The following is a 57,237-nucleotide window of genomic DNA, read 5'->3' as shown; positions in this document are numbered from 1 at the left end:
GGGTGTCGCCGGTCCACAGGAAGATCTCCGAGTCGGGGCCGCACGGGCCGGTCGGCCCGTTGGACCACCAGTTGTCCTCGACGGTGAGTTCCACCGGGACCCCGTGCTTCTCCCACAGCTCCAGGGAGCCGGTGTCCGGACCCGTGCGGTCGTCGCCACCGAAAACCGTGACGTGCAGCCGCCCCGGGTCGATGCCGAAGCCCTCGGTGAGCAGTCCGTAGCCCCAGTCGAGGCTCTGCGGGCCCTCGTAGTCGCCGAGCGACCAGGTGCCGAGCATCTCGAAGACCGTCAAATGGGTGGGATCGCCGACCTCTTCCAGGTCGGTGGTGCGCAGACAGCGCTGCACGTTGACCAGCCGGCTGCCGAGCGGGTGCGGGCGCCCCTCCAGGTACGGGGTCAGCGGATGCATGCCCGAGGTCGTGAACAGCACCGGGTCGCCGGGCGGCGGCAGCAGCGTCGATCCGGTGATTCTGCGGTGGCCCCGGTCCTCGAAGTACTCGACGAACGTGCGGACGATCTCTTCGGTGTTCATGGGGGGTGGCTCCTTCGCATGGAGGGCGGGGAGGCACCGGAGAACGGGTCCGCTCGATCACCGGAATCGCGGCGGGGCGCCACGAGACCACCGGCGGGCCGTTCCCGGTCGCCGGTGGTGAGGAAGGGGGTACGTCAGGCGGCGGCAACCGGCGAGCTGGTCGCTCGCGCGGTCGCGGTGATGCTGTGGCCGGTGACGTTCATGGAGCCGACGATAACGCGCCACGGCCGGCGGGGCACGTGATTTCCCGCCGGGCGGCGGCCGGACCCCGTGGGCCGTCGTACGGAGGTGCCCCTCCGGGAGGGCGGCCCGATTTCGCGGGCACGCGGCCGTGGTGATTGGCTTGTCGGCGACGGCACACGGATCGACGGAGGACGGCGCATGGCACAGGTCGAGGCCACCACTCAGCGCGAGATCGCGGCGAGCCCGGAGAGCGTCTTCGCGGCGCTCGCCGACTACGCGGGCACCCGGCAGCGACTGCTTCCCGAGCAGTACAGCGAGTACGAGGTGCGCGAGGGCGGCAGCGGCGCGGGCACCCTGGTGCACTGGAAGCTGCAGGCGACCGAGAAGCGCGTGCGGGACTGCCTCCTCGCGGTGACCGAGCCGACCCCGGGACAGCTGGTCGAGAGCGACCGCAACTCCACCATGGTCACCACCTGGACGGTCACCCCGGCTGGCGAGGGCCGCGCCAAGGCGGTCGTCACCAGCACGTGGACCGGCGCCGGCGGCATCGGCGGCTTCTTCGAGCGCACCTTCGCCCCCAAGGGCCTGAACCGCATCCACGACGCGGTGCTCGCGCGCCTCGCCGCGGAGACCGAGAAGTAGCAGGCGGCACAAGGGAGGCGGCCGGAGCCGGGTGACGCCCGGTCACCTCCCTTGACGCGCCGCACGGGTACGCGCCCCATGCGCCGGGCCGGCGCCCGGTGGGCGCACGCCGGTGGGCACGTCACTTGAAAGGGTGGATCTGCCGCGCTCCGGCGCATCCCCGGCGCCCCAGATCGTTGTCGCAGGGCAGGCGCGACGAGGGGAGCGGTACGCAGATGGGCGGCACCACCGGGACGACCCTGTCCGAGGAGACCGGCACCCTCACGGACGTGACCGGCGCCGGCACGGGCCCCGAGGACCGACCCGCAGCCGTGCCGCAGGAGCAGGGGGCGCCCGTCGGCGGACTGAGCCCGCGCAGGGTGCGTCTGGTCTTCCTCGGGCTCATGCTGACCCTGCTGCTGGCCGCGCTCGACCAGATGATCGTGGCGACCGCGCTCCCCAAGATCGTCGGCGAGCTGCACGGCCTGGACAAGATGTCCTGGGCCGTCACCGCTTACCTGCTCGCCTCCACCGTCGGGCTGCCGATCTACGGCAAGCTCGGCGACCTCTTCGGGCGCAAGAGCGTCTTCCAGTTCGCCATCGTCGTCTTCGTCATCGGCTCGGCGCTCGCCGGCTGGTCGCGCTCCATGAACGAGCTGATCGCCTTCCGCACCGTCCAGGGTGTCGGCGGCGGGGGGCTGATGATCGGCGTCCAGGCGATCATCGCGGACATCGTCCCGCCCCGGGAACGCGGCCGGTACATGGGCCTGATCGGCGCATCCTTCGGCCTGGCCTCCGTTGCGGGGCCGCTGCTCGGCGGTTTCTTCACCGACCACGCCTCATGGCGCTGGTGCTTCTACATCAACGTGCCCTTCGGGCTGCTGACCCTGGCCGTCATCGCCGTCGTCCTGAAGCTGCCGCGGCCGGCCGTGCGCCCCCGGCTGGACGTGCTGGGCGCACTGTTGCTGGCAGCCGGCTCCACCTGCCTGGTGCTGCTGACCAGTTGGGGCGGGACGACGTACGCCTGGCGCTCGGACGTGATCATCGGGCTGGGCGCGGCATCGCTCGGCTGCGCCGTGCTGTTCGTCGTGGTGGAACGGTTCGCCGTCGAACCCATCATCCCGCTGCGGCTCTTCCGCGACGGCATCTTCACCGTCTCGGCCCTTATCGGGGCCGTCGTCGGCGTCGGCCTCTTCGGCGCCGCCAGCTACCTGCCCACGTTCCTGCAGATGGTGAACGGCGTCAGCGCCACCGAGTCCGGGCTGCTGATGCTGCCCATGATGCTCGGCGTCGTCCTGGCCTCCGTGGTCTCCGGCCAGTTGATCAGCCGTACCGGGCGCTACAGGGTGTTCCCGCTGGCCGGCGGGGCGCTCTCGGTGGCCGGCATGTGGCTGCTGTCGCTGCTGGAGACCGACACCCCGCGCGTGGAGTACAGCGTCTACATGGGCGTGCTGGGGCTGGGCATCGGCCTCGTCCTGCCGGTGCTGATCCTCGCCGTGCAGAACTCCGTGCGGCCCGCCGACCTCGGCGCCGCCACCAGCGCCAACAACTACTTCCGGCAGATCGGCGGCTCGGTGGGGGCGGCCGTCTTCGGCACCCTGTTCGCCAACCGGCTCGCCGACGGGCTCGCCGACCGGCTGCCGCGCGGCGTCGACCTGCCGGACCCCCAGTCGATCACGCCGCAAATGGTGCACGCGATGCCGGCACCGCTGCGCGAGGCCTATGTGCGGGCGTACGCCGAGGCCATGCCGCGCATCTTCCTCTACCTGGTGCCGGTGCTCGCCCTCGGCTTCCTGCTCGCCTTCCTGCTCAAGGAGAAACCCCTGGTGACCCAGCACGTCCCCACCGCCCGCAAGGCCGACACCGTCGGCGTCGGCGTCCCGGTGTGCGGCACCGTCCAGCACGCCGACGGCAGCACCGTAGGCCGGGCGGCCCTCACCCTCATCGATGTGACCGGCCGACAGATCGGGCGTGGCGCGACTGGTGAGGACGGACGTTACGCGTTGAGCACCCCGGGCAGCGGCAGTTACGTCCTGATCGCCGCCGCCGGGGGACACCAGCCGCAGGCCGTCAGCGTCACCGTCGGGGAACGCCCCGTCGAGCTCGACGTGGTGCTCGGCGGCGCCGGGCGGCTCGCCGGCACGGTGCGCACCGCCGACGGCACGGCCGTACGGGAGGCCACCGTCACCCTCACCGACTCCCGCGGCGACGTGGTGGCCACCACCCGTACCGGCAGGGAGGGCGACTACGTCCTGAGCGACCTCGTCGCGGGGGAGTACACGCTCGCCGCCAACGCCCCCGCCTACCGGCCCGCGGCGCTCCCCGTGTCGGTGCACGCGGCCCGGGAGACCCGGCAGGACGTCGAACTCGCGGGCGGCGCGATGCTGCGCGGCACCGTGCGCGGCCCGGGCGGCAGCCCCGTCGAGGACGCGCGGGTCACCCTGCTGGACGCGGCGGGCAACGTCCTGGACACCGTGACGACCGGCCCTGACGGCGTCTTCCGCTTCGTCGACCTGGCCGCGGGCGAGTACACCGTCGTGGCCTCGGGGTACCCGCCGGTGGCCACCGTGCTGCGGCTCAGCGGCGGTGAGCGCACCGAGCGCGACGTGCACCTGGGCCACGAGGACTGACCTGCCCCTGACGGCCCCTCAGTGCCGGGGCGTGCGCCCGCGCATGCCCCGGCGCATCCACGGCCCCCCGCGGGCGCACACCGGATTCGTCCAATGCCCTCCGCGGCACCCGGTGTCGGTCGTACCGTGGTTGCGGAGCCGCAGATCTTGCGCCGGGGGCCGACCACCTCCGCGCCTCTGTCGGGATCCGGGCGCCGCAGGGGAAGGAGCCGCTCGCGTCATGCAACGTCGCACTCCGCCGGGGGAGGGGAGCCGCGCCGCGCTGCCGGAGCAGCGGACCGGACTCTCCGGACGCGTCCCGCTCGCCGTGGTCGTGGTCGACGGCGACGGGCTCGTCTCGCACTGGAGCACGGGCGCCCGCAAGCTCTTCGGGCCCACCCGGGAGGAGGCCGTCGGCCGCCCTGCCGTCGACCTGCTGCCGGTCTCCGGCGCGCTCGGCGAGGAGCCCGGCCCGGACGGACCCGAGGTGCCGCCCGGGGCCGACCTCGACGCCACGCTCAGCGGCGTGACCTCCTACCCGACCGCCGGCCTCGCGCGGCTCAACCAGGGACCCGACCCCGACCCCCTCGGCCTCCCCGGCGACGTCCTGTGGTGGGCCTACCCGCTGGTCGGCCCGGGTCCCGAGCGCCTGCTCGTGCTGGCCGCCGACGCCGCCCTGGTGCACGGCGAGGACGACTCCCCTCCCCGGGAGTCCGAGCGGGTCGCGCCCGGCTTCGCCCTGCACACCGAGTTCCCCGGCGCGGACGGGCTCGCCAAGCGGCTCCCCGAGATCCTGCCCAGCATGAGCGTCGACGAGAGCGGGCGCATCGTCTCCCAGGTGCTGGAACTCGGCTACCCCGTCCTGGAGATCAGCCGGCACGACCGGGTGCCCGTCACCCCCGACTGGGGCGTGCCCCGACGGGACGAGCTCAGGGCCCGCAGGCGGCGTGCCGTCCGTGAGTCCGCGACCGAACCGCGCGCCATCGGGTCCGAGGAGCTCGAACCCGACCTGGAGTACGCCGCCGTCCGCGAGCGCCTGGAGTTCCTCAACGAGGTCAGCGGGCGCATCGGCAGCTCCCTGGACCTGACCCGCACGATCCGGGAGGTCAGCGCCGCCGTCGTACCGCGCTTCACCGACGTCGCGGGCACCTACCTGCGCGAACAGGTGCTGGCGGGCGAGGGCTTCCCCGACGGCCCGCCCGACGTCACCACCATGTGGTACCGGGTCGCCCTGGAGCACACCGACGAGCCCGGCCGCTGGGACGACGTCGTACCGGTCGGCGAGTCCATGCCTTTCCCCGAGCACACACCGTTCTTCCAGTGCATGACGAGCGGTCAGCCGGTGCTGGTGCCCAGGATCACCGAACCCATGGGCGAGGCGATCGCCTCGCAGTTCGAGAAGCGCGACATCCGGCCGCTGATCACCGGGCGGTCGATGCTGGTCGTGCCGCTGAAGGCGCGCAACGTCGTCCTCGGTTTCATGATCCTGTTGCGGCACGGCGAGCGCCCGCCGTTCAACGACATGGACCGCGTGACGGGCGCCGAACTGGCCGCCCGCGCCGGGCTCGTCCTGGACAACGCCCGCATGTACACGTACCAGGAGAACGTCGCCGACACGCTGCAGGACAGCATGCTGCCGCAGATCACCCCGCGCATGCCGGGGTGCGACGTGGCGACCCGCTACCTGCCCGGCACCCGGCTGGGCCGGGTCGGCGGCGACTGGTTCGACACCATCAAGCTGCCCGGCTCCCGGCTCGCCCTCGTCGTGGGCGACGTCATGGGGCACGGGCTCAACGCCGCCGCGATGATGGGCCAGTTGCGCACCGCAGTGCAGACCATGGCCGCGCTGGACATGCCGCCGGCGCAACTGCTGCGCAACCTCGACGACCTGGCGCAGCGCCTCGGCGAGCACTACCTCGCGACCTGCCTGTACGCCGTGTACGACCCGATCCGGTCCGAGCTGCTCATCGCCAACGCGGGCCACATCCCGCCCGTGCTGGTGAGCGCCGAGGACGGCCGCAGCGTGCTGCTCGACGTCCCGACGGGTGCCCCGATCGGCATCGGAGGGGTGCCCTTCGAGACGGTCAAGGTCGCCGTCGGCCCCCGCGACCGGCTCGTGCTGTGCACGGACGGGCTGGTAGAGGTACGGGGCCAGGACATCGGGGCCGGGCTCGCCGCGCTCTGCGAGAGCGCCGCGCATCCCGCGGCCTCGATGGACGACGCCTGCGACACGATCATCCGCGCCCTCAACCCGCCGGGTGCCCGCAAGGACGACGTCGCCCTGCTGATGGCCCGGCTCAACGGCATCGCCCGAGAGGACGTCGTCACCTGGCAGCTCGCCCTCGACCCCCGCGAAGTGGGCAGGGCCAGGATCCTGACCCGGGGCGCCCTGGAGGGCTGGGGGCTGGAGGAGGCGGCGGAGGCGGCCGAGCTGATGGTCGGCGAGGTGGTCACCAACGCCGTCCGGCACGCGCACTCCCGGCACGTCGAGCTGCGCCTGGTGCGTACGGACGCGCTGCTGTGCGAGGTCTCGGACGACGACCACGCCGTACCCGTCCTGCTCGGCGCCGGGCCCGAGGACGAGTCGGGGCGGGGACTGCGGATCGTGAGCCGGCTGGCGCGGGAATGGGGCGCGAGCCGTACGGCGCAGGGCAAGACGGTCTGGTTCGAGCAGGCGCTGCCGTGGCGGCGGACCGGCGGACGCGGCGGGGCCCCGGCCGGGCCTCGAACGTAGCGAACGCGAGGTCACGACTTCGCCCGGACGCTTGCCCTCACCGACGGCCGCCGGTAGCACGGACGCTGACGGGGCTTCGGCCGCGCGGCCGCACGGTCCGCGGCGACGGACACGTGGACCTGGGGAGAGATCGCATGGACGTCACCGGCACGAACCTGCAGGCGTGGGAGGGCTTCTGGCGCGACGCCCCCGGAGAGCCGGGGGCGGTGTTCTGGGACGCGGAGGCGGAGGTCACCGCGGCGGCCCACCTCCCCTTCTTCGAGGCGCACTTCGACCCGTCGCTGCCGGTCGTCGACCTCGGCTGCGGCAACGGCACCCAGACCCGCTTCCTGGCCAAGCACTACGGACGGGCCGTCGGGGTGGACCTCGCGGCGGCCGCGATCGGCCACGCGCGGCACCAGGACCCGGGCGGTGTCGCCGAGTACCGGCAGCTCGACGCGGCCGACCCCGAGGCGGTCCGGCGGCTGAGCGAGGAGCTGGGCGAGGCGAACGTGTACATGCGCGGAGTGCTCCACCAGTGCCTGCCCGAGGAGCGCGCACCGCTGGTCGAGGGCATCGCCGTGCTGACCGGCGGGCGCGGCCGGGCGTTCGCGGACGAACTCGCGGCGTCGGCGAAGGACGTGCTGGCCAGGTTCGCGCAGGGGCCGGGCGGGCCGCCCGCCAAGCTCGCGGCCGTCTTCTCGCACGGGATCGCGCCGGCCGCGTTGCCCGACGAGACCGTCCCGGAGCTCTTCCGCGCGGCGGGGATGGAGGTGCTCGCACGCGGTGAGGTCGCGCTCGTGACGACGGAGCGGCGGGCGGACGGCACGCGGCTCGAGGTACCGACGAACTGGCTGGTGGCAGGGGGTGCCGGCTGACCGCCACCGGTCTGGGCCACTGAAGTTTTCCACAGGCGGGGCGGGGGCCTGGTGTGCCGCGGTGACTTTGCGTAACGTTCCATGCCATGAAGATCCTGATCAGCGCGGACATGGAGGGCGCCACCGGGGTGACCTGGCCCGGTGACGTCCTGCCCGGCACGGAGGGCTGGCAGCGGTTCCGGCATCTGTTCACCTCGGACGTGAACGCCGCGATCGCCGGCTTCTTCGACGGCGGCGCCGACGAGGTCCTGGTCAACGAGGCCCACTGGTCCATGCGGAACCTGCTGCTGGAGCAGCTGGACGAGCGGGCCCGGATGGTCACCGGGCGGCACAAGGACCTGTCCATGGTCGAGGGCGTGCAGCACGGCGACGTGGACGGCATCGCCTTCGTCGGCTTCCACACGGGTGCGGGGACGGAAGGGGTGCTCGCCCACACCTACCTCCCCAACTCGATCACCGGCGTGTGGGTCAACGGCGGTCCACCGGCGAGCGAGGGCCGGTTGAACGCGCTGGTGGCCGCCGAGTACGGGGTGCCCGTCGTGCTGGTCACGGGGGACGACCGGACCGGCCTCGACGCCCGCGACTACGCGCCGGCGGCGCGGACGGTCGCCGTCAAGGACTACGTGTCGCGGTACGCGGCCGTGTGCCGGCCGCCGGCCCGTACGGCGGCGGACATCCGCTCCGCCGCGAAGGACGCGACCTCGCTCGCCGTGCGCCACGAGCCGGCGCGGGGCGGGCCGTTCACGATCGAGGTCGAGTTCGACGCGGCGCACCTGGCGGGGGCCGCCGCGATCGTGCCCGGTGTGGAGCGCACGGGCGAGCGCCGCGTCACGTACACGTCACCGACCATGTACGAGGGGATCCGCGGCTACAAGGCCGTGACCACCCTCGTCTCGGCAGCTGTGGAGGAGCAGTATGGCTGACACCCTGGCACTGGACGAGGCGGTCCGCTTCACCTCGGAGCTGATCCGGATCGACACCACCAACCACGGCGGCGGTGACGGCAACGAGCGTCCCGCGGCGGAGCACGCCGCGCGGCTGCTCGACGAGGCCGGGATCGAGGCCCGCATCCTGGAGTCCGCACCGGGCCGGGCCAACGTCGTGGCGCGGATCGAGGGTGCCCCACGCGCCGGGAACGGGCAGGGCGCGCTGCTGGTCCACGGCCACCTGGACGTCGTGCCCGCCCGGTCGGAGGACTGGAGCGTGCACCCCTTCTCCGGCGAGGTACGGGACGGAGTGGTCTGGGGCCGCGGCGCGGTCGACATGAAGGGCACGGTGGCGATGGTGCTCGCCACCGTCCGCTCCTGGGCCCGCCGGGGCCTGCGCCCCGAGCGGGACATCGTGCTCGCGCTGACGGCCGACGAGGAGGACAGCGCCACCTACGGGGCGACCTACCTCGTCGAGCAGCACGCCGAACTGTTCCGCGACTGCACCGAGGGCATCAGCGAGTCCGGCGGCTTCACCTTCCACGCCGGACCCGGGCTGCGGCTGTACCCCGTGGCGGCCGGGGAACGCGGCACCGCGTGGCTGAAGCTCACGGCGCACGGCAGGGCGGGGCACGGCTCCAAGGTCAACCCGACCAATGCGGTGACCCGGCTCGCCGCCGCCGTCTCCCGCATCGGCGAGCACCGCTGGCCGGTGCGGATCGTCCCCACGGTGCGGGCGGCGCTGACCGAACTGGCCGCGCTGCACGAGGTCGAGCCCGACTTCGACGACGTGGACACCCTGCTCACCAAGCTGGGCACCGCCGCCGCCCTGGTGGAACCGGTGATCCGCAACAGCGCCAACCCGACCGTGCTCGAAGCCGGCTACAAGGTCAACGTCATCCCGGGCAGCGCCGTCGCCTACGTCGACGGCCGGGTCCTGCCCGGCGGCGACGAGGAGTTCACGACCACCATGGACGAGCTCACCGGCCCGGACGTCGAGTGGGAGTTCCACCACCGCGAGATCCCGCTGGAGGCCCCCCTGGACGCGCCGGTCTACGCCGCGATGCGGGAGGCGCTGATCCACTTCGACCCGGATGCCCACGTCGTGCCCTACGTGATGGGCGGCGGCACTGACGCGAAGCAGTTCTCGCGGCTCGGCATCACGGGGTACGGCTTCTCCCCGCTGAAGCTCCCCGAGGGCTACGACTACGCGGGGATGTACCACGGCGTCGACGAGCGGGTCCCGGTGGAGGGGCTGCACTTCGGCGTCCGCGTACTCGACCGGTTCATGCTGGGCCGGCAGGACACGACCGACGGAGCTGCCCGATGACGCGTGCCCCGATCATCGCCCCCTACGGTGCCTGGGAGTCGCCGGTCGACGCCCGCACCGCCGCCTCACACGACGGGCGCCCCGAGTTCCCCGGGTTCGTCGGTGACGAGGTGTGGTGGACCGAACCACGGCCGGCGGAGGGCGGCCGCCGCGCCCTCGTCCGCCGCCGCGCGGACGGCAGGGTCGACGGCCCGCTGCCCGCGCCGTGGAACGTCCGCACCCGCGTCATCGAGTACGGCGGCCGGGCCTGGACGGGTACGGCACGGCCCGGGGGAGGACCGCTGATCGTCTTCTCCCACTTTCCGGACCAGCGGCTCTACGCGTACGAGCCCGACGCGCCGGGCGCCGTGCCGCGGCCGCTGACCCCACTCTCCCCCGTCGGTGACGGGCTGCGCTGGGCCGATCCGCAGATCCATCCGGACCGCGGTGAGGTGTGGTGCGTACTGGAGGAGTTCACCGGGGCGGGCCCGAGCGACGTACGACGGGTCCTCGCCGCCGTTCCGCTCGACGGCTCGGCCGCCGAGGACCGCTCCGCCGTGCGTGAACTCTCCGACGACGCACACCACTTCGTGACCTCGCCCCGGCTCTCCCCGGACGGCCGGCAGGCCGTGTGGACCGCCTGGGACCACCCCCGGATGCCGTGGGACGGCACGGAGCTCAAGTACGCCGCCGTCGGCGCGGACGGCACCTTCGGCGCCGCCCGGACGATCCTCGGCGGCCCCACCGAGTCGGTGGCCCAGGCGGAGTGGACACCGGACGGGACCCTGATCGCCGCCACCGACCGCGACGGCTGGTGGAACCTGCACCGTGTCGACCCGGCCACCGGTGACGCGGTCAACCTGCGGCCGGCGCAGGAGGAGTTCGCCGGGCCCGGCTGGCAGATGGGCGCCCGCTGGTTCGCCCCGCTCGCCGCGGGGACGCTGGCGGTGCTGCACGGCAAGGGGGCACAGCGACTGGGGATACTCGACCCGGCGACCGGCGAGCTGGTCGACGCGCCGGGGCCGTGGACCGAGTGGACCGCCGCGCTGTCCACCGAGGGCACCCGGGTGGTCGCCGTGGCAGCGTCGGCCCGCAGCTCGTTCGAGGTCCTCGAACTCGACACCTGCACCGGCCGTACCCGCGTCATCGGTGCCGCCCACCACGACACGGTGCCAACGGAGTTCCTGCCCGAGCCCGTGGAACGCACCTTCACCGGGCCCGGCGGACGGGAGATCCACGCCCAGCTCTACCCGCCGGCGAACCCCTACTTCGCCGCGCCCGAGGGAGAGCTGCCGCCCTACGTCGTCTGGGTGCACGGCGGCCCCACCAGCCGGGCCCCGCTCGTGCTCGACCTGGAGATCGCCTACTTCACCTCACGGGGGATCGGTGTCGTCGAGGTCAACCACGGCGGCTCCACCGGCTACGGGCGCGCCTACCGCGAGCGGCTGCGCGAGCAGTGGGGCGTCGTCGACGTCGAGGACTGCGCCGCCGTCGCGAGGGCGCTGGCGGAGGAGGGCACCGCGGACGGGCAGCGGCTCGCGATCCGCGGCGGCAGCGCCGGCGGCTGGACGAGCGCGGCCTCCCTCACCGGCACCGACGTCTACGCCTGCGGCGTGATCAAGTACCCCCTCCTCGACCTCACCGGCTGGGCCGAGGGCGGTGAGACCCATGACTTCGAGTCCCGCTACCTCGACTCGCTCATCGGCCCCTACGCCGACGTCCCCGAGCGCTACCGCGACCGTTCGCCGGTCACCCGGGCCGACCGTCTCACCGTGCCGTTCCTGCTGCTGCAGGGGCTGGAGGACGTGATCTGCCGGCCCGTGCAGTGCGAGCGGTTCCTGGAGCGGATCACGGGACGCGGTGTCCCCCACGCCTACCTCACCTTCGAGGGCGAGGGGCACGGCTTCCGCCGCGAGGACACGATGATCACCTGCCTCGAGTCCGAACTCGCCCTCTACGGCCAGGTCTTCGGCTTCACCCCGCCCTCAGTACCCCCTCTGGAGCTCACCAAGTGACACCGCTCGTCCCGCTCACCCGCCCCCGTCGCCTGGTCCCCGGGGACCGGGTCTGCGTCGTCGCCCCCAGCGGACCCGTCCCCCGGGAGCGGCTCGACGCGGGGCTCGACATCCTCCGCGGCTGGGACCTCGACCCGGTGGTGGCGCCGCACGTCCTGGACCGGCACCCCACGTTCGACTACCTGGCCGGACAGGACGCGGCGCGCGCCCGCGACTTCCAGGAGGCGTGGTGCGAGCCGTCGGTGGCCGCCGTGCTCTGCGCGCGCGGCGGCTACGGCGCCCAGCGCATGACCGACCTCCTGGACTGGGAGGCGCTGCGGGCGGCCGGGCCCAAGACCCTCCTCGGCTTCAGCGACATCACCGCGCTGCACGAGGCCTTCGCGGTCCGGCTGGGCCTGGCCACCCTGCACGGCACGATGACCGCGGCGGAGGGCTTCCTCAAGGACGAGCCCACGCGCGCACAGCTGAAGGACACCCTCTTCGCGCCCGAGCGGACGCGGGTGCTCGGCGCACCGACCGCCCGCCCCCTTGTCCCCGGCACGGCACGCGGTGTCACCGTCGGCGGCTGCCTGGCCCTGCTCGCCTCCGGCCTCGGCACGCCGGACGGGCGGCCCGGGGTGCCCGGCGGCATCCTCCTGCTGGAGGACATCGGCGAGGAGCCCTACCGGATCGACCGGATGCTGACCCAGTTGCTGCGTGCCGGCTGGCTGGACGGCGTGGCGGGCATCGCCCTCGGCTCCTGGCGGGACTGCGGCCCCTACGAGGAGGTGCGGGCGGTGCTGCTGGACCGGCTGGGCGGACTCGGCGTCCCGGTCGTCGAGGAACTGGGCTTCGGCCACTGCGAGACCAGCCTGACCGTGCCGCTCGGCGTCCCCGCGGTGCTGGACGCCGACGCGGGCACCCTCACGGTGGAGGCGCCCGCACCGGCCGGCTGACCTGGGGGCCTACGCCCTCAGGACGGCTGGTCCACCGACAGCGCGGTGACGGCGACGACACCGTCGCACTCGGCGAACACCCCGTCGTCCAGGGCGACCTGGTGCCTGCCCGCCCCGCCGGGCAGGCCCAGCACCATCGTCGGGTACTGCACCGGCGCCTCCCCCGAGACGCAGGAGCCGTCGCCCTCGCCCTGGACCTGGTGGAACGTCAGCTTCACCCACGCGCGGCCGCCCGGCGCCAGCCTGACGGGCGCGGCCGCACCGGTGTGCCGCACCGTCAGCGGCACGTTCATCTCCGGGGAGCCGTTGGCCGCCCCGGCCACCGTCGGGAAGCCCTCGACGACGCAGGGCGCGCCGGAGGTGTTGGTGAAGCCGACCACCGCCGCCCCGGTGCCCGTGCCCTGGGGACGTACGGCGGCCTGGTGCGCCGCGGTCGCCTCCAGGTCCTCCGCGCCGCAGCGGTCCGCGGGGCCCGCCGTGGAACCTGACGAGGAGGCGGAGGATCCGGTGCCCCCGGGCTCCGGGGACGTGCTGGAGACCGGGAGGGTGCCACCCGCGGTCCGTGACGGCGCGGCGGCCGACGCAGCGGTCGGCGGAGCGGTCGGCGAGGGCGCGCCGCCCGCGACGTCGTCATCTCCCCGGCACCCCGTCAGCAGCACCGCCGCCGTTGCCGCCAGGGCCACCGCGATCGTGGCCCGCCTCGTGTTCCTGCCCTCCATGACGTCCCCCTGGTCGTTCCGCTGTTCCGCTGTTCGGCTGTTCGGCTGTCCCGTTGTGCCACCCCGGCCCACGACCGGCGTTCGCCGCGGAACACGAGGCCGTGCCGCGCCCGGGTTCCGTGCGTACACGCCTGGTACGGAACGGTGACGCGACGGAGCCGTCCGGGCCGCGGAGTTCCGGTCGCCGGAATGCGGTGGACCGCCCCGAGTCCGGGCAGGAGCAGAGGTACGACTCGACAGGGGAGGAGAGCCGTCACATGACCAACGACCGGACCCGGAACCGGAGGACGACCCTGCGCGTACGAGCCGGGACGCTCGCCCTGGCCGTCGCCGCGTCGCTGTCGGCGTGCAGCGGCTCCGGCAGTGGGCCCCACGCCGCGGAGCCACGGCCGGCGATCGCCGTCGCCCCCGCCTCCGGCGGGCGTGCCGTGCCCGTCGACCGCAAGGTCACCGTGCGGGCCACCGCCGCGCGGATCGACTCCGTACGCGTCACCGCCGCCGGCCCAGGGGCGTTGCGCGGCACGCTCGCGTCCTCCAAGGAGAGCTGGACCTCGGCAGGCTGGCTGGCCCCCGGTGTGACGTACGACGTGCTCGTCCGTGCAACCACCTCCGACGGCAAGCGGCTGACGGAGCACACCACCTTCACCACCGCCGAGCCCGAGCGCACCTTCGTGGGGGAGTACCACCCGGACAAGGGCACCACGGTCGGCGTCGCCATGCCCGTGTCGATCGTGTTCAACAAGCCCATACGCGACCGCGCGGCCGTCGAGCGCAAGCTCGGCGTCACCGCGAGCCCGGCCGTGGACGGGGCCTGGAGCTGGATGAAGGACTGGAGCGGCCGCGACCGCGTCGACTACCGCCCGCGCACCTACTGGAAGCCCGGCACCGAGGTCACGCTCCGCATGGACCTCGACGGCGTCGACGCGGGCGGCGGCCTCTACGGCACGCAGAACCGGGTCGTCCGCTTCCGGATAGGGCATTCGGTCGTGACCACGGTCGACACCGCCCGCAAGACCCTCACCCTGCGACGCGACGGAGCGGTCCTGCGCACCCTCCCCGTCTCCACCGGCAAGTCCGGTTTCGAGACGTGGAACGGCACCATGGTCGTCCTGGAGAAGACGCCCAGCATCACCATGAACTCCCGCACCGTGCGCATCTTCGGTCCCGAGGCGTACAACCTGAAGGACGTGAAGTGGGACGTCCGGCTCACCACGTCGGGCACCTTCGCGCACGCCGCGCCCTGGAACGAGGGCAAGTTCGGCCGCGTCAACGGCAGTCACGGTTGCATAGGGCTGAGCACGGCCGACGCCAAGTGGTTCTACGAGCACGTGTCACCGGGCGACCCGGTGACCGTTGTCCACTCCACCGACACCGTCCAGGTCAACAACGGCTACGGCGCCTGGAACGCGAGCTGGGCGGACTGGCGGGCGGGGAGCGCCCTGTGACCGCCGCCCGCTGAGGTCAGGGCGTCACCCACCCCGCCACGAGGACCGCCGGGAAGAGCCGGTGGACGGCGAGGAAGCCGAACGGGCGCAGGAACCCGACGCGTACGCGCCTGGCCTGCTGGGCCCGCCCGGGAGCGCTGCCGGCGATCAGGGAGACGGCCGTGACCGCGGCGGCGCGGAAGCCCTTCGCGCTGAAGGTCGCCGTGGCCGCCTGCTTCGCCGCGCCGACGGCAAGGGGCTGCGCGCTGATGCCGGGGAAGTGCCCCGCGCCGCTGTCCCGGGCCGTGGCGAGCCCGAACAGCGCGGCGCGGTCGAGGAGGTCGTGCTCGGCGCCGACGGTGAACGGCACCGTGGTCAGGTCGAGCGCCGGCGCCGGTTCGAAGCTCGTGACGTCCTCGACCACGACCCCCGGCCCGGGACGCCCGTACGGCAGCAGGTTGCCGGGCAGCACCGGGTACGTCCCGCCGAGGGCGGCCACGCCGGCGGCGATCACCTCGCCGGGGGCGACGTGGTCGGGGCCGAGCAGGAGGTGGACCTCGATCCCGTTGGTGCCGTTCACCTTGGCCATGGTCAGCGGGCCGAAGGGGGTGGTCGCGACCCCGGCCATGTCCAGGTGCGGCGAGCTGCGGAAGAGCGTCCCCGTGTGGTGGTCCTGGAAGGGCTCGGCCCAGTCGGTGCGCAGGGCCAGGGCGTTCGCGAGCAGCAGGAGGGTGTGCCGGTCGACGGCGACCGGCATCCTGGGGACCATGCCGTGGGTGCGCTCCGCCGCCCAGGTGTCCAGGGTCTTGCGGTCTGTCTCGGTGTCGCCGCTGAAGTGCCCGTGGGCGCCGGCCGGGAGCAGCGAGAGCCAGCCGGGCGCGAGCGGCAGGGAGGCGCGGGTCCACAGGCCCACGGCGGTGTCGACGCCGTCCATCGCGTCCAGCCGCGCGAGCAGCCGTCCCGAGGCGGCGGCCGCCGTCGTGGCGTCCGTGCCGACGGCCTGTTCCAGTTCGGTGCGGGCGGGGCCCGCGGCACCCGCGGCGAGAAGGGCCAGCAGCGGCCACACTCCCGCTGCGGAGAGGACCGTCGCCCCGGCCGGGCCGGCGCCCAGGGTCTCCCGGGCCCATCGCGCGGTCAGTGCGTTGACCGCGCCCACCAGCATCCGGTCGTCCATGTCCCCCACCCCGTCGGCCTCGTCCGCGTCAGGCGATCATCCCAGCGAACGGGTGGGGCGGCCAAGTGACCGGCGGGACCCCGCGCGACACGATTCGGCGGGCACAAGTGAGCCCGCGCTCACCGCGCGGGCTCGTCGGCTACAGTTCCACGACCTACGAGGTGGGACTCCCTTCGCCGGCATGGTCCGGATCAGGTGCTAGGGGTCGCTCTCCGGTCTCAAAACCTCTTCCCAGACCTTCGAGCCTCTCAGCCCGGCCGTTGTACCCGGTTGCGGTGGAAGCCGCTGCTTCCGCTCCGGCTCCGGTGCTACCGGACTCCCTCGCTCGCCCCGTAGGCCACTTCCACTGTACTCAGGGCTAAAGCGGACCACCAGGGGCAAATGCCTCCAATTCATTATTTTCACCATGTAATTCCGCCCCTCGTGCCCCCTGTGCCCCTGCTCTCCCGTCCGCGACACGACTGTCATCGAGGAGCCGTTGTGCGATCCGTTGACGCGGCCGCGCGGCGCCCCTACCGTCACTTGGCGCACCACCCAATGAACGACAGTTCACTGTGCGAACGGAACTGATCAGATCAGGGAGTGCCCATGCGTCGCACCTTTCCCCTGCTCCTGTCGGCGGCAGCGCTCCTCGCCGCCGGACTCACCGCTTGCGGCGACTCCGGCGACTCCGCCGGCAAGGGCGGTCCCTCCGGCTCCGGCGGAGGCACACGGAGCGTCACGGTCGGCGCCATCGCCATCGTCGACACCGCACCGGTGTACCTCGCCCAGAGCCAGGGCTTCTTCAAGAAGCACGGCATCGACGCGAAGATCACCTCGGTGCAGGGCGGCGCCGCCAGCATCACCGGCGTGATGGGCGGCCAGTTCGCCTTCGGCTTCGCCAACACCACCTCCCTGCTCACGGCACAGCAGCAGGGCCTGCCGCTCAAGGTCGTCGCCAACGGCGTCGCCTCCACCGGTGAGCGGGACACCGACTACAGCGCCGTCCTCGTCCCGGCCGGCAGCCCGGTGAAGTCCGCGAAGGACCTCGCGGGCAGGACCGTCGCGGTCAACCAGCTGAAGAACATCGGCGACACGACCGTGCGCGCCGCCGTGCGCAAGGACGGCGGCGACGCCTCCAAGGTGGAGTTCGTCGAGATGCCCTTCCCCGACATGCCGGCCGCCCTGTCCAAGGGCCGGGTCGACGCGGTCTGGGAGGTCGAGCCCTTCGTCACCCAGGCCACGGGCCAGGGGGCCCGCGCCGTCGCGTGGCCCTACGCCGATGCCGCGCCGGACCTCACCGTGGCCATGTACTTCACCACCCAGCAGACCGTCCAGAAGGACCCGGAGCTGGTGAAGGACTTCACCGCCGCCATGAACGAGGCCCTCGCCTACGCCGACGCCCACCCCGACGCGGTGCGCGAGACCCTGAAGTCCTACACCTCGATCCCCGCCGAGGCCATCGCCAAGATCAAGCTCCCCAAGTGGCCGACCGAGATCAACCGGGAGTCCGTCCAGACCGTCGCCGACGACGCCCGCCAGGACGGCACGCTCACCAAGGACGCCGACCTCCCGGCCCTCCTGCCATGAGGGGACGCGACGCCGCGTACGGAGCGGCCGGCCTCGCGGTGCTGTTCGGCACCGCCGAGGCCGTCCCGCGGCTCGGCTGGGTCTCGCGGGACTTCCTGCCCCCGGCGAGCGAGATCCTGCGCACCCTCGGCCACGAATTGACCACCCGTCAGCTCTGGTCGGCGCTCGGCGACACCATGAGCGCCTGGGCCCTGGGCCTGGCCATCGCCTTCGTCCTCGCCGTCGCGCTCGGCACCCTCATCGACGCCGTTCCCGGCGCCCGTGCCGCCACCGCCTCCACCGTCGAGTTCCTCCGCCCCATCCCCTCCGTGGCGCTCATCCCGCTCGCCACCCTCCTCTTCGGCGCCGACCTCGGCTCCAGTCTCCTGCTGGTCGTCTACGCCGCCTTCTGGCAGGTGCTCATCCAAGTGCTGTACGGCGTCGCCGACGTCGACCCGGTCGCCCGCGAGACCGCCCGCTCCTACCGCCTCGGGCACTGGACGACGCTGCGCCGCCTCGTCTGGCCCACCGCGCTCCCTTACGTCATGACCGGACTCCGGCTCGCCGCCTCCGTCGCCTTCATCCTCGCCGTCACCGCCGAACTGGTCATCGGCAGCCCCGGACTCGGACTGCGCATCCAGCTCGCCCAGTCCGGCGGCGCCGTCGCCACCGTGTACGCCCTGATCACCCTCGCCGGGATCATCGGTGTCGTCGTCAACCTCGCCGTACGCCGCCTGGAGCGGTGGCTGCTGGCCTGGCACCCCTCCGTGCGCGGGGAGGCCGCCGCATGAGCCGCCTCGCGCGCCTCCTGCTCGCGGCCCTGCGGGTGCTGGGACTGCCCGTCCTCCTCGTCCTCGGCTGGTGGGCTTGGAGCGTGTGGCAGCCCAGCTTCTACGTCCCCCCGCCGCAGCGCATCGCCGCCGTCTTCGGCGACGTGTGGCTCACCGCGCGCCTGACCGACGACGTCCTGCCCAGCCTCGCCAGGCTCCTCGCCGGGTACGCGCTCGCCGCGCTGCTCGGCGTCGCCCTCGGCACCGCCGTCGGCCTCTCGGCCCGGCTGCGCGCCGCCACCGAACCCGCGCTGGAGTTCTTCCGGGCGATCCCGCCACCCGTGCTCGTGCCGCTGATCATGCTCGTCGCCGGGCTCGACACCACCATGAAGGTCCTCGTCATCGTCTCCGGCGCGATCTGGCCCGTCCTGCTCAACACCATCGAGGGCGTCCGCGCCGTGGACGAGGTGCTCGCCGACACCGCCCGCGTCTACGGCCTGCGCGGCCCCGCCCGGCTGCGGCGCCTCGTCCTGCCCGCCGCGAGCCCGCAGATCATGGCGGGACTGCGGCAGGCGCTGTCGCTGGCCATCATCCTCATGGTCATCGCGGAGATGTTCGCCAGCACCTCGGGCATCGGCCACTCGGTCGTGCTGTTCCAGCGGCAGTTCCAGATCCCCGAGATGTGGAGCGGCATCGTGCTGCTCGGCCTGGTCGGCTTCCTGCTCTCGCTCGCCTTCCGCGCCCTCGAGCGCCGGGTCCTGCACTGGCACCAACGGGAGACACATGCTTGAGATCACCGGACTGCGCAAGGTGTACGAGGGCCGCGGCCGCGTCGTCGAGGCGCTGCGCGGCATCGACCTCACCGTCGACCGCGGCGAACTCGTCTGCGTCGTGGGCCCGTCCGGCTGCGGCAAGACCACCCTGCTCAAATGCGTCGCCGGACTCCTGACGCCCACCGCGGGCCAGGTCCGGCTCGCCGGGCGCGTCGTCGACGGACCGCCGCCCGGCATGGCGGTGGTCTTCCAGGAGTACGGCCGCAGCCTCTTCCCCTGGCTGACGGTCAGCCAGAACGTCGAACTCCCGCTCCGCGAGAAGCGCGTGCCCCGCCCGCGCCGCACCGCCCTCGTCCAGCAGGCGCTTGCCGCCGTCGGCCTGGCGGACGCGGGCGCCGCCCACCCCTGGCAGTTGTCCGGAGGCATGCAGCAACGCGTCGCCATCGCCCGCGCCGTCGCCTACGAGCCCCAGGTCCTGCTCATGGACGAGCCCTTCGCCGCCGTGGACGCCCAGACCCGCGCCGACCTCGAGGACCTCCTCCTCGGGCTCTGGCACCGTCTCGGCATCACCACGATGCTCGTCACCCACGACATCGACGAGGCCGTCTACCTCGCCCGCCGTGTCGTCGTCCTCTCCGCCGCGCCCACCGTCGTCCAGGAGGACCTGCCCGTCGACCTCCCCCACGACCGCGACCAGATCATCACCCGCTCCGACCCTCGCTTCGCCGAACTGCGCGCCCACGTCTACGGGCACATCCGCGCCGCCAAGACGGGTCCGGGACGGCCGCCCGCGGGCACCATGAAGACATGAGACGGTCCACGGCCGCGCTCGGCAGCGCGGTATTCCTCCTCGCGGCGCCCGGCGTCGTGGCGGGACTCGTGCCCTGGTGGCTCACCCGGTACGCCTCCGGCGACGGCCCCTGGCCGGTACGGGTGGCCGGCGGTCTGCTCGCCCTCGCCGGGGCGGCAGTGCTCCTGCACGGCTTCGCCCGCTTCGTACGCGAGGGGCGCGGCACGCCCGCGCCCGTCGCCCCCACCGAACGCCTCGTCACCGGCGGCGCGTACGCCCGGGTCCGTAACCCCATGTATCTGGCCGTCGTGGCGCTCGTCGCCGGGCAGGGACTGCTGCTCCTGCGGCCGGTCCTGTTCCTCTACGCCGCCGCGGTGTGGCTGACGGTCGCCGCGTTCGTCCGCTGGTACGAGGAGCCGACGCTGCGCGCGGCCCACGGCGAGGCGTACGAGGCGTACCGCCGGGCCGTGCCCGCGTGGCTGCCGCGGTTCCCTCAGACCCGGTCGAAGGGCTCCGCGTAGCGGAACGCCCCGCTGACCGAAGGGGTGTAAGCGGACAGCGGGCGCACCTGGAAGTACGGCCCCCAGGCCGGTTCGGGCGGCGTGATCCGGTAGTCCGTGCTCGCCCGGAAGCCGTACCGGCCGTAGTAGTCCGGGCTGCCCAGCAGCGCCACGAGCGGTTCCCCGAGGCCGTCCGCCGCGCCCAGCACGGTGTGCACCAGCGCCAGGCCGACGCCCTTGCGCTGGTACTCCGGCGCGACGCTCAACGGGCCCAGACCGAGCACGGGCGTGCCGCCGGCGTGCGCCCGCGTGCAGACGACATGGCCGACGACGCTCTCGCCGTCGGCGTCCACGGCGACCAGTGACAGCTCCGGCAGCCAGGCGTCGCACTTCCGCAACTCGGCCAGCAGCGTGACCTCGACGGGGACGGGATGCTCGGCGGAGGCGAACGCCTCCGCGGTGAGTGCCTGTACGGCCGGGACGTCCTCGGGGGTCTCACGTCGAATCAGCACCCGGGCAGTCTGGACGCCCCGCCCCTGCCCGGCAAGCGCATTTCGAGCGCGGCCATTGCGTTGGCCGCCCTTCCGGGGGGGTGTCCACGGCGGTTCGCGGCGGCCCACCGCGGGGACTGCCGCGCATACCGCGTGGTCACGGGGGCGTCCCGCGGTGGTCGTCATCGACCGCGCCGCGCGATGCGCCCGCCCGGTCGGCGGGTTGACGACGCGTGTGCGCGCCGTCGCCCGCCGGTTCGGGCGTGGATGCCCCGGCCGCGGCGCGGACGGCCTTGTCCACCGTGCCGCGGTGGCGAAGGGGTTCGGGTCGTCGACGGCTCCGGTGACGCCGCGAGCGGACAGGGCGTCGTCGTGCCGGTTCGGCAGTGCGCAGGCATCCGCCGCGCTCTCCGGTGGCGCCTGCGCCACGCCGGGTGGGCGGCCAGGCTCATGCCGTGGTCGTTGCGGGCCCCCGCGCCCGCGCGGCCGTCACGTGCGCCGGGCGGCGCGCAGCCGCGGCCGACGGCCGGGGCCAGGGGTGCCGTCCCGGGCCGGTACGCGTCCCGTAGTGGCCGTGCCGCGCCGGGTCGTCACCGCTCGCGGCACGGGCGTGCCGCGCCGCCGCGTGAGGCCGGCTCCGTGCCGGCCTGGGCGGATACGCGGGTGCGGGGGAGGGGCCGCGCGGCAATGAGGCCCGGTCGTGGGGCACTTCCCGGGCCCGTGCCGCGCCGGGCCGGTACGCGTCCCGTAGTGGCCGTGCCGCGCCGGGTCGTCACCGCCCCCGGCACGGGTGTGCCGCGCCGCCGTGTGAGGCCGGCTCCGTGTCGGCCTGGGCGGATACGCGGGTGCGGGGGACGGGCCGCGCGGCAAAGAGGCCTGGCCATGGGGCACTTCCCGGGCCCGTGCCGCGCCGGGTCGTCACCGCCCCCGGCGCGAGCGTGCCGCGCCACCGCGTCAGACCGGCTCCGTGTCGGCCGGGGCCGATACGCGGGGGCCGGGGAGGGTGCCCGGGAAGGGGCCGCGCAGCAAGGAGGCGAGGCCGTGGGCGAGTTCCTCGCGCCAGCACAGGTAGTCGTGGCCGCCGTTGTACTCGTGGTGCGCCACCTCGTAGCCCTGGGCCAGCAGGGTGTCCCGCAGCCGCCGGACCACGGCCGTCAGGCCCCATTCCTGCAGGCCCGCCGACAGGTGGAACCGCACCGGTCTTCGCGCCAGCGACGCCACGCGCCCGGTCAGCCACTCCTCGGGCAGGGCTCCCGCGCGCCGCCCGGCCGGCCACCAGAAGGCGCCGGACTGGGCGAGCACGTTCCCGAACCGCTCGGGCCGGCGCAACGCGGCGTACGCGGCGGCCAGTCCGCCGAGGCCCTGGCCGGCGACGACCGTGCGTGCCGGGTCGCCGCTGACCGGCCACCGACGCGCGGCCCAGGGCAGCAGTTCACGGGTCAGGAAGGCCACGAAGCGGTCGTCGCAGGTGAGTTCGCGGCGCCGGGTGTCGCTGTCCAGCGCGTCCGGCATCAGCGCGACGAGCGGGGGCAGGGCGCCGGCCGCCACGAGCCCGTCGAGCAGCGCCGAGACGTCGAGGTGCTGCTGCCACACGTCCCCGTCGAGCAGCACCACCACCGGCAGCCCGGCGAGGTCCTCGTAGCCGGACGGGGCGTAGGCCCACACACGGCGCCAGTTGCGCAGGTGCGCGCTGCGCATGGTGTGGACGGACACCTCGCCCACCGGCGTCCCGGGCCGGTTCCGCCCCGCGCCGAGCGGCGCCGGTGCCGCGGGGAGGGCGACCACCGACAGCGGCTCGGTGCCCCAGCGGGTGGGGAAATCCGCCCGGTTGAGCGGGTCGCGCCGCGGGTTCCGCCGCAGTCCGCGCAGGTACGCCTGGCCCTTGGGCCCCGACGGGGCCACGCCCGCGCCGTCGCCCTCGTCCACGCAGAGCGCGTACGTGGCGCGCCAGTCGGCCCGCATCCTTATCGTCCAGTGCCACACGTCCGTGCCCGGCACGCGCGACATCAGGTTGCCGGCCAGGTCGTCAGGGTCGAGCACCTGGTTGGGAAGGGCCAGTACGGCGCGCGTTGCGGCCGTGCCGCGCCACAGGAAGGTGACCGCGGCGTGCCCGGGGTCGCCGTCCAGGCGCTCCACCAGTGGTGTCCCCTCGGCCTCCACGGCCCGCCAGAACTCGGCCTCGCGCTCGGGGCGGGCGGCGAGCGCCGCCAGCCGCGGACTGTGCGCGCGTTCGACCGGGGCGGGACGCGGAACGCGGGGCGCGCGCGAGGGCGTGCCGTTCGGCGGGCTCCACAGCGTGGACAGCATGATCGGCAAACCCTCCCGGACCTGTCCGACGGCAAAAGAAGGCCAAAATGACGTTCACCATATATTGAAGTCCGCACGCGGCCCGTTCCGTGAGGTCCAAACCCCTGACGGCGCAGGCCGAAAGGGGGTTCCATGTCCTCACCCGACCACCGGTGACAGAGAGAGGGACCTCTTGGCCACCACCGTGCGACGCACCACCCTCACCCTCCCGGCCAGCCCGCTCGGCCCGGAGAACCCCTTGCCCGCGCTCCGCGCGTCCGGGGACCCGCACGTCCTCGACCCCGCCGAGAGCGCCGCGCTCCCGCCCGGCATGGCCCGGCGCATCGCCTACGGGCAACTGCGCACCCTGCTCCCCGTACCGCGTCTCGACGGCTACACCCGCGAACGCGTGCCCACCGCGCTGGACGCGGTCGTCCTGGAGAACGACCGGCTGCGCGCCACCGTCCTGCCCGGCCTCGGCGGCCGCCTGTACGCGCTGCACCACAAGCCCACGGGCCGTGAACTGCTGCACGCCGACCCCGTCCTGCAGTACGCCGACTTCGGCCTCGCCGGCGCCTGGTTCTCCGGCGGCATCGAATGGAACCCCGGCGCCACCGGGCACACCACGCTCAGCTGCGCCCCGCTCCACGCCGCCCGCGTCCCCGCCCCCGACGGCGGCGAGATGCTCCGCCTCTGGGAGTGGGAGCGGCTGCGCGACCTGCCGTTCCAGATCGACCTGTGGCTCCCCGAGGGCTCCGACTTCCTCTACGCGGGGGTACGCGTCCGCAATCCTCACCACCGGACCGTTCCCCTCTACTGGTGGTCCAACACCGCCGTACCCCAGACACCTGGCACCCGCGTCGTCGCACCCGCCACCCACGCCTGGCACTTCGGCGCCTCCCGCACCCTCCAGCGGGTGCCCGCCCCCGAGGCGCCCACCGCCTCCGAGCACCCCGCGGACTGGTTCTACGACCTGCCCGACGGCACCCGCCCCTGGATCGCCGCCCTCGACGCCGACGGCCGCGGCCTCGTGCAGACCTCCACCGACGCCCTCGGCGGCCGCAAGCTCTTCGTCTGGGGCCGGGGTCCCGGCGGACGCCGCTGGCAACGCTGGCTCGCCGGGGACGAGGGCGACGCCCCGGGCTACCTGGAGATCCAGGCCGGACTCGCCCCCACCCAGCTGGAACACCTCCCCCTGGCCCCGGGTGCCGCCGTGAGCTGGCTGGAGGCCTACGGCCCGCTGGAGACCGCTCCCGGCGCCGGTTCCCGCGCCGTGGCGGAACGGCTGGAGGCGGTCCTGCCGCGCGAACACCTGCGCGCCGCCCACGAGGCGTGGCTGCCCGCCGCGGACACCGAGCCCAAGGACGTCCTCGCCACCGGCTCCGGCTGGGGTGCGCTGGAGGTCACCCGCGGCCGCTTCGACCTGCCCGGCACGCCCTTCGCCGCCGACACCATGGGCGAGCGGCAGAAACCCTGGCTGGAACTCCTGCTCGCCGGGGTCTTCCCGCGGCTCGGCGAGGACTCCGTCCCCGGCCCCGCGCTCGTCTCCCCGGAGTGGCGGGAACTGCTGGAGACCGCGGCCACCTACGAGGGCAACGGCTGGGCCCTGGACTACCACTTGGGCCTCGCCCAGTGGCACGCAGGTGACCGCGCCCAGGCCGTGCTCAGCTGGGAACGGGCCGCCGCGGGGTCGGGTTCGTGCCTGCCGCTGCACTGCCTGGCCGTCGCCGACCAGACCGACGGCAATCCGGAGCGCGCCGCCCAGCGCCACCTCGACGCCTTCCGGGCCGTCCCCGGGGGCGACGCCTGGGCCACCGCCGCGGGCGCCCTGGCCCGCGAGGCCGTACCGGCCCTTCTGGCCGCCCGCCGCCCCGGCGACGCCGCCGCCGTGCTGGAAGCCCTGCCCGGCGCCCTCCGCGCCCGCGGGCGCTTCCGGCTGCTGCACGCCCAAGTCCTGCTCGCCGCGGGCGACGTCGCGGCCGCTCGGGCCGTCTTCGACGAGGGCTTCACCGTCGACGACCTCAGGGAGGGGGAGGAGTCGCTGCACACCACATGGCAGGCCCTCACCGACGAACCGCTGCCCCGGGCGTACGACTTCCGGATGGCACCGGCACCCTGAAAAACCGTTCGCCCGCGACGCGCGGCACCCCGCACAGTGGTCCGATCCACGCACCACCACGAGGGGGAACCCGATGTCGACGCTGCGCGTCACGGCCGAACGGCTCACCGTCCACGACCACCCGAACGCGGACGCCCTGGAACTCGCCCAGGTCGGCCTCTACCGGGCGGTCGTGGCCAAGGGCGCCTACCGGACCGGTGACTTCGCGCTGTACATCCCCGAGCAGTCCGTGCTGCCTTCCGCGCTCATCGACGAGCTCGGCCTGACCGGACGGCTCGCCGGCCCCGCGGCCGACCGCGTCAAGGCGGTGCGGCTGCGCGGCGAGCTGTCCCAGGGCATCGTCTGCCGCCCGGCCGCGCTCGAGGGCACGGACCTGGCGCGGGCCGCCGGCGACGCCACCGACTTCGCGGAGCTGCTCGGCATCACCAAGTGGGTGCCGCCTGTCCCGGTGTCGATGAGCGGCGACGTGGAGTCCGCGCCGGACCTGCTGCCGTGGATCGACATCGAGAACGTCAAGCGCCACCCCGAGGTGTTCGGCGAGGGCGAGCCGGTCGCGATCACCGAGAAGCTCCACGGAACGGCCTGCTGCCTGACCTACCTCGCCGACTCGGGACGTGTGCTGGTCACCTCCAAAGGGCTGGGCGCCCAGCGCCTCGCCCTGAAGGAGGCCGACGGCAACCTCTACTGGCGCGCCGTCCGCGGACACGGCCTGCCCGACGTCGCCGCGGCCCTCGCCGGCCGGCTCGGCGCCACCCGCGTGGCGATCTTCGGCGAGGTCTACGGCGCCGGTGTCCAGGACCTCGGCTACGGCGCCGACGCGGGCCGCGGCACGCCCGGCTACGCGGCCTTCGACGTCGCCGCCGAGATCGACGGGGCGGTCCGCTGGCTCGACCCCGCCGAGGTCCTCCCGGCCGGGAGCGTGCCGCTGGTGCCCACGCTCCACCAGGGCCCGTACGACCTCGACGTCGTCCTGGAGCTCGCGCGGGGCGCCGAGACCGTCTCCGGCCGCGCCCTGCACCTGCGCGAGGGCGTCGTGGTCCGGGCGGCCCCCGACCGGCACAGCCCCGAGCTCGGCGGACGCGCCGTCCTCAAGGCGGTCAGCGACGCCTACCTCACCCGCAAGGGCGGCACCGAGTACGAGTGACACCCGCGGAGCACGCATGACCGTTCCCCCGCTGGGTACGCGCAGCCCCCGAGCCACCCCGTACGCAAGCAACGGAAAGGGAACGGCCATGACCGATTTCACCACTCCGAACGGTGCGCAGCCCCCGGCACAGCGTGCCCTGCACGAGATCGCCACCGGCGGTGACAACGCGGCCGCGCTCAGCACCCTGGCCGCCAGCGACATCCTGCTGCCGGTGCCGGGGGCGCCGGAGGAGTCCGCGGGGGACGGGGCGGAGCAGGAGACGATCAGCCTGCCGGTCTTCGAGCAGGAGGACGGGACGAAGCTGGTCCCGGTCTTCACCTCGGAGGTGCGCCTGGCACACGCCCTGCCGAACGCGCGGGGGTACCGCATCCTGCCCCTCGCGGCGCTGAGCAGCGGCTGGCCGTCCGACGAGCTCACGCTCGCGATAGACGCGGGATCGCCGGACACCCTCACCATCAAGGGCGAGGGCGTCCGTGCGCTGGCAGGCCTGTCGGGCTGACCGACGGCGTCCGCCCACCCGCGCGTGCCACGCGGGCCGCGCCCCCGGGGAGCGCGGCCCGCGTCGTGCTGCCCGGGTCAGAGCGGCCGGTAGACGGTCAGGGCCTCGTTGGCCTTGTCGATGATCAGGTCGCGCGGTGCGGGCGCCACCTCGCCGTCGAAGGCCAGGCGGACGCCGGGGTCCACGCCGCCGATCCGCAGCCGCCGCAGCAGGGCCGTGGTGGAGCCGGTGAGGGCGGCCGCGAGCAGACGGGTGCGGGCGTAGGGGCTGCCGGGGACGATGCGGACGTCGAGCTGCCCGTCGGACAGGGCACGGCGGCGCAGCGGCGCCGGGCCGATGCTGCGGTAGGCGCCGTTGCCGGCGAAGAGCATCCACACCGAGTGCCGACGTCCGTTGATCTCCAGGTCGATCGGGGCGGAGGTGCGCAGCACGTGCAGCGCGGCCAGCACCCCCGCGGGCCAGCTGCCCACGCGCCGCGACCAGCGTTCGCGGTAGCGGACCAGGTCGGGGTAGACGCCGATGCTGAAGGTGTTGAGGAAGACCGTGGACCGCGCGGACCCGTCCTCCTCGCCCGCGGCGTCGCCGGTCGGGGAGACCCGCGCGACGTCGACGGCGATCGCGGTGCCCTCCCGGGCCGCCCGTGCGGCGTCCTCGATGCTCTCGATCGACAGGTCGAGCGCGAAGTGGTTGTACGTGCCGCCGGGGGAGACGAGCAACGGCACACCGTGCCGCAGCGCGACCGACGCGGCGAGGCTGACGCTGCCGTCCCCGCCGTGGATGCCGAGCGCGCCGCCGGCCTCCGCGGCCTGCTGGGCGGCCTTCTCCAGCATCTCGGCGAGGTCGTCGTCCTCGGAGCACTCCTCGACCACGGCCTCGGGCAGCGCGCCGCGCAGCCGCTCGGCCGGCGGGCCGAGCAGCGGCGGAGGGCCGGAGACCTCGTTGACCACCGCGTACAGCCCGCGGCCGTCGGGCAGGGCCGGGGCGTCGGCCCGGGGGGTGGGGGGCACCGCCAGCTGCCGCCCGGTGGGGACCAGGCCGCGCACGGCCAGGGCCGCGCCCGCGCCGAGGGCCATCCCGGCGGCGACGTCGCTGGGGTAGTGCACACCGGTGTAGATCCGGGAGAACGCCACAGACCAGGCGACCGGCAGCACCACGGCGCCCCAGCGGGGCGATTCCAGGGCGACGCCGGCGGCGAACGCGGCGGCCGACGCGGCGTGGCCGGACGGGAAGGACGTGGTGCCGGGCTGTCGCGACAGCCGGCGCATCACCGGCACGGCGTCGAGGACCGGGCGGTTGCGGCGCACCGCGCCCTTGCCGACGGTGTTGACCACCGCCGACGCCACCGCCAGCGACGCGGCGCCGCGCAGGGCGGCGCGCCGGCCGGTGCGGCCGCCGACGGCCGCGATGCCGGCCGCGACCCCGAACCACAGCAGCCCGTGGTTGGCCGCCTTGCTGAGCCGCGGCAGCACCGGCTCGGCGGCGGGCCACGAACGGGTCGCCACGTTCAGGAACAGCTCCTTGTCCCATGCGCTCAGGATCCGGCGCACAACGGCTACCTCCACGATCGATCGATTCCCGGACGGTGCGGTCGGTGCGGGCGCGCGGCGCGCGGGACCGGTGGACCGGCCCCGCGGCCCGCGTCGCGGTCGTGCGGCCCGTCAGGCCTCCGGGCGCATGCCCAGCGTCCGTACGACTTCCTGGACGTTGGCGTACCGCCGGTTGTCGCCGGGGAGTCCGTCCACCAGGTCGGTCAGGGGGTCCGGCGCGTGCCGGTCGCGCAGGGCCCGCAGCAGGTCGCCGCGCCGGGCGGGGAACGGCTCCCGGGTCAGATGCCTGCCGAGCTCGAACCGCACCGCCGTGCCCTCGGGGGCACCCGCCCAGGCGGGCCCGGTGCCGACCTCGGGGTCGTCGTCGGCGGCGGGTTCGGGGTCGTGCCACTCCTCGACCCGGGTGGAGTGCCCGGAGCGCAGCAGCTCGCGCAGCTCGTGCTTCATCTCGTCGTCACGGTGGACGCTCAGACGGTCGCTTCCTCGTTGCACGGTGGCTCCTTTCCTCAGGGGTCAGGTCTCTCCATCGTCTACCCGGACCAGGGGTCCGATGCCTGTTGAATGCCCACAGAAGCGGATGAATCCCCGCACCGGGGGTACCAAACGGGCGAGGTGACAGGAGGCGAAAGGAAGGTGCGCGACCCATGAGCCGCTACCCCGGCGGGGTCGACCCCGCAGACCTGGACGAACGACAACTGGTGCAGGAACTGGAGTCGGTCCACCGGACCCGCCACGAGACGCTGCTCTACGGCTCCGGGGCGGCCCTCGACGCCCACAACTCGCGGATGGCGGCCCTGGAGGGCGAGTACCTGCGCCGTCATCCCCATCGGATGGTCTCCGCCGGCCGTACGCGGGCCGGGGCGAGGGCCCGGACCCTGCGCATGCCGGTCCAGGCGCAGCAATAGCGGACCGGGCGAGGAGACCTCGCGGATCCGGGGCGCGCGGCCCCCCGACGGCCGCCGCACGCCTCTCCTGCCGCTCGCGGTCGCGTCCACTACCACCGGTACCAGCGCGAGCCGCCGGAACCGCTCCGTGCCACGAATCCGAGCAGCCACAGCACCAGGACGACCAGGGCGGCCCACCACAGGACGTCGACCGCGAAAGCCGCGCCGAACAAGACGAGGGCCAGTAGCAGGACGACGAGCAGCGGGACCATGGGAACACCTCCTGGATTCCGGTTGCCCTGGATTCCCGGTGGCACGCAGCGGGATTCGCGCGCCCCGGCGGCGGGAGCGCGGAGCGCGTGCGAGGGTGGCGGCGGGGGCCGGGCCGTGCCCGGTCGCCGGATCCCGCCGGTCACCCGATCCCACCGGAGGTACGGATGCAGCGGACCTCACCGCCGGCCCCTGCCGGGCGCCTCGCGCGGGCCGGTCTGCGCCCTGACCCGGGGTTGCCGGTGCCGCCGTACTGGGCGGAGCGGCTGTCCGCGGGCATGCCGGGCGGTGCCGTGCCGGAGCCGCCCGGGGGCGGTGAGGCGGTGCGCGCGGCCGCCGCGGGTCACTGGGAGCGCCGTGGGCTCGCCACGACCGCGGCCGACACCGTCGCCGCGCCGGGCGCGGAGCCCCTGCTGCTGGCGCTGCTCGCCGCGGTGGACGGCGACGTCGTGCTCGCCAGGCCCGCCGCCGCCTGGCAGGCGCCGCTGGTGCGGACCCTGGGCCGGCGCGCCACGACCGTGCAGACCCCCGCGGTGGGCGGCGGCGCACCCGACCCCTTCGCCCTGCTGGAAACGGTACGCCGGGCCCGCGCGGAGGGCAGCGACCCGCGCGTGCTGCTCATGTCGGCCGCCGACGACCCCAGTGGGACGGTGACGCCCCCGGAACTGCTGCACGAGGTGTGCGAGGCGGCCGAGCAGTGCGGGCTGCTGCTGGTCTCCGACGAGACGTACGCCGACACGGTGCACCATCCGCACGAGACCGTGCTGCTCACCCCCGCCGAGATGCTGCCCGGCCGGACGATCGTCGTCGTGGACCTGTGCGCCGCCCTGGCCCCGCCGTCCTGGCCCGTGGCGATCGCCCGCTTCCCGGCCACCGCCGAGGGCGCGCGCCTGCGTGCCGCCGTGGCGGACCGCTGCGCCGGGCTGCGCGCGGTGCTTGCGGAGCCGGTGGCCGCCACGGCCGCCCACGCGCTCGCCGAGGGCGCGGACGTCCGGGCCCATCTCGCCGCCGCCACCCGCCTGCACGCCGCCCTCGGCGCTGCCTCGTACGTGGCGGTCACCCGTGCGGGCGCCTTGTGCCGCCCACCCGAAGCGGGCTTCCACCTCTACGCCGACCTCGGCCCCCTGCGGCACGCCCTGGCAGCCGCCGGCGTCACGGACGCGCCCACCCTGGAGGCCGCCCTGTCCGCCCGCCTCGGCCGGCCGGTCCCCGGCGGCCACCGCTTCGGCGACGACCCGTCCGCCCTCCACGTCCGCATCGACACCGGCCCCCTCCACGGCACCGACGACCGCCAGCGCCACGCCGCCCTCACCTCCGCGTCCCCCCTCGAACTCCCCCACGTCGCCGCGGCGTTGTCCGACCTCGAGTCCGCGATCACCGGCCTGGCCAGGGGCGCCGCCTGAGCCTCGCTGGTGACGGTGACGGCTCTGCCGCAGGACGCCGCGCGCGAGTTCGCCGAGCGGGCCGCCCACCGCGGTCGTGCTCGTGCTCGTCGCCCAGATCGCCCACGGCCTGGTGACCAACCCCTTCTACCAGTGGGACCGCTTCGCGTACTGGTTCGTCCGGCCGGTGATCCTGGACGGGCTGCTCATCACCCTGGAGGTGGCCGCGTACAGCGCTGTGCCCGGCCTGCTCGGCGGGATCGCGCTCGCACTGGCCAGGCTCTCCGGCAGCCCCGTGCTGCGCGCCGTCAGCTGGACGTACACCTGGCTGTTCCGCTCGGTGCCGCTCATCGTCGTGCTGCTGTTCCTGTACAACTTCAGTGCGGTGCCCGCCGGCCCGGGCTTCCGCGGCGTACCGCGGCGCGACGGGTGCGCTGACGTGACGGCGTGGAGATCGCTCCGCGCCGGTGCCGCGGCCGAGGTCGTCTGGCCGGGCACGAACGCGGGGCCGTCCGGGGCGAGTTCCGCGAAGCGGCTGTCCCCCTGGGTGCGCGGTGTGAGTGCGGGCGGGTTCGGCACGGAGCCGCTGCGGGCGCGATGAGGCCGGCGCAGGGCGCGCGTGGCTGCTGCGGCAGGGGCCGTCAGCGCCGTGCGCCCGCGCGGGCTGCGGGCCCCCGGGCGGCCGGGGTGAGGCCTATGTGACCCGTGGGTGCCGACCCGCGGCCGTAGGGGCGCCGGCTGCGGGGCGGCGCCATCCGCCTTCCCAGGCACCGTTGCGCAACCGCCGCAGGCCCGGTGCCCTGACGACGGCGCGTACCTGGGCCCGCTGCCGCGCTCTCCAGCCGGTAGGCCGCGAGCGGCGCCTTGAAGACGGGCGTGGATGGCGGGGCTACATCCGTGGACGTCGGCGGGTCCGAGGCCCCCGGGAGGCGGTCGGTGGCCGGGGTGTCGTCGGGGGGTGGTGTGAGCGCCTTCGGTACGGAGCCGGCGTGGGCGCGCGTGGCGGCCGGGGGTGTCGTCCGACCTGATGACGAGCGGCGTTTGGGCCGGATTGTTCGGGGATCCGCGAGCACTGTGCGCCCGGCCGGCCGAAGGGGCGGCCGTGGGTCCGGAAGCACCCCCCGCCGGGAGGCGGTCAGTGGCCGGGGTGTTCGGCCGGCGTGTCGTCGGGGGTGGCGGAGGTCGCCCTGAGGCCGTGCAGGCGGCGCCAGAGCTGGGGGGCGGAGGCGATGAGGAGGGTGAGCGCGACGGCGAGCAGGACGCCCTGCCACGGCTCGGGGAAGAGGGTGCCGCCGAGGATGCCGATGAGCTGGTAGGCCGCCGCCCAGGCCAGGCAGGCGGGGACGTCGCCGCGCGCGAAGCGGCGGACGGGCATCTCGGCGAGCAGGCAGGCGACCATCACCGGGATGCGCCCGGCGGGTATCAGGCGGGACAGGACGAGGACGGCGACGCCGTGGTCGTCGAGCCGGCGTTGCGCGTCGGCCAGGCGTGCGGGATCGGCGCGTTGCTGGAGCTGCCGCAGCCAGCGCGAGCCGTTGCGGGAGCGTACGCCGCGGTGGCCGAGCAGGTAGAGGCCCATATCGCCGAGGAAGGCGGCGCCCGCGGCGACGACGAAGACCAGCGCGAGGGAGAAGGGGGCGGTCTGGTGGAAGGCGACGACGGCGGCGCTGCTGACGAGCGCGCCGGTGGGCACGACCGGCACGAGCGAGCCGAGCACGACGAGCAGGAAGAGCGAGGGGTAGCCGACCACCTGGCCGGTGGACTGGGAGGAGGTCTGCTCCGCGAGCAGGGTGAGTCCGCTCACCTGGCGGCCTCCAGCAGCATGCTCTCGCCGTGCTCCAGCCGGTGCACCGCCACCGCCGGTGCCAGCTGCCCGGCGAGCCGGACGAACTCCTCGCCGGGGGCGTGGAATTCGTGCGGCCGGACGGCGTCCATGCCGATCGGCCAGTACGTCCCGTAGTGGATGGGGACGGCGGCGCGCGGGGCGAGCAGCGCCAGGGCCCGGGCGGCGCGCCCGGCGTCGAGGTGGCCGGTGCCGAGGAACGGTCCCCAGCCGCCGACGGGCAGCAGGGCGGCGTCGCAGGGGCCGACCTCGTCCGCCATCCCGTCGAACAGCCCGGTGTCCCCGGCGAAGTAGGTCCGTTCCTCGCCCACCAGCACGTAGCCCAGCGCGGGGGAGCGGCGCGGCCCGTACGGCAGGCGCCGTCCGTCGTGCGCGGCGCTCACCACGCGTACCGTCAGCGCGTCCACCTTCACCTCGTCACCGGGGGCGACCTCGGTCAGCTCCAGCCGCCAGTCCGCCGCGAGCCGCCGCAGCCGGGGCACCGCGGCGGGGGCCCCGCGCGGCACCAGTACCCGGGTACCCCGGGAGAGCCGGGCCAGCGAGCCGGTGTGCAGGTGGTCGGCGTGCAGGTGGGAGATGACGGCGACGTCCGCCAGGGCCGCGCCCGGCGGCGGGACCGCGCCGCGCCGCCTGCGCAGGTGGGCCAGGCGCGGGGCGAAGAGCGGATCGGTGAGCACGCGCACCCCCGAGTCCCGCACGGTCACCGTCGCGTGTCCCCACCAGGTGATCTCGACCGCCACTCGTGCCTCCTCGTCTCGCCCCGAGCCTATGCTCCGGCGCGCCCGCCGTGTGCCCCCGGTGCGCCGCGGGGCCCAGGGGGACTGTGACAGTCTGGGGGTATTCGTGTTCGGGGACGCGCGGGGACGTGCGCAGACGTGAGGAGACGTGGAGAGGGTGGGCGTGCTGCGTCGGTGGCGGGCCGCCGGGGGCGCGATCGTCCGCGTGCTGGTCGTGTGGGTGGTGGTGACGGCGACGATGGCCGTGCTCGCCGGGATCCTGCCCGACTTCCGCATCCAGTCGCCCGGCGGCGACAGCCCCACCCGCATCGCGGTGACGGCGGCGGCCGCCGCCGGTGCCTTCGGTCTGCTGAGCGCGCTGGTCTGGCCGGTGCTGGTACGGGCCGTGCTGCTGGTGCCCGCGCTGGTGCTGGGCCTGCTGGTGTTCTTCCTCAACGGCTCGCTGCTGCTGCTCGCCTTCCGCTTCACCCCCGACTGGCAGGGTGACATCGCGCCGGCCACGGCCGTGGTGATCGCCGCCGTGATGTCGGCGGCGTCGTCCGCGACGAGCACGACGCTCGCCATGCGCGACGACGCGGCGTACGGCCGGCGCCTGGCGCGCCTGGCCGGCCGGCGTCGCGGGGGCGCGGGCCACGACCCCGCCGGCGCGGACGGCCCGCGGGAGCCGGGCTTCGTCTTCGTCCAGCTGGACGGCGTCGGGCACGACGTGCTGCGCGAGGCCGTGCGCCCGGTGACGCGCAAGGGGAGGCTGCGCCCCCCGGCGATGGAGACCGTCGCCGACTGGCTCGACGGCAGCCACCGCCTGGTGCCGTGGACCACCGACTGGAGCAGCCAGACCGGCGCCAGTCAGCTGGCCATCCTGCACGGCAGCAACGAGGACGTGCCCGCCTTCCGCTGGTACGAGAAGGAGACCGGGCAGGTCATGGTCTGCAACCGGCCCTCGTGCGCGGCCGAGCTGGAGCGCCGCGCGGTCGCCCGCACCGGGCGGGCGGGGCTGCTGGCGCCGGACGGCGCAAGCCGGGGCAACCTGTTCAGCGGCGGCGCCGAGCAGCTGGCGCTCGTGATGTCGGTGTCGACCCGTCGCCGGCGCTTCTCCGCCGACCGGCTCGCGATGGCACGGCTGCGGTCCCGGGCGGTCGGCGCCCCGGAGGGCGGCGATCCCGCGGCCGTCCTCGCCCGGGTCGGCGCCACCCGCTCCCGGACCGGCTACTTCGCGTACTTCTCCGACCCGGCCAACGCGGTGCGCACCGCCGCGTCCTTCGTCGCGGAGGTCGTGCGCGAGATCACGGAGTCCACCTCGGCGCGGCTGCGTCACGAGCGTCCCCGGGTGCGGCGCGGCGGCCTCTACCCCTTCCTGCGGGCCTTCGCCACCGTCGTCGAGCGCGACGTGGCGGTGGCGGCCGTCGTCGGCGACATGCTCGCCGGGCGGGGTGCCGTCTACGCCGACCTCGTCGCGTACGACGAGGTCGCGCACCACTCGGGGCCGCGCAGCCGGGACGCGATGCGGGTGCTGCGGCGTCTGGACCGCGCCATCCGCCTGATCGCCGACGCCTCCCGGTACGCGCCGCGCCCCTACCGGATCGTGCTGCTGTCCGATCACGGCCAGAGCGAGGGCGAGACCTTCGAGTCCGCGTACGGGCTGACCCTGCGGGACCTGGTCCGGGCGGGGTGCGGGCTGCCGGTGCGCCGCCGCGTGCGGGGCACGGCCAGCGGCGCCGAGGCGCGCGCGGCGGCCCGTGCGGCACTGCACCGCCCGGAGCACGGGGGCCGCGCGGGCGAGGAGCAGGAGACGGCCGGGCCGTCCTCGGACCCGGTGGTGCTGGCCTCGGGGAACCTGGCGCTGATCTCCTTCCCCGACCTCCCGGGGCGGGCGGACCGGCAGGGCGTCGAGGCCCGCCACCCGGCCCTGCTGCGGACGCTGGCCGAGCACCCGGGGGTCGGCTTCGTGCTGGTCCTGGACCGGGAGCGCGGGCCGCTGGTGCTGGGCGGGGACGGCGGCGAGCACGAGCTGGAGACGGGCCGGGTCACCGGCCGCGACCCGCTGGCGCCGTTCGGGCCGGGCGCGGCGGCCGCGGTGCTGCGCACCGCCCGCTTCCCGCACGCCGCCGACCTCATGGTCAACTCGGCGTACGACCCGGTCACCCGGACCGTGCACGCCTTCGAGGAGCAGGTGGGCTCGCACGGCGGCCTGGGCGGCGACCAGAGCCGGGCCTTCCTGCTGCACCCGTTCGACCTGGACGGTCCCGATCCGCTGGAACGCCTGGTGGGCGCCGGGGCCGTGCACGAGCTGCTGGGCGGCTGGCTCGGCCGCAAGCCCCTGGCGCAGGCGCCCCCGGTCGAGGACGGCAAGGACGAGCAACCGGTCGTCGGCTGACGCGCCGCGCACGGGACTGGTGTCCGGCGCGGGTCTCCTTCGGGTGGACCGCACGGCCGCCGGGGGCGCACCGGCGCAGGCCCGCCACGTACGGGTGATTGACCTACGGGCGCCGCTGCTGGACGCTTGCCCGCGATCGATCGGACGGTGTGCGCGGGCGGGGTCCGCGGGTGGGGGAGGCTGCGATGCCGTACTACGAGGACCTGAGCCCATACGCCTACTTCACAGAAACGATTCCGCCGGACGTCTCCGCCCGCGCCGTCGGCTGGCTGGACCCCGCCCGCCCCTACCCGCAGGCGGAGCCCTCCGAGGAGTTCGCCGACCGCCTCTTCGCCCTGTGCCGCGACCACCTGTGCGCCATCACCCACGGCTGGTACGGCTGCACCCTGTGCCGCCGCAGGCTGGTCGGGGGCGGTCGCTTCAAGCCGGTGAGCGTGTCCCGCGGTGGCGAGCGGATCCTCGTGGGCCACGGCGAGGTACGGGTGGAGGGCGGCGCCGGCACCTGGCTGATCGCGCCCGACCTGGTCGTCCACTACGTCCTGGCCCACCGCTACGCCCCGCCCGAGCCCTTCGTCGAGGCCGTCCTGGCCGGCCGCGTCGTCGTCGGCTGCCGGTAGGCCCCACCGGCTCAGGGACTGATCGCGAGCACCATGTACGCCGCCAGCAGGGCCAGGTGCACCGCGCCCTGCAGCGGCGTGGCGCGTCCCGGTATCACCGTCAGGGTGCCCACGGCGACGGTGATCGCCAGCAGCACCATGTGCGTGGCGCCGAGCCCCAGCAGCAGCGGGCCGGACATCCACACCGAGGCCACCGCGACCGCCGGGATGGTCAGCCCGATGCTCGCCATCGCCGAGCCGAGCGCCAGGTTGAGGCTGGTCTGCACACGGTCGCGGGCGGCCGCGCGCACCGCGGCGATGGTCTCGGGCAGCAGCACCAGCAGGGCGATGACGACGCCGACGAAGGAGGACGGCAGGCCGGCGTACTGCACGCCCTGCTCGATCGTCGGCGACTCCACCTTGGCCAGCCCCACGACCGCGACCAGCGCCACCACCAGCAGCGCCAGGCTGAACAACGCGGCGCGGACGGTGGGCGGGACGGAGTCGTCCTCCGAGACGTCGATCACCTCGCCGCCCGGCTTCACCGGCAGGAAGTACGCGCGGTGCCGCACCGTCTGCGTCGCGACGAACAGGCCGTACAGCACCAGCGACGCCAGCGCGGCGAAGGTGAGCTGGGCGGTGGAGAAGCGCGGGCCCGGGGTGCTGGTGGTGAACGTCGGCAGCACGAGGCTGAGGGTGGCGAGCGTCGCCACCGTCGCCAGGGAGGCGCCCGTGCCCTCCGGATTGAAGACCGCCACCCGCCGGCGCAGCGCCCCCACCAGCAGGCAGAGCCCCATGATGCCGTTGCACGTGATCATGACCGCGGCGAAGACGGTGTCACGGGCCAGGCCCGCGCTCTTCGGGCCGCCGTCCGCCGTCAGGGTGAGGATCAGGGCCACCTCGATGACGGTCACCGCCACCGCCAGCACGAGCGCGCCGTAGGGTTCACCCACCCGGTGCGCCACCACCTCCGCGTGGTGGACGGCGGCGAGCACCGCGACGGCCAAGAAGACCGCGACGACCACGACCACGGCCACCGGCAGCGTCCGTCCCCACGTCAGGGCCAGCAGGACCACCGAGAGCACCGGGACGAGGACCGTCCAGTGCAGGGCGGACACGGGGAAGCGAGCGGTCATGCCTCCGAGACTGACAGCTCGTCAGGGTCGGCGCGACGCGGGGCGCCCGGACGTGCCGCCGCTCATCGCCCGGCCGGGGGAAACGCCTGTTCGGCCCAGATGGTCTTGCCGGCGGAGGTCTGCCGGGTACCCCAGGACTGGCTCAACTGCGCCACCAGCAGCAGGCCGCGGCCGCCCTCGTCGTCGGACAGGGCACGCCGCAGGTGCGGGGCGGTGCTGCTGCCGTCGGACACCTCGCAGATCAGGGTGCGGTCGCGGATGAGCCGCAGCTGGATCGGCGGCGCGCCGTACCGGATGGCGTTGGTGACCAGCTCGCTCACCACCAGCTCGGTGACGAACACCGCGTCCTCCAGGCCCCAGGCGACCAGCCGCTCCGCCACCGCCTGCCGGGCGTCCGCGACGTGTGCGGGGTCGCCGGGCAGGTCCCACACCGCGACCTGGCCGTCGTCGAGCGCCCGGGTACGGACGAGCAGCAGCGCGACGTCGTCGACCGGACGGTCCGACGGGAGGGTCTTCAGGACGGTGTCGCAGGCCGCCTCCATCGTCGGGGCCGGGGCGGCCAGCGCGGCGCGCAGCCGCGCCAGGCCGGCGTCCAGGTCGAAGTCCCGGCTCTTGACCAGGCCGTCGGTGTAGAGCGCGAGCATGCTGCCCGCCGGCAGCTCCAGCTCGACCGCCTCGAACGGCAGCCCCCCGACGCCCAGCGGCGGGCCCGCGGACATCGGGACCATCTCGACCCTGCCGTCGGGGAGGCGCACGGCGGGCGGCGGGTGCCCGGCGCTGGCGAGGGAGCAGCGGCGCGCGATCGGGTCGTACACGGCGACCAGGCAGGTCGCGCCCAGCTCGCCGCTGGTCTCGGCGGGCGACACCTCCCGGCCGTGGCCGTCCTCGGGGTCCAGGTGCGAGACGAGGTCGTCGAGGTGGGTCAGCAGCTCGTCCGGCGCCAGGTCCACGTCCGCGAGGGTGCGCACCGCCGTCCGCAGCCGGCCCATCGTCGCCGAGGCGTGGATGCCGTGGCCCACGACGTCGCCCACGACCAGGCCCACCCGCGTGCCGGACAGCGGGATGACGTCGAACCAGTCGCCGCCGACCCCTGCCCGGGCCCCGGCCGGCAGGTAGCGCGAGGCGACCTCCACCGCGGCCTGCTCGCGCAGCCGCAGCGGCAGCAGACTGCGCTGGAGGGTCAGCGCCGTGGAGTGCTCCCGCGTGAAGCGGCGGGCGTTGTCGACGCACACCGCGGCCCGCCCCGCGAGCTCCTCGGTCAGCGTCAGGTCGTCCTCGGTGAACAACTCCGGACGCGCCCAGCGGATGAACACCGCCACCCCGAGGGTGATGCCGCGCGCCCGCAACGGCACCGCCAGCACCGAATGGATGCCGTACTCCTGGACCTTGGCGTCCCGCAGGCTGTTCTGCGCCAGCCACAGCGTGAAGTCCGGGTGCCCCAGCCGGCTGAGCACGGGACGGCCGGTCGCCAGGGCCCGGGACGGCGGGGAGAACTCCGGGTAGACGTCGAGCTCGCCGAGGTCGACGGCCGCGTCCGGGGCGCGGCCCGACGCGGTGCGGTGGGCGACCCGGCGCAGCTCCACGCCGAGGCCGGGCGGTCCCGGCGGGGGCTCCTCGCCGTGCAGCACCGAGTCCAGCAGGTCCACGCTGGCGAAGTCGGCGAAGCGCGGCACGGCCAGCTCCGTCAGCTCGTCGGCGGTGTGCACCACGTCCAGGGTGGTGCCGAGCCGTGCGCCGGCCTCGTTCAGCAGGGCCAGCCGCCGGCGCCCCCGGAACTGCTCGGTGCTGTCGAACGCCGCGCTCGCCACGCCCCGGATCCGGCCCTGCGGGTCCCGCACCGGCCACATCTCGGTGTTCCACGCCCGGTCGCCGACGGTGGCCCCGGCGGCGGCCGGGCTCTCGTAGTGCGCCGGCCGGCCGGTCTCCGCGACCTGCCGCAGGTGGGCGTTGAACCCGCGGCGACCCTCGTCGTCCAGGAGCGCCCCGGAGAACGGCCGGCCGGTCAGGTCCGCCGCCGGGACACCGATCATGTCCGCCGCGGCGTCGTTGACCCGGTGGTAGCGCAGCCCGGTGTCGTACGTGGCCATGGCCACGGACGACTGCTGGAAGGCCCACAGCAGGAGCGCGGTGTCCGGGTCGGCGCAGGAGGCCGTCACGACACAGCCGCCGGGCCGGTCGTCGGCGTCCAGCGCGGGGGAGACCCGTACGTCGAGGTCGAGTTCCCGCCCGTCCCGCCGGTGCGCCCGCACCCGGCCGCGCCACTCCCGGTCGAGCGCGATCGCCTGCGCCTGCGCACCGAACACCTCGGCGACGGGCCGTCCCACCGCCTCCGCCGCCGCGTGTCCGAGCAGCCGTCGTGCCCCCGCGCTCCATCCCGTGACCACCCCCCGCGCGCTGACGGTGACCACGGCCGTGGCGGCCGGGTCCCCGGGGTCACTCGTGTTCATCGTCGGCGATCACACACCCGTCGCAGTCCCTACCTCCCCAGGGTGCGCGCTCCGCAGGACACCATCAAATCGGCCGGGGCCGCCCCCGCGGCCGCTGTGATGGTGTCCTGCGGCCACTGTCGGTGGCGGCGGTGATACTGCCGCCATGCGCGCGAGCCGGCTGGTCTCCCTCCTCCTGCTCCTCCAGTCGCGGGGGCGGATGACCGCCGCGGAGCTGGCGGAGGAGCTGGAGGTGTCCGTACGGACGATCTACCGCGACGTGCAGTCGCTGCACGAGGCGGGCATCCCGCTGTACGGCGACGCCGGGCACGAGGGCGGCTACCGGCTGCTCGACGGCTACCGCACCCGGCTGACGGGCCTGACCGCCGACGAGACGCAGGCGTGGTTCCTGGCCGCCCTGCCCGATCCGGCCGCGCAGCTGGGGCTCGGGGAGGCCGCGGCGGCGGCCCGGCTGAAGTTCAGCGCCGCGCTGCCGCCGGCGCTGCGGGAACGGGCGGAGCGGGTGCGGGGGCGGTTCCTGCTGGACGCGCCCGGCTGGTACAGCTCCGAGGAGCAGGTGCCGCACCTGCCCGTGGTGGCCGACGCCGTGTGGAACCGGCAGGCCGTACGGGTGCGGTACCGCCGCTGGCGCGAGCCCGCCGAGACCGACCGCAGGCTCGAACCGTACGGTCTGGTGCTCAAGGCGGGCCGCTGGTACGTGGTCGCCCACGACGGGAGCGACCCGCGCACCTACCGGGTCGACCAGATGCTCGAGGTGCGCGCCCTCGACGAGACGTTCGCGACCCCGCCCGGCTTCGACCTCGCCGCGTACTGGCGGGAGTACCTCGCCGGGTTCCACGCACGGCTCCACCGGGACACGGCCCTGATCCGGGTGTCACCGCGCGGTGCCGAGCGGCTGCCCGCGCTGCTGTCACGCCCCGTGGCCCGGGCGGTGGCCGAGGACGGCGAGCGGGAGCCGGACGGCTGGGTCCGCGCCCGCGTGCCCATCGAGTCGGTCGCGCACGCGCACGGCGAGTTCCTCAGGCTCGGCGCGGACCTCGAAGTCCTGGCGCCGGCTCCGCTGCGGGAGCTGCTGGCGGAGTCGGCGCGGGCGCTGGCCGTCCTCTACGGGCCGCCGCGCTCCACACCGCCGCCCCTGCGGCCGCCACCGCGCTGAGACCGGCGACCGCCGCGAAGCCGGTCAGGAGTCCGGCGCGGGCGGTGACCGCCGAGGTCCCGAGCATCACGGCCACGGTCGCGGCGAGCCCGTACGCGTTCGCCGCCCCGAAGGCCCGCCCCACGCGGCCCTCGTCGACCGCGGCCATCAACAGCGTCCGCGAGGCGATGCGCGCCTGCCCGAAGACGAAGGCCCCGGCCGGCACGAGCAGCAGCAGCCCCGTCACGCCGAACCGGGGCTGCAGCGCGAACAGCACGGCGCAGAGCGCGAAACCGGTGAGCGCGAGCCGCAGGTCCCCCAGCCGGGCCCCCGTCCGCCGGTACGCGGCCGCCGCGAGCAGGAAGCCCGCACCGCCGAGCGCGTCCACCGCACCGACGACGGCGGCGCCCCGGTGCAGCTGGGCGATGACCAGCACCGGCATCAGGGCGTTGAAGACGGTCACCACCACGCTGCCCTGGGCGTACAGCAGGACCAGCGGGCCGAGCGGCGCCCGCGACGGGACCGGCCGCACCGCGGCCGAGGCGGCGGTGCCCGAAGTGACGGGCTTCCCCACCCCGCGGCCGGTCGCCAGGACGAGGACCGCGGAGGCCACGAAGGTCGCCGCGTTGAACACGAACAGCGGGGCAGGGCCGGCGAACTGCAGCGCGAGGCCGCCCACCGCCGCCGACAGCAGCATCCCGCTCTGCAACGCCATCTCGTAGTGGGCGTTGAACCGCCGCAGCCGCCCCGCGGGCACCCGCTCCTTGATCAACGCCGCGCTCACCGGCACGAAGAGCGCGGCCGTCACGGCCAGCGCGAAGTTGCTGCCGTAGACGACCGCCCCCCGCGGCCAGCCCAGGACCGTACCCAGCGCAGGCACCAGGGCCACGGCGGCGCTGAGCAGGTCGCAGCCCGCCCACAGCGCCCGCCGGTCGAAACGGTCGGCGACCCGGCCGAACAACGGCGACAGCACGGCCTGGGGGACGGCGACGGCGATGAAGAGCCAGCCCACGTCGAGCAGCGAGCCCTGGGCGCGCACCATCAGCAGGGCCGCGGCGATGAGCTGGATGTTGTTGCCCAGGGAGGTGATGAACACGGCGGGCAGGAGGAGACGTTGCGTTCGTCCGGTGGTGGTCACGGGGAACGATGGTCCGGCTTTCCGCTGACGTCTGCTGTCAGGGGGTGCGGCGGGGCGGCCCGGGTTAATCAGTGGACGGGCCGCCGTCGTTCCCGACAGCATTCCGCCGATGACACGAACAGACACGCCCACCGCATGGGACGAGCGCTCCGCGCTGACGACCCTCCTCGACTACGCCCGCGACACCGCCCGCGCCAAGTGCGAGGGCGTCACGCCCGAGCACGCCCGCAGCGCCCCGCTCCCGGGTTCGCCGCTGATGACGCTCAGCGGACTGGTCAACCATCTCCGCTGGGTCGAGTACTACTGGTTCGAGGTGGTGTTCCTCGGCGGCGAGGACGAGGGCCCCTGGACGGAGGAGGACCCCGACCGCGAGATGCGGATCGCCGTGGACCTCCCCCTCGCCGACGTGCTGGCGGACTACGAGGCGCACACCGCCCGCTATCGCGAGCTCGTCGCCGGGCTCGACCTGGACGCCGTCGCCAAGCGCCCCATCCGCGACGGCCGCCACCCCAACCTGCGCTGGATCCTGCTGCACCTCGTCGAGGAGACCTCCCGCCACAACGGCCACCTCGACCTCCTGCGCGAACTGGTCGACGGCACGACCGGCGTGTAGGTGTCGTCGGCCCGGATGCGGGTCAGGTGCCGGCGCCTACGGTCGCCGCGCCGCGGGGAGCCCGGCCAGTCGCGCGGCCGCCGCGTCCCAGGCCCGGCCGTCCGCGGCCGGCTCGTACGTCCGCAGCGGCTGGGTGGCCGCGACCAGCGCCCGCATCGCCGCCAGGCCGTCGGGACCGTCGCCGAACGCGCCGGCGGCGCGGGCCTGGACGAGGATGTTGCCCAGGGCCGTGGCCTCGGTGGGGCCGGCGACGACCGGGAGCCCGGTGGCGTCGGCGGTGAAGCGGCACAGCAGTTCGTTGCGGGAGCCGCCGCCGACCAGGTGGACGCGGTGGATCTCCCGGCCGGCGAGTTCGGCCGCCTCGCGCAGGGTGCGGCGGTGGGCGAGGGCGAGGCTCTCCAGGATGCAGCGGACGACCGCGCCGTGCGACGCCGGGGGCTTCTGGCCGGTCCCGGCGCAGAAGGCGCGGATCCGGGCGGGCATGTCACCGGGCGTCAGGAAGAGCGGGTCGTCCGGGTCGATGAGGGCGGCGAAGGGCTCCGCGGCGGCCGCCGCGGCGAGCAGTTCCTGCAGGGGCAGGCCCTCCTGCTGCTGCTCCCAGGTGCGGCGGCACTCCTCCAGTAGCCACATGCCCATGATGTTGCGCAGGTAGCGGATGGTGCCGTCGACGCCGCGCTCGTTGGTGAAGTTGGCGAGGCGCGAGGCCTCCGTGAGCACCGGGGCGTCCAGCTCCAGGCCCGCCAGCGACCAGGTGCCGCACGAGATGTACGCGAAGTGCGGCCCGGTGGCCGGGACCGCGGCCACCGCGGAGGCGGTGTCGTGCGAGGCCACGGTGACGACGGCGGTGTCCGCCGGCAGCCCCGTGTACGCGGCCACGTGGGGCAGGAGCGTGCCGGCGTGGGTGCCCGGGCGGCGCAGCGGCGGCAACAGGCGCGGCCCGATGCCCAGCCGGCCGGGGAGTTCCTCCGCCCAGGTCGCGGTGCGCGCGTCGAAGAGGCCGGTGGTGGAGGCGTTGGTCTCCTCGGCGCCGATGCCGCCGGTGAGCCAGTGGGTGAGCAGGTCGGGGATCATCAGCAGCGTCCTGGCGGCCGCGAACTGGGCGCCGTCACGGGCCGCCGCCAGCTGGAAGACCGTGTTGAAGGGCAGGTGCTGCAGCCCGGTGACCGCGTACAGCTCCTGCGCGCCGATGTCGTCCCTGACCCGCTCGGCGACGTGCTCCGTGCGGCTGTCGCGGTAGTGGTGGGGGATCCCCAGCAGGGCGCCGTCCGCGTCGAGCAGTCCGTAGTCCACCGCCCAGCTGTCGATGCCGACCGACGTGACGCCGTCCCCGGCCCGGGCCGCCAGGCGCAGGCCGTCCAGGCTCTCCCGGAACAGGGCGAGGACGTCCCAGTGGAGTCCGGTGGGCAGCCGTACGGGGGTGTTGGCGAAGCGGTGCACCTCGTCGAGGACGAGGTGGTCCGGGCCCACCCGGCCGAGGATGACGCGGCCGCTGGTGGCGCCGAGGTCGATGGCGGCGAATGGCACGTGGGCCCCTCGTGTTCTGGTCGTTCGGGTCGGAGCGACGGGTGCGGTCGGCGCGGCGCGGCGCGCCGCGGGGGTCGGTGGGTCGTACGGGTGCGGGGGAGCCGGTCGGCCGGCTCCCCCGCGCGGTGCGGTCGGCGTCAGCGCAGGAACGCCGCGGCCACGCCGGCGTCGACCGGGACGTGCAGACCCGTGGTGTGCGTCAGTTCCCCGCCGGTCAGGGCGAAGACCGCGTTGGCGACGTGCTCGGGGAGCACCTCGCGCTTGAGGATGGTGCGCTGGGCGTAGAACTCGCCCAGCTTCTCCTCCGGCACCCCGTACGTCGCGGCGCGCTGGGCGCCCCAGCCGGAGGAGAAGATGCCCGAGCCGCGGACGACCCCGTCGGGGTTGACGCCGTTGACGCGGATGCCGTGCTCGCCGAGCTCGGCCGCCAGCAGCCGGACCTGGTGCGCCTGGTCCGCCTTGGTGGCGGAGTAGGCGATGTTGTTGGGCCCGGCGAAGACCGCGTTCTTGGAGGCGATGTAGACGATGTCGCCGCCGAGCTTCTGCGCGATGAGCACCCGGGCCGCCTCGCGGGAGACGAGGAAGGAGCCGCGCGCCATGATGTCGTGCTGGAGGTCCCAGTCGCGGGCGGTGGTCTCCAGCAGCGGCTTGGACACGGAGATGCCCGCGTTGTTGACCACCAGGTCCACCCCGCCGAAGGCCAGCAGGGCCTCGTCGAAGCCGGTCCGGATGGCGTCCTCACTGGTTACGTCCACGGTGATCGCGACCGCCCGGTCGGGACCGCCGAGTTCCTCCGCGACGGCCCGCGCGCCGTCGGTGTTGACGTCGGCGACGACCACGCAGGCGCCCTCCGCCGCCAGGCGGTGCGCGATGGCCCTGCCGATGCCCGAACCGGCCCCGGTGACCAGGGCGATGCGGGTGGCCAGCGGCTTGGGCTTCGGCATCCGCTGGAGTTTGGCCTCCTCCAGCGCCCAGTACTCGATGCGGAACTTCTCCGCCTCGTCGATGGGGGCGTACGCGGAGACCGCCTCGGCGCCGCGCATCACGTTGATCGCGTTGACGTAGAACTCGCCCGCGACGCGGGCGGTCTGCTTGTCCTTGCCGTAGCTGAACATGCCGACGCCCGGCACGAGGACGATCGCCGGGTCGGCGCCGCGGATGGCGGGGGAGTCCGCGGTGGCGTGCCGGTCGTAGTACGCCTGGTAGTCGGCGCGGTAGGCGGCGTGCAGCTCCTCCAGGCGGGCCACGGCGTCCTCGAGCGGCGCCGTGGGGGGCAGGTCGAGGACGAGCGGGCGGACCTTGGTGCGCAGGAAGTGGTCGGGGCAGGAGGTGCCGAGCGTGGCCAGCCGGGGGTGCTCCGCGTGCGCGAGGAAGTCCAGGACGGGCGCGGAGTCGGTGAAGTGGCCGACCTGCGGGCGGTCCTGGGAGGCGATCGCCCGCAGGACCGGGGCGAGCGCGGCGGCCCGGGCCCGGCGCCCGGCCTCCGGCAGCGGCTCCCAGCCCGGCAGCGGGGCGCCGAACGGGTCCTGCTTGCCGTGGCGTTCCAGGAACTCCTCGGCGGTGCGGATGATCCACAGGGCGTTGCGCTCGCACTCCTCGGAGGTCTCGCCCCAGGCGGTGATGCCGTGACCGCCGAGGATCACACCGACGGCCTGCGGGTTGGCCTCCTTGATGGCGGCGATGTCCAGGCCCAGCTGGAAGCCGGGGCGGCGCCACGGCACCCAGGCGACCTTGTCGCCGAAGCACTCCTGGGTGAGCTTCTCGCCGTCGGCGGCGCAGGCCAGCGCGATGCCCGAGTCGGGGTGCAGGTGGTCGACGTGCGCGGCGTCGACGAGGCCGTGCATGGCCGTGTCGATGGAGGGAGCGGCGCCGCCCTTGCCGTGCAGGCAGTAGTCGAACGCCGCGACCATCTCGTCCTCGCGCTCGGGGCCGGGGTAGACGGCGGTCAGGGCGCGCAGCCGGTCCAGGCGCAGGACGGCGAGGCCGGCCTCGGTGAGCGTGCCCAGGTCGCCGCCCGAGCCCTTGACCCACATCAGGTCCACGGCTCCGCCGGTGACGGGGTCGGTGGCGGTGGCCTTGGCGGAGGCGTTGCCGCCGGCGTAGTTGGTGTTGCGCGGGTCGGCGCCCAGGCGGTGGGCGCGCTCCAGCAGCGCGGCGACTTCCGGATGGGTGGCGGGTGCCATGGGGGTGTCCTTCGGGAGGGGAGGAACGAGGAGGGGCGGGGAGGACGGGCGTCAGGCGGGCAGGGCCTACGCGCCCCAGCCGGCCTGGGTGCCGCCGACGCGGTCGGCCACGATGTGCTCCTGCCAGCCGGAGGCGTGGTATGCGGCGACGGGGTCGGGGGCCAGGCCGCGCTCCTCGCGCACCTCGCGCAGCAGAGGGCGCACGTCGGTGTTGTACGCGTCCATGAGCACGGCGTTGGCGGCGAGCACGTCACCGGAGCGCTGTGCCTCGCCCAGGGCGTCGAGGTCCACCAGGAGGGCCTTGGCGGTGGCCTCCTGGACGTTCATCACCGAGCGGATGACCGCGGGGATCTTGGCCTCGATGTTGTGGCACTGGTCGAGCATGAAGGCCACGCCGGTCGCCGCATCGAGGCCGCCGTTCTTGGCGACCTCGTGCAGGATCCGGAAGAGCTGGAAGGGGTCGGCGGCGCCGACCATCAGGTCGTCGTCGGCGTAGAAGCGGGAGTTGAAGTCGAATCCGCCGAGCTTCCCCTGGCTGAGCAGGAAGGCGACGATGAACTCGATGTTGGTGCCCGGCGCGTGGTGGCCGGTGTCGACGACGACCTGCGCCTTGGGGCCGAGCTTGAGGCAGTGCGCGTAGGCGGTGCCCCAGTCCGGGACGTCGGTGGTGTAGAACGCCGGCTCGAAGAGCTTGTACTCCAGCAGCATCCGCTGGTCGTCGCCGAGCCGCTCGTAGACCTCGGTGAGGGCCTCGGCGAGACGCTCCTGGCGGCCCACGATGTCGTCCTGGCCGGGGTAGTTGGTGCCGTCGGAGAACCAGAGCTTGAGATCGGCGGAGCCGGTGGCGTCCATGATGTCGACGCACTCCAGCAGGTGGTCCGTGGCCTTGCGGCGGACCCGGGGGTCGGGGTGGCACACGCTGCCGAGCTTGTAGTCGTCGTCCTGGAAGACGTTGGAGTTGATCGCGCCCAACTCCAGCCCGCGCTCCTTGGCGTGGGCGCCGAGCGCGGTGTAGTCGTCCACCCGGTCCCAGGGGATGTGCAGGGCCACCTTGGGGGCGACGCCGGTGAACTCGTGCACCTTCGCAGCGTCGTCGAGCTTCTCGTACGGGTCACGGGGCACCCCGGCCTGGGCGAAGACCTTGAAACGGGTGCCGGAATTGCCGTAACCCCAGGACGGCGTCTCGATCCGCTGGGCTGTGAGTGCGGCCTTGACGGCTGCGATGTCAGGCATGTCCACCTCGGATGGCTCGGTGAATCGGCTCAGTGAACCGGCTTCAGTGAATCGATTCATTCGCCTGTGAAGCTATCCACGTCCACCGGTGGCCGTCAAGAGGTCCACCGGTCTCGATCCCCGTTATTGAATCGTGTCATCCGTGCTGCAAAAGCGCGTTGTTGCTGTTCGTGCGGCATTGTCAGGCCTGTTACCTGCGGGTTTCACGAGGGTGCAGGTCAGGCGGGGGAGGCGGCGGCTCTTGACGCCTTCGCAGGGCGGGGCTAGCTTCCCGGCAACTCCGTTGAAACATTTCATAGCAGGAGGGCGCAATGACGCACCCCGAACCGGAGACCACTCCGGTGCTCGCGCTCGAGGGGGTGAGCAAGTCCTTCGGTGCCGTTCGCGCTCTGCGCGGTGTGTCGCTCCGGCTGCACGCCGGCGAGGCCCATGCCCTGGCGGGCGAGAACGGCGCCGGCAAGTCGACACTGATCAAGACCCTCGCGGGTGTGCACCGCCCGGACACCGGCACGGTGCTGCTCGACGGCCGGCCCGTGGAGTTCCACGGCCCGGGGGACGCCCGTGACGCGGGGGTCGCCGTCATCTACCAGGAGCCGACGCTCTTCCCCGACCTGTCGGTGGCCGAGAACATCTTCGTCGGCCGCCAGCCCCGCCGTTCGCTGGGCAGGGTCGACCACAAGGCCGTGCGCGAGGCCGCGGCCGATCTCTTCCGCCGCCTCGGCGTGGACCTCGACCCGGAACAGCCGGCGCGCGGACTGTCCATCGCCGACCAGCAGTTGGTGGAGATCGCCAAAGCGCTCTCCTTCGACGCCCGCGTCCTGATCATGGACGAGCCGACCGCCGCGCTCACCGGCAGTGAGGTCGCCCGCCTCTTCGGCGTCGTCAAGTCCCTGCGCGAGCAGGGCGCCGCGGTGCTCTTCATCTCCCACCGCCTCGAGGAGATCTTCGCCCTCTGCCAGCGGGTCACCACCCTGCGGGACGGCGCGTGGATCGCCAGCGAGCCCCTCGACGGGCTCACCGAGGACGACCTGGTGCGCCGCATGGTCGGCCGCGACCTGGACGAGCTCTACCCCAAGCAGGACGCCGAGATCGGCGAGGTCGCCCTCAGCGTGCGCCGGCTCACCCGCGAAGGTGTCTTCACCGACGTCTCCTTCGAGGTGCGCCGCGGCGAGATCGTGGGCCTGGCGGGCCTCGTCGGCGCCGGGCGCAGCGAGGTCGCCCGGGCGATCTTCGGCGTGGACCGCAGGGACGCCGGGGAGGTCGTCGTCGACGGCAAGCCGCTGCGCGGCGGCGCGCCGAGCCTGGCCATGGCCGCGGGGATCGCTCTGGTCCCCGAGGACCGCCGGGCCCAGGGCCTGGTGATGGACATGTCCATCGAGCGCAACATCGGCCTCACCGGCTTCGCCGCCACCACCAGGGGCGGTCTGATGAGCCGCAGCGCCGAGCGCAGCCGCGCGCTGGACTGGGCCGTCCGGCTCCAGGTCAAGTACGCCCGGCTGGCCGACGTCGTCGGCACGCTCTCGGGCGGCAACCAGCAGAAGGTCGTCCTCGCCAAGTGGCTCGCCACCGCGCCAGGGGTGCTGATCGTCGACGAGCCCACGCGCGGCATCGACGTCGGCACCAAGGCCGAGGTGCACCGGCTGCTGTCGCGGCTCGCGTCCGAGGGCGTGGCCGTACTGATGATCTCCTCCGACCTGCCGGAGATCCTCGGCATGGCGGACCGCGTCCTGGTGATGCACGAGGGACGACTGACGGCCGAGATCCCCCGGTCGGAGGCGACCGAGGAATCCGTGATGGCGGCGGCCACCGGCCGCGTGAGGAGGGCGGCGTGACCGTGACCGCCGACACCCCGCAGCAGATCGCCGCGGACGAACCGACCGCGTCCCGCCGCTTCCTGGACCGGGTGCTGAAACTGCGGGCGCTCGCCGTGCTCGCCGTGCTCGTGGTCATGCTGGCCGCGACCCAGGTCTACAACAGCGAGTTCCTGTCCCAGCAGGGCGTCAAGGACCTCCTGCTGAACGCCACCATCCTCGTGCTGGTCGCCATCGGCCAGGCCATGGTCGTCATCACCCGCAACGTCGACCTGTCGGTCGGCTCGGTGCTCGGCATCTCGGCCTTCGCCGCCGGCACCTACCTGCACGGCGGCGGCAACCCGCTGGTCGCCGTGCTCATCGCGGTCGCGCTCGGCGTGCTCTTCGGCCTGCTCAACGGCCTGCTGGTGAGTCTGGGTCAGGTCCCCGCCCTGGTGGTGACCCTGGGCACGCTCTACATCATCCGCGGCATCGACTCCATCTGGGTCGGATCCCGTCAGATCACCGCGGGCGACCTGCCGGCGAGCTTCGTCGACTTCGGTCACGACGGCCTGTCGGTGGTCCCCTACCTCGCGCTCCTGACGCTCGCGGTGCTGGTCGCGGTCGGCTACTACCTGCGCAGCTACCGCGGCGGCCGCGACCTGTACGCGCTGGGCTCCAGCCCGGAGGCCGCCCGGCTGGCCGGCGTGCCGGTCCGCAAGCGGATCCTGACCGCGTACGTGGTGTGCGGGGCGCTCGCCGGACTCGCCGGCGCGCTCTACCTCGCCCGGTTCGGCAACGTCGACTCCGGCACCGGCAACGGCTACGAACTGACCGTCGTCAGCGCCGTGGTGGTCGGCGGCGTCGCCTTCACCGGCGGCTCCGGCACCGTGTACGGCGCCGCGCTCGGCGCCCTGCTGCTGACCTCGATCAACAGCGTCCTGCCCTCCATCGGCGTCAGCTCGGTGTGGGTGCTGGCCATCGACGGCGTCCTGCTCCTGCTCGCCATCGCCGTCGACCGGATCGTGGCGCTGCGGGTGGCCGGCGTCCTCCGCAAGCGGGCCGCACAGATGAGGAGTGCCCACCATGCCTGAGACCACCAAGGCCCCCGCCCCGCTCGCCCGCCTCGGCGGCGCGGTGCGCTGGGACACCGCGGTCGGCGCCCTGCTCGTCGTGCTGCTGATCTGCTCCTTCTCCTTCGTGGACAACTTCGGCAACGCCCTGAACGTGTCCTTCCTGATCGGCAACACCCTGCCGATCGCGCTCATCGCGCTGCCGATGACCATGCTCGTGGTCTCCGGCGAGATCGACCTGTCCGTCGGCTCCACCGCCGGCCTGTCCGGGGCCGTGATGGGCGCGCTGTGGAACGGCGGCATGGCGATCGAGACGATCATCCCGCTCTGCCTGCTCCTCGGCGCCCTGTGCGGCCTGGTCAACGGCCTGCTCGTGACCCGGCTCGGCCTGCCCTCGCTCGCCGTCACCATCGGCACGCTGGCCGCCTACCGCGGCATCGCGCAGATCGTGCTCGGCGCCGACTCCGTCACCGACTTCCCGCAGCAGTACCTCGACTTCGGCGCCGGCCGGATCGACGGCACCTTCATCCCGTGCGCGGCGATCCCCTTCGCCGTCCTGCTGCTGGTCGCCGTCCTCGTGCTCCACGCGACCCCCTTCGGACGTTCCCTGTTCGCCGTCGGCGCCTCTGAGGAGGCGGCTCGGTTCGCGGGTGTGCGCGTGCGGCGGCTGAAGCTGGCGATGTTCGTGACGACCGGTCTGGTCTCCTCCCTCACCGGGATCTTCTGGGCCCTGCACTACGCCAGCGCGCGCTACGACAACGCCACCGGTCTGGAGCTGTCCGTCATCGCCGGGGTCCTGCTCGGCGGCATCGACTTCGACGGCGGGAAGGGCACCCTGGGCGGCGCGATCGCCGGGGTGTTCCTGCTCGGCGCCGGCCAGAACGTCATGAGCCTGCTCAACGTCTCGGCCCAGTCCCAGATCGTCGTCACCGGCGTGCTCTTGGTGATCTCCGTCCTCGCCCCGAGGATCGGCCGTCAGGTCTCGCAGGCCAGGGCGCGCAGGAGGTCGGGCGACGAGGCCCCGGCCGCGCTCGCCGCCTCGTGAACCCCCACCTCACCCCGCACCCGTCACACGGCACCACCAGCACCACCACCCGCACCCCGTCCCGTCCTCACTCCGGCACCCGCTCCGGAGGCGAAAGGATCACCATGTCCAGCAGAACCCTCACCCGTCGCGCCACCGTCGTCGTCGCCGTGACCGCGGCCGTCGCGCTCGGCGCCACGGCCTGCGGCGGCACCACCAAGAACTCCTCCAAGGACAGCGGCGGCGGAGCCAAGGCGACCGCGTCGGCCGACCCCAACGCGGCGACCAAGAAGGGCCTGACCGTCGCCTTCCTGCCCAAGCAGGTCAACAACCCGTACTTCACCATCGCCGACGGCGGCGGCAAGCAGGCCCTGGACGCGCTGGGCTCGACCTACAAGGAGGTCGGCACCAGCAACGGCACCGACACCGCCGGCCAGGTCAGCTACGTCAACACCCTGACGCAGCAGCAGGTCGACGCGATCGCCGTCTCCGCGCAGGACCCGGGCGCGCTGTGCACCTCGCTGAACCAGGCCCGCAAGAACGGCATCAAGGTCGTCACCTACGACTCGGACACCAAGCCGGAGTGCCGCGACCTGTTCGTGTCGCAGGCCAGCTCCGAGGACCTGGGCCGGACCGAGGTGCAGCTGCTGGCCGAGCAGATCGGCTACAAGGGCGAGATCGCGATCCTCTCGGCGGCGCAGACCGCCACGAACCAGAACACCTGGATCGACTTCATGAAGGACGAGCTCAAGGACCCCAAGTACAAGGACGTCAAGCTGGTCAAGGTCGCCTACGGCAACGACGACGCCCAGCAGTCCTTCCAGCAGACCCAGGGCCTGCTCCAGCAGTACCCCAACCTGAAGGGCATCATCTCCCCGACCACGGTGGGCATCAAGGCGGCCGCCCAGTACCTGGCGGGCTCCAAGTACAAGGGCAAGGTCAAGCTGACCGGCCTCGGCACGCCCAACGACATGCGCGCCTACGTCAAGAACGGCACCGTCGAGGCCTTCGAGCTGTGGGACCCGGCCAAGCTCGGCTCGCTCGCCTCGTACGCCGCGGTCGCCCTGTCCTCCGGCCAGATCTCCGGTGCGGAGGGCCAGACCTTCAAGGCCGGTGACCTGGGCAGCTACACCATCGGCAAGGACGGCGTGGTGGTGCTCGGCAAGCCGACCGTGTTCACCAAGGACAACGTCGACCAGTTCAAGTTCTGAGAGCCGGGGCGTGGCGGAGAAGGGCCGCACGGTGGGGATCAAGGACGTCGCCCGTGAGGCGGGGGTGTCCGTGGGCACGGTCTCCAACGTGATCAACCGGCCGGACGCGGTCCCCGAGGCCACCCGGGTCCGTGTGCAGCGCGCCATCGCCCGGCTGGGGTACGTACGCAGCGAGTCCGCCCGGCAGTTGCGGGCGGGCCGCAGCAGGATCATGGCCCTGCTCGTGCTCGACATGGGCAACCCGTTCTTCGTCGACGTGGCACGCGGCGCGGAACGGGCGGCCCGGGCGGCGGGGCTCGGCGTGATGGTCTGCAACAGCGCGGAGAACCCGCAGGAGGAGGCCGCGTACCTGTCGCTCTTCGCGGAGCAGCGGGTACGCGGGGTGCTGGTGACGCCGGCCGACGCCGACGGCGGCAACCTCGCCGCGTTCCGGCGGCACCGCATCCCCTTCGTCCTCGTCGACCGGGTGGCGGCGGGCACCGCCGAGTGCTCGGTGTCGGTGGACGACGTGGCCGGCGGCCGGATGGCCGTCGGCCACCTGGCGGCGGCCGGGCACCGGAGGATCGCGTACGTCTCCGGCCCCGGGCACCTTCACCAGGTCCGCGACCGGCGCGAGGGCGCGCTCGCCGCCCTGGCGGAGGCCGGGCTGCCGCCGGAGACCCTGCGCGAACTGCCCACCGAACGGCTGGACGTCGCCGCCGGACGGGACGCCGGTCACCGCCTGCTCGGCCTCCCGGAGCGGCCGACCGCCGTGTTCTGCGCCAACGACCTGCTCGCCCTCGGGGTGCTGCAGGCGCTGTACGCGGCGGGGGTGGACGTCCCCGGCGAGATGGCCATCGTCGGCTACGACGACATCGAGTTCGCGGCCGCGGCGGCCGTGCCGCTCACCTCCGTGCGGCAGCCCGCCACGAACATGGGCGCGCTGGCCGCCGGGATGCTGCTGGAGGAGACCGGGCCGCAGGCCCGGGAGCACCAGCACCGCCGGGTCGTGCTCCAGCCGGAGCTGGTGGTCCGGGACTCCAGCCTGATCAGGCGCTGAGCCGGCCCGTCCGGGGGCCGGTCCGGGCCGGGTTGCGGTGCGGCGCTGGTTTCGGCCGCCCGGCCGCTGATCCGCGCGCACGTGCGTACGGGGACGGGATCGGTCGCTGGCCCGGGAGCACCGGTGCCGGTGCGGGTCTCCGCGTCGCCGGGGCCACCGGCCCGATCAGGCGCTGGGCCAACCCGGCCGATCCGGGCGTCCGGCCGCGGTGCGGCCCATGGTCAGCGCGAGCTTGCGCAGCCGGCGCCAGTCCGTGCGCACGCCCGTGGCCGGCACCCCCGGGCGGCCGCGGGGCACCCGGACCCGCAGCGCGCCGGGGCGGATGCGGCAGCGCACGGGCGTGGGCAGCACGAGCGCCTCGCCGTCCACGCCCGCGTCGATCTCGTCGGCGTCGGCCGTGGTCACCACCTCCCGCGCCGTCGCCACGGTGAGCCCGGAGGCAACCCGCGGGCCCATCAGCAGCCCCGCGGCCTGGGCCGCGTTGTCGACCTTGACGCCGAGCAACCCCAGCAGACCGGTGTCGAGACGGTCCCGGCGGCCGAGCCCGGCCGGGTCGTCGGTCCGGTACGGGTTGTTGCTCACCAGCACGGCCTGCGGCTCGTCGACGACGGTGTCCCCGGCCGTGGCCGTCAGCCGGGGCCCGGCGCGGTGGGTGAGCAGGTCGGGCAGGAGTTCCAGGATGGTGCCGACCTTGTCGTCCCGGTACGCGGGACTCTGCACGACGGCCGCGTAGGCGCCGAACGACACGTTGTTGACGAAGGGCCGGTCGCCCACGTAGCCGAGGTCGACCCGCAGCTCCACGCCGTCCCTGAGCGCGTCCAGGCAGGCCGCGGGGTCGGCGCGGTCCAGACCCAGGTCCATGGCGAAGTGGTTGCGGGTGCCCGCGCAGATCACCAGGAACGGCAGTCCCCGTTCGACGGCCACCCCGGCCACCAGCGCCTGCGTGCCGTCCCCGCCGGCCACCCCGAGCAGGTCGGCGCCCTCGTCGGCCGCCTGCCGGGCCAGCTCGGCGACGTCCTGCGGGTGGTCGGGGTCGAGCAGCACGACCCGGGCGCCGAGCGCCTCCGCCTTCTCCTTCAGCCCGAAGGCGCCGACCTTGCCGCCGCCGGAGCGCGGGTTCATGATCAGGAACGGTCGCCGCGGCCGGGCCGCGATCCGTTCCCGCAGCCGTGCCTCATGGGCCCGGGTGGCGCGCACCGCGTTGCGCCCGGCGCCGACGGCCAGCGCCCACAGCGCCAGCGAGGTGACCACGACCCAGAGCAGATTGGCCCGGTCGTAGAAGGCGAGGACGGCCAGCGGGGTCACCACGGTCAGCAGTACGGCCAGCGCCCGCACCACACCGCGGCGGGTCAGCACCCACCACGCCCCTGCCGCCGTCACCGCGGTGCCGCCCAGCGCGGCGCCCACCAACGCGATGCTGCGCAGCCCCGCGACCACCAGCGGCAGCGCCACGGCCGCCCCCGCCGCGGCCAGGGCCAAGCGGGCGAGCCAGCGTTGCGCGACGTGCCTGCGCGAGAGGTGCTCCATGCTCCGACAGTGCCACCGGACGGCCCCGCCCCGCCATCCCGGCCGTTCCCCCGGGTGTCGATCCGGCCCCGTCCCGGGGTGCTACGGTCCCCAGGCATCCGGCGGCGGACCTCACGTACCGTCACCGTCCCCCTCCCGAAGGAGTCCGAGCCCGTGACCGAAGGTGACGCCGCCGCTTGGGACTTCCCCCGTAGCGACGGCTTCTGCAAGCCCACGCGTACACCGCCGGCGGACGAGAACCTGCTGTGGTCGGTGGAGACGCTGGCGATCTCGTTCGGCAAGCGGGCCCACAGCGTCCGGCTGTTCCTGGAGGCGGTGGAGCGGGTGGTGTCCGGGGACTCTCCCGGCTCGTCGGTGAACACCACGACGGCGTTCGTGCGCGGACGCGACGACGGCGCGTTCGAGCTCTGCGACAAGTACGGCCAGTTCGAGAACACCGTGGTGTCCGCCCGGGAGCTGACCTCGATGCTCTCCGCGCTGGCGGCGCGGATCGAGGCCGGCTGACCTGCGGCCCGGGGCCGGCGCCGCGGTATCAGCTCGTGCAGCGCAGCACCCCCGCCGCCTGCTTGGCCGTGAGCACCCGCCGCACGCTGTTCGCGACCAGCGTCCGCACCTTCGGTTCGTGGCGCATGGCGTAGCGGATGCCCTCGGCCATCGTGGGGATGCCCTTGGGGGAGACGGTGAGGGTGAGGTCGCCGCCGGCGCGGAGGAAGGACAGGGCGCGCTGGCCGAGGGCGACGGACTGGGCGGAGGCGGCCTTGCCGAGGTCGTCGGAGATGATGACGCCCTTGAAGCCCAGGTCGCGGCGGAGGGTCTGATCGACGATCAGCGAGGAGAAGACGGCCTTGTGCTTGGGGTCGATGCGCTTGTACGTCGCCAGCGACACCATCACCAGCCCCGCGCCCGCGGAGATGCCCGCGCGGAAGGGGGCGATGTTGCTGCCGGTGCGGGTCAGCGTCGTGTCCGTCACCGAGGCGGTCGTGTCCGTGTTGCCCTTGACGCTGCCGAGGTCCGGGAAGTGCTTGGGCGTGGTCAGCACCCCGGCCGTCTTCGAGCCCTGGACGTACGCCGTGACGTGCGGGGACACCACGCCGGACGTCGCGCCGAACTGGCGGCCGTAGCGGCCGATGGGGGCGTTCGCGGTGCCGATCGAGGTGGGGACGATGTCGGCGACGGGGGCCAGGTTGACGTTGACGCCCGCCTTCTTCAGCTCCTTCGCCCAGCCCTCCGCGCGCGAGCGCAGCGTGGCGGTGGACCAGGTGCCCTGCGTCTTCCCGCTGGGGATGGTGGAGAAGCCGGTGCCCTTGAGGACCTGCACCTGACCGCCCTCCTGGTCCGTGGAGACCAGCAGGCCGACCCGCTGCCCGGCCACGGTCTGCCCGAGCGACTTCTGCAGCCCGTCCACCAGGGTCCGGGTCTTCGTCACGCCGGCCGTGCTGCGCCCCGCGAGGAACACCGACCCGACGGCGTACGACCGCATCGCGTCCTGGTCCGCCTTTGGCGGCGAGGGCAACTGGGCCGCCCCCATGAAGAGCTGACCGACACGCTGGGTGTCGTTCATCGCGGCCAG

At 74.2% G+C, this 57,237-nt stretch carries 46 protein-coding genes and 2 pseudogenes (2 of these 48 only partly in view); 30 read left to right on the top strand and 18 right to left on the bottom strand.

Features of this window, described 5'->3' with window-relative positions; all coding sequences use genetic code 11:
• On the bottom strand, window positions 1-532 hold the 5' portion of the coding sequence (locus PV410_RS00515) for an alanine--tRNA ligase-related protein (RefSeq protein WP_500321570.1). 635 nt of this gene lie to the left of the window's left edge; the window shows 532 of its 1,167 coding nt (coding positions 1-532); the start codon lies at window positions 530-532; its stop codon lies beyond the left edge, outside the window.
• Between the two features lie 381 nt (window positions 533-913).
• On the opposite strand from PV410_RS00515, the gene PV410_RS00510 reads away from it, so the two are divergent.
• The 8 genes from PV410_RS00510 to PV410_RS00475 all read left to right on the top strand — a co-directional run bounded on the left by PV410_RS00510 (window position 914) and on the right by PV410_RS00475 (window position 12,721).
• On the top strand, window positions 914-1,357 hold the full coding sequence (locus PV410_RS00510) for an SRPBCC family protein (RefSeq protein ID WP_499514823.1): 444 nt from the start codon (window positions 914-916) through the stop codon (window positions 1,355-1,357).
• Window positions 1,358-1,572: 215 nt separating this feature from the next.
• Entirely contained in the window at window positions 1,573-3,966 is a 2,394-nt protein-coding gene (locus PV410_RS00505) for an MFS transporter (RefSeq protein ID WP_500321569.1), read from the top strand.
• Window positions 3,967-4,186: 220 nt separating this feature from the next.
• A complete protein-coding gene (locus PV410_RS00500) occupies window positions 4,187-6,679 on the top strand; it encodes a SpoIIE family protein phosphatase (RefSeq protein WP_500321568.1) in 2,493 nt (830 codons plus the stop codon).
• Window positions 6,680-6,813: 134 nt separating this feature from the next.
• Window positions 6,814-7,536: a class I SAM-dependent methyltransferase gene (locus PV410_RS00495; protein ID WP_500321567.1), complete on the top strand. Its 723-nt coding sequence runs from the start codon at window positions 6,814-6,816 to the stop codon at window positions 7,534-7,536.
• An 86-nt stretch (window positions 7,537-7,622) separates the two neighbouring features.
• Window positions 7,623-8,459 carry a M55 family metallopeptidase gene (locus tag PV410_RS00490; RefSeq protein ID WP_500321566.1) on the top strand — a complete coding sequence of 279 codons (837 nt, stop codon included), beginning with the start codon at window positions 7,623-7,625 and terminating at the stop codon, window positions 8,457-8,459.
• Complete coding sequence (locus PV410_RS00485) at window positions 8,452-9,792, top strand: M20/M25/M40 family metallo-hydrolase (RefSeq protein WP_500321565.1); 1,341 nt, start codon at window positions 8,452-8,454, stop codon at window positions 9,790-9,792. Before PV410_RS00490 ends, PV410_RS00485 begins: the two co-directional genes overlap by 8 nt.
• Window positions 9,789-11,786 carry a S9 family peptidase gene (locus PV410_RS00480; RefSeq protein WP_500321564.1) on the top strand — a complete coding sequence of 666 codons (1,998 nt, stop codon included), beginning with the start codon at window positions 9,789-9,791 and terminating at the stop codon, window positions 11,784-11,786. The genes PV410_RS00485 and PV410_RS00480 overlap by 4 nt, the downstream gene beginning before the upstream one ends.
• Window positions 11,783-12,721 (top strand): S66 peptidase family protein, encoded by a 939-nt coding sequence (locus tag PV410_RS00475; protein WP_500321563.1) that lies wholly within the window; start codon window positions 11,783-11,785, stop codon window positions 12,719-12,721. The genes PV410_RS00480 and PV410_RS00475 overlap by 4 nt, the downstream gene beginning before the upstream one ends.
• Before the next feature lie 17 nt (window positions 12,722-12,738).
• Here PV410_RS00475 and PV410_RS00470 read toward each other — a convergent pair whose 3' ends face one another.
• Complete coding sequence (locus PV410_RS00470; protein ID WP_500321562.1) at window positions 12,739-13,440, bottom strand: DUF4232 domain-containing protein; 702 nt, start codon at window positions 13,438-13,440, stop codon at window positions 12,739-12,741.
• Window positions 13,441-13,697: 257 nt separating this feature from the next.
• Here PV410_RS00470 and PV410_RS00465 point away from each other — a divergent pair, with 257 nt between their 5' ends.
• Entirely contained in the window at window positions 13,698-14,885 is a 1,188-nt protein-coding gene (locus PV410_RS00465; RefSeq protein ID WP_500321561.1) for a L,D-transpeptidase, read from the top strand.
• Between the two features lie 16 nt (window positions 14,886-14,901).
• Here the strand turns inward: PV410_RS00465 and PV410_RS00460 are convergent, their stop codons facing one another.
• Entirely contained in the window at window positions 14,902-16,038 is a 1,137-nt protein-coding gene (locus tag PV410_RS00460; protein WP_500321560.1) for a serpin family protein, read from the bottom strand.
• Between the two features lie 588 nt (window positions 16,039-16,626).
• Between PV410_RS00460 and PV410_RS00455 the strand changes: the two genes are divergently transcribed.
• Genes PV410_RS00455 through PV410_RS00435 form a run of 5 tightly spaced genes read left to right on the top strand, consistent with a single transcriptional unit; the run spans window position 16,627 to window position 20,440 of the window.
• A complete protein-coding gene (locus tag PV410_RS00455; RefSeq protein ID WP_500321559.1) occupies window positions 16,627-17,607 on the top strand; it encodes an ABC transporter substrate-binding protein in 981 nt (326 codons plus the stop codon).
• Complete coding sequence (locus PV410_RS00450) at window positions 17,604-18,377, top strand: ABC transporter permease (protein WP_500321558.1); 774 nt, start codon at window positions 17,604-17,606, stop codon at window positions 18,375-18,377. Before PV410_RS00455 ends, PV410_RS00450 begins: the two co-directional genes overlap by 4 nt.
• Entirely contained in the window at window positions 18,374-19,147 is a 774-nt protein-coding gene (locus PV410_RS00445) for an ABC transporter permease (RefSeq protein WP_500321557.1), read from the top strand. Before PV410_RS00450 ends, PV410_RS00445 begins: the two co-directional genes overlap by 4 nt.
• The gene (locus PV410_RS00440) at window positions 19,140-19,940 is read left to right on the top strand and encodes an ABC transporter ATP-binding protein (protein WP_500321556.1); all 801 of its coding nucleotides are present in this window, start codon (window positions 19,140-19,142) and stop codon (window positions 19,938-19,940) included. The genes PV410_RS00445 and PV410_RS00440 overlap by 8 nt, the downstream gene beginning before the upstream one ends.
• Window positions 19,937-20,440, top strand: coding sequence for a methyltransferase family protein (locus PV410_RS00435; protein ID WP_500321555.1), 504 nt, complete (start codon window positions 19,937-19,939; stop codon window positions 20,438-20,440). Before PV410_RS00440 ends, PV410_RS00435 begins: the two co-directional genes overlap by 4 nt.
• Here PV410_RS00435 and PV410_RS00430 read toward each other — a convergent pair.
• Complete coding sequence (locus PV410_RS00430) at window positions 20,413-20,931, bottom strand: GNAT family N-acetyltransferase (protein WP_500321554.1); 519 nt, start codon at window positions 20,929-20,931, stop codon at window positions 20,413-20,415. The genes PV410_RS00435 and PV410_RS00430 overlap by 28 nt on opposite strands.
• 933 nt (window positions 20,932-21,864) lie before the next feature.
• The gene (fes, locus tag PV410_RS00425; protein ID WP_500321553.1) at window positions 21,865-23,217 is read right to left on the bottom strand and encodes an enterochelin esterase; all 1,353 of its coding nucleotides are present in this window, start codon (window positions 23,215-23,217) and stop codon (window positions 21,865-21,867) included.
• Between the two features lie 172 nt (window positions 23,218-23,389).
• Between fes and PV410_RS00420 the strand changes: the two genes are divergently transcribed.
• The 3 genes from PV410_RS00420 (at window position 23,390) to PV410_RS00410 (ending at window position 26,961) form a co-directional block, all read left to right on the top strand.
• Window positions 23,390-25,315: a DUF5107 domain-containing protein gene (locus PV410_RS00420; RefSeq protein ID WP_500321552.1), complete on the top strand. Its 1,926-nt coding sequence runs from the start codon at window positions 23,390-23,392 to the stop codon at window positions 25,313-25,315.
• 73 nt (window positions 25,316-25,388) lie between these two features.
• Window positions 25,389-26,459, top strand: a complete 1,071-nt coding sequence (locus tag PV410_RS00415; protein WP_500321551.1) for an RNA ligase (ATP) — start codon at window positions 25,389-25,391, stop codon at window positions 26,457-26,459.
• Between the two features lie 88 nt (window positions 26,460-26,547).
• Entirely contained in the window at window positions 26,548-26,961 is a 414-nt protein-coding gene (locus PV410_RS00410) for an SseB family protein (protein ID WP_499514843.1), read from the top strand.
• A 77-nt stretch (window positions 26,962-27,038) separates the two neighbouring features.
• Here the strand turns inward: PV410_RS00410 and PV410_RS00405 are convergent, their stop codons facing one another.
• A complete protein-coding gene (locus PV410_RS00405) occupies window positions 27,039-28,508 on the bottom strand; it encodes a bifunctional phosphatase PAP2/diacylglycerol kinase family protein (RefSeq protein ID WP_500321985.1) in 1,470 nt (489 codons plus the stop codon).
• A gap of 111 nt (window positions 28,509-28,619) precedes the next feature.
• A complete protein-coding gene (locus PV410_RS00400) occupies window positions 28,620-29,000 on the bottom strand; it encodes a DUF2795 domain-containing protein (RefSeq protein ID WP_499514844.1) in 381 nt (126 codons plus the stop codon).
• Between the two features lie 152 nt (window positions 29,001-29,152).
• Between PV410_RS00400 and PV410_RS00395 the strand changes: the two genes are divergently transcribed.
• Window positions 29,153-29,413: a DUF6158 family protein gene (locus tag PV410_RS00395; RefSeq protein ID WP_500321550.1), complete on the top strand. Its 261-nt coding sequence runs from the start codon at window positions 29,153-29,155 to the stop codon at window positions 29,411-29,413.
• An 89-nt stretch (window positions 29,414-29,502) separates the two neighbouring features.
• On the opposite strand, the gene PV410_RS00390 is transcribed toward PV410_RS00395, so the two are convergent.
• Window positions 29,503-29,664 (bottom strand): hydrophobic protein, encoded by a 162-nt coding sequence (locus PV410_RS00390; protein ID WP_500321549.1) that lies wholly within the window; start codon window positions 29,662-29,664, stop codon window positions 29,503-29,505.
• A 165-nt stretch (window positions 29,665-29,829) separates the two neighbouring features.
• Between PV410_RS00390 and PV410_RS00385 the strand changes: the two genes are divergently transcribed.
• Together PV410_RS00385 and PV410_RS00380 are read left to right on the top strand one after the other, a co-directional pair.
• A complete protein-coding gene (locus PV410_RS00385; protein WP_500321548.1) occupies window positions 29,830-31,065 on the top strand; it encodes an aminotransferase class I/II-fold pyridoxal phosphate-dependent enzyme in 1,236 nt (411 codons plus the stop codon).
• Between the two features lie 76 nt (window positions 31,066-31,141).
• Window positions 31,142-31,450: pseudogene (locus tag PV410_RS00380) on the top strand (ABC transporter permease subunit); the annotation flags it as partial.
• Between the two features lie 729 nt (window positions 31,451-32,179).
• Here the strand turns inward: PV410_RS00380 and PV410_RS00375 are convergent.
• Window positions 32,180-32,848, bottom strand: coding sequence for a DedA family protein (locus PV410_RS00375; protein WP_500321547.1), 669 nt, complete (start codon window positions 32,846-32,848; stop codon window positions 32,180-32,182).
• On the bottom strand, window positions 32,845-33,627 hold the full coding sequence (locus PV410_RS00370; RefSeq protein WP_500321546.1) for an MBL fold metallo-hydrolase: 783 nt from the start codon (window positions 33,625-33,627) through the stop codon (window positions 32,845-32,847). The genes PV410_RS00375 and PV410_RS00370 overlap by 4 nt, the downstream gene beginning before the upstream one ends.
• Window positions 33,628-33,781: 154 nt before the next feature.
• On the opposite strand from PV410_RS00370, the gene PV410_RS00365 reads away from it, so the two are divergent.
• Complete coding sequence (locus PV410_RS00365; protein WP_500321984.1) at window positions 33,782-35,998, top strand: phage holin family protein; 2,217 nt, start codon at window positions 33,782-33,784, stop codon at window positions 35,996-35,998.
• Window positions 35,999-36,183: 185 nt separating this feature from the next.
• A complete protein-coding gene (locus tag PV410_RS00360; RefSeq protein ID WP_500321545.1) occupies window positions 36,184-36,615 on the top strand; it encodes a DUF7919 family protein in 432 nt (143 codons plus the stop codon).
• Window positions 36,616-36,626: 11 nt separating this feature from the next.
• Here the strand turns inward: PV410_RS00360 and PV410_RS00355 are convergent, their stop codons facing one another.
• Together PV410_RS00355 and PV410_RS00350 are read right to left on the bottom strand one after the other, a co-directional pair.
• The gene (locus tag PV410_RS00355) at window positions 36,627-37,730 is read right to left on the bottom strand and encodes a calcium:cation antiporter (protein WP_500321544.1); all 1,104 of its coding nucleotides are present in this window, start codon (window positions 37,728-37,730) and stop codon (window positions 36,627-36,629) included.
• Window positions 37,731-37,792: 62 nt separating this feature from the next.
• On the bottom strand, window positions 37,793-40,177 hold the full coding sequence (locus tag PV410_RS00350; RefSeq protein ID WP_500321543.1) for a SpoIIE family protein phosphatase: 2,385 nt from the start codon (window positions 40,175-40,177) through the stop codon (window positions 37,793-37,795).
• A gap of 145 nt (window positions 40,178-40,322) precedes the next feature.
• On the opposite strand from PV410_RS00350, the gene PV410_RS00345 reads away from it, so the two are divergent.
• Window positions 40,323-41,333 carry a helix-turn-helix transcriptional regulator gene (locus PV410_RS00345; RefSeq protein ID WP_500321542.1) on the top strand — a complete coding sequence of 337 codons (1,011 nt, stop codon included), beginning with the start codon at window positions 40,323-40,325 and terminating at the stop codon, window positions 41,331-41,333.
• 169 nt (window positions 41,334-41,502) lie between these two features.
• Here the strand turns inward: PV410_RS00345 and PV410_RS00340 are convergent.
• Window positions 41,503-42,552: pseudogene (locus tag PV410_RS00340) on the bottom strand (MFS transporter); the annotation flags it as partial.
• 7 nt (window positions 42,553-42,559) lie between these two features.
• Here PV410_RS00340 and PV410_RS00335 point away from each other — a divergent pair.
• Window positions 42,560-43,063, top strand: coding sequence for a DinB family protein (locus tag PV410_RS00335; RefSeq protein WP_500321541.1), 504 nt, complete (start codon window positions 42,560-42,562; stop codon window positions 43,061-43,063).
• Window positions 43,064-43,099: 36 nt separating this feature from the next.
• Here the strand turns inward: PV410_RS00335 and PV410_RS00330 are convergent, their stop codons facing one another.
• The 3 genes from PV410_RS00330 to rhaI form a co-directional block, all read right to left on the bottom strand.
• Window positions 43,100-44,587: a rhamnulokinase gene (locus tag PV410_RS00330; RefSeq protein ID WP_500321540.1), complete on the bottom strand. Its 1,488-nt coding sequence runs from the start codon at window positions 44,585-44,587 to the stop codon at window positions 43,100-43,102.
• Window positions 44,588-44,724: 137 nt separating this feature from the next.
• Window positions 44,725-46,770 carry a bifunctional aldolase/short-chain dehydrogenase gene (locus PV410_RS00325; RefSeq protein ID WP_500321539.1) on the bottom strand — a complete coding sequence of 682 codons (2,046 nt, stop codon included), beginning with the start codon at window positions 46,768-46,770 and terminating at the stop codon, window positions 44,725-44,727.
• A gap of 66 nt (window positions 46,771-46,836) precedes the next feature.
• The gene (rhaI, locus tag PV410_RS00320; RefSeq protein ID WP_500321538.1) at window positions 46,837-48,003 is read right to left on the bottom strand and encodes an L-rhamnose isomerase; all 1,167 of its coding nucleotides are present in this window, start codon (window positions 48,001-48,003) and stop codon (window positions 46,837-46,839) included.
• A 311-nt stretch (window positions 48,004-48,314) separates the two neighbouring features.
• On the opposite strand from rhaI, the gene PV410_RS00315 reads away from it, so the two are divergent.
• The 5 genes from PV410_RS00315 to PV410_RS00295 all read left to right on the top strand — a co-directional run bounded on the left by PV410_RS00315 (window position 48,315) and on the right by PV410_RS00295 (window position 54,140).
• Window positions 48,315-49,835 (top strand): sugar ABC transporter ATP-binding protein, encoded by a 1,521-nt coding sequence (locus PV410_RS00315; RefSeq protein ID WP_500321537.1) that lies wholly within the window; start codon window positions 48,315-48,317, stop codon window positions 49,833-49,835.
• Window positions 49,832-50,887: an ABC transporter permease gene (locus tag PV410_RS00310; protein WP_500321536.1), complete on the top strand. Its 1,056-nt coding sequence runs from the start codon at window positions 49,832-49,834 to the stop codon at window positions 50,885-50,887. Before PV410_RS00315 ends, PV410_RS00310 begins: the two co-directional genes overlap by 4 nt.
• Complete coding sequence (locus tag PV410_RS00305; protein ID WP_500321535.1) at window positions 50,880-51,911, top strand: ABC transporter permease; 1,032 nt, start codon at window positions 50,880-50,882, stop codon at window positions 51,909-51,911. The genes PV410_RS00310 and PV410_RS00305 overlap by 8 nt, the downstream gene beginning before the upstream one ends.
• Window positions 51,912-52,015: 104 nt before the next feature.
• A complete protein-coding gene (gene rhaS / locus PV410_RS00300; protein WP_500321534.1) occupies window positions 52,016-53,101 on the top strand; it encodes a rhamnose ABC transporter substrate-binding protein in 1,086 nt (361 codons plus the stop codon).
• A 10-nt stretch (window positions 53,102-53,111) separates the two neighbouring features.
• Window positions 53,112-54,140, top strand: a complete 1,029-nt coding sequence (locus PV410_RS00295; protein ID WP_500321533.1) for a LacI family DNA-binding transcriptional regulator — start codon at window positions 53,112-53,114, stop codon at window positions 54,138-54,140.
• A gap of 165 nt (window positions 54,141-54,305) precedes the next feature.
• On the opposite strand, the gene PV410_RS00290 is transcribed toward PV410_RS00295, so the two are convergent.
• Window positions 54,306-55,667 (bottom strand): diacylglycerol/lipid kinase family protein, encoded by a 1,362-nt coding sequence (locus PV410_RS00290; protein WP_500321532.1) that lies wholly within the window; start codon window positions 55,665-55,667, stop codon window positions 54,306-54,308.
• A gap of 153 nt (window positions 55,668-55,820) precedes the next feature.
• On the opposite strand from PV410_RS00290, the gene PV410_RS00285 reads away from it, so the two are divergent.
• A complete protein-coding gene (locus tag PV410_RS00285) occupies window positions 55,821-56,171 on the top strand; it encodes a hypothetical protein (protein ID WP_500321531.1) in 351 nt (116 codons plus the stop codon).
• A 28-nt stretch (window positions 56,172-56,199) separates the two neighbouring features.
• Here PV410_RS00285 and PV410_RS00280 read toward each other — a convergent pair whose 3' ends face one another.
• On the bottom strand, window positions 56,200-57,237 hold the 3' portion of the coding sequence (locus PV410_RS00280; RefSeq protein WP_500321530.1) for a glycoside hydrolase family 3 N-terminal domain-containing protein. The gene runs 165 nt beyond the window's last position; only the last 1,038 of its 1,203 coding nucleotides appear in the window; the start codon falls outside the window, past its right edge; it ends in the stop codon at window positions 56,200-56,202.

The organism is Streptomyces sp. PA03-5A, assembly GCF_033792725.1.
Lineage (GTDB): Bacteria > Actinomycetota > Actinomycetes > Streptomycetales > Streptomycetaceae > Actinacidiphila.
Note: the sequence above shows the minus strand (reverse complement) of the source record. Positions and strands in the feature narration are given on the sequence as shown.

What these genes read in the sequence shown, in the direction of transcription:
- PV410_RS00335 (WP_500321541.1), top strand. Translation starts at nt 42,560, where the DNA reads ATGACACGAACAGACACGCCCACCGCATGGGACGAGCGCTCCGCGCTG.
- PV410_RS00385 (WP_500321548.1), top strand. Translation starts at nt 29,830, where the DNA reads ATGCAGCGGACCTCACCGCCGGCCCCTGCCGGGCGCCTCGCGCGGGCC.
- PV410_RS00460 (WP_500321560.1), bottom strand. Translation starts at nt 16,038, where the DNA reads ATGGACGACCGGATGCTGGTGGGCGCGGTCAACGCACTGACCGCGCGA.
- fes (WP_500321553.1), bottom strand. Translation starts at nt 23,217, where the DNA reads ATGCTGTCCACGCTGTGGAGCCCGCCGAACGGCACGCCCTCGCGCGCG.
- PV410_RS00500 (WP_500321568.1), top strand. Translation starts at nt 4,187, where the DNA reads ATGCAACGTCGCACTCCGCCGGGGGAGGGGAGCCGCGCCGCGCTGCCG.
- PV410_RS00355 (WP_500321544.1), bottom strand. Translation starts at nt 37,730, where the DNA reads ATGACCGCTCGCTTCCCCGTGTCCGCCCTGCACTGGACGGTCCTCGTC.
- rhaS (WP_500321534.1), top strand. Translation starts at nt 52,016, where the DNA reads ATGTCCAGCAGAACCCTCACCCGTCGCGCCACCGTCGTCGTCGCCGTG.
- PV410_RS00465 (WP_500321561.1), top strand. Translation starts at nt 13,698, where the DNA reads ATGACCAACGACCGGACCCGGAACCGGAGGACGACCCTGCGCGTACGA.
- PV410_RS00455 (WP_500321559.1), top strand. Translation starts at nt 16,627, where the DNA reads ATGCGTCGCACCTTTCCCCTGCTCCTGTCGGCGGCAGCGCTCCTCGCC.
- PV410_RS00350 (WP_500321543.1), bottom strand. Translation starts at nt 40,177, where the DNA reads ATGAACACGAGTGACCCCGGGGACCCGGCCGCCACGGCCGTGGTCACC.
- PV410_RS00480 (WP_500321564.1), top strand. Translation starts at nt 9,789, where the DNA reads ATGACGCGTGCCCCGATCATCGCCCCCTACGGTGCCTGGGAGTCGCCG.
- PV410_RS00315 (WP_500321537.1), top strand. Translation starts at nt 48,315, where the DNA reads ATGACGCACCCCGAACCGGAGACCACTCCGGTGCTCGCGCTCGAGGGG.
- PV410_RS00490 (WP_500321566.1), top strand. Translation starts at nt 7,623, where the DNA reads ATGAAGATCCTGATCAGCGCGGACATGGAGGGCGCCACCGGGGTGACC.
- PV410_RS00345 (WP_500321542.1), top strand. Translation starts at nt 40,323, where the DNA reads ATGCGCGCGAGCCGGCTGGTCTCCCTCCTCCTGCTCCTCCAGTCGCGG.
- PV410_RS00290 (WP_500321532.1), bottom strand. Translation starts at nt 55,667, where the DNA reads ATGGAGCACCTCTCGCGCAGGCACGTCGCGCAACGCTGGCTCGCCCGC.
- PV410_RS00470 (WP_500321562.1), bottom strand. Translation starts at nt 13,440, where the DNA reads ATGGAGGGCAGGAACACGAGGCGGGCCACGATCGCGGTGGCCCTGGCG.
- PV410_RS00510 (WP_499514823.1), top strand. Translation starts at nt 914, where the DNA reads ATGGCACAGGTCGAGGCCACCACTCAGCGCGAGATCGCGGCGAGCCCG.
- PV410_RS00360 (WP_500321545.1), top strand. Translation starts at nt 36,184, where the DNA reads ATGCCGTACTACGAGGACCTGAGCCCATACGCCTACTTCACAGAAACG.
- PV410_RS00505 (WP_500321569.1), top strand. Translation starts at nt 1,573, where the DNA reads ATGGGCGGCACCACCGGGACGACCCTGTCCGAGGAGACCGGCACCCTC.
- rhaI (WP_500321538.1), bottom strand. Translation starts at nt 48,003, where the DNA reads ATGCCTGACATCGCAGCCGTCAAGGCCGCACTCACAGCCCAGCGGATC.
- PV410_RS00440 (WP_500321556.1), top strand. Translation starts at nt 19,140, where the DNA reads ATGCTTGAGATCACCGGACTGCGCAAGGTGTACGAGGGCCGCGGCCGC.
- PV410_RS00390 (WP_500321549.1), bottom strand. Translation starts at nt 29,664, where the DNA reads ATGGTCCCGCTGCTCGTCGTCCTGCTACTGGCCCTCGTCTTGTTCGGC.
- PV410_RS00485 (WP_500321565.1), top strand. Translation starts at nt 8,452, where the DNA reads ATGGCTGACACCCTGGCACTGGACGAGGCGGTCCGCTTCACCTCGGAG.
- PV410_RS00445 (WP_500321557.1), top strand. Translation starts at nt 18,374, where the DNA reads ATGAGCCGCCTCGCGCGCCTCCTGCTCGCGGCCCTGCGGGTGCTGGGA.
- PV410_RS00495 (WP_500321567.1), top strand. Translation starts at nt 6,814, where the DNA reads ATGGACGTCACCGGCACGAACCTGCAGGCGTGGGAGGGCTTCTGGCGC.
- PV410_RS00435 (WP_500321555.1), top strand. Translation starts at nt 19,937, where the DNA reads ATGAGACGGTCCACGGCCGCGCTCGGCAGCGCGGTATTCCTCCTCGCG.
- PV410_RS00450 (WP_500321558.1), top strand. Translation starts at nt 17,604, where the DNA reads ATGAGGGGACGCGACGCCGCGTACGGAGCGGCCGGCCTCGCGGTGCTG.
- PV410_RS00325 (WP_500321539.1), bottom strand. Translation starts at nt 46,770, where the DNA reads ATGGCACCCGCCACCCATCCGGAAGTCGCCGCGCTGCTGGAGCGCGCC.
- PV410_RS00415 (WP_500321551.1), top strand. Translation starts at nt 25,389, where the DNA reads ATGTCGACGCTGCGCGTCACGGCCGAACGGCTCACCGTCCACGACCAC.
- PV410_RS00305 (WP_500321535.1), top strand. Translation starts at nt 50,880, where the DNA reads ATGCCTGAGACCACCAAGGCCCCCGCCCCGCTCGCCCGCCTCGGCGGC.
- PV410_RS00410 (WP_499514843.1), top strand. Translation starts at nt 26,548, where the DNA reads ATGACCGATTTCACCACTCCGAACGGTGCGCAGCCCCCGGCACAGCGT.
- PV410_RS00395 (WP_500321550.1), top strand. Translation starts at nt 29,153, where the DNA reads ATGAGCCGCTACCCCGGCGGGGTCGACCCCGCAGACCTGGACGAACGA.